Here is a 54,674-nt window from a genome sequence, read left to right on the forward strand (position 1 = left end):
ACCTGACATCATCCGAGTCGGGACAGACCCCGCCGATCTTCCATCGACAAGCGGCGCCTATCTCCTGCTGCTCAGGCTCGATCGCCCCATCGACATTCCCAGGCCCGGCTTGTCCTGGCGCTTCGAGGCGGGGTCTTATGTCTATGCCGGCAGCGCTTATGGCCCAGGCGGTCTTCGGGCCCGTGTCGGGCGGCATTTGCGCCGCGACAAGCGCCTGCACTGGCATATCGACCATCTGACGGGGGCTGCGGATAGCCTGTCGGCGATGATCGCCCCCGGCGCATCGGAATGCGCGCTCATCGAACGTCTTCTGGCATCGGGCGCCTTCACCACGCCCTGCGCCGGATTCGGCAGCAGCGATTGCCGGCAATGCGCCGCGCATCTCCTGCACCACACCGGATCTTCACCAGAAGAGGCAATTGTCGAACCATGACCCTCCTGATTCGCTGCCGCGCCGCCGTCTCGGAGATCGCCACACTGTTCGGCGCCCGGCCCGATCCCGATCTCACCTGGTTCCCGACGATCTGGCCGGGCGAGAAGGCGATTGTCGTGACGAGGGGGACCGAGGGAAGGCATCTGCGCGCGCTGCCCTGGGGCCTGCCGCAAGACCCGATCAGCGAAGCACGCGGCGATCGACCACGAACGACGCCGTTTGCGCGCGAGATCGCTGGCGACAGCCGCGCGCCCCTGAGGCTGGACCTGCTGGAGCGTTGCCTGATCACGGTCGAGGATTTTGCCTATCCGGCAAGCGAAACCGGCCACCGTACCCGCAGCTGGTTCGGACTTTGGGACGTGCCGATCTGCGCCTGGGCAGGCCTGTGTCTGACCGATCCTGCAACAGGCGGCTTTGCCGGCCTGCTCACCGCAGCCAATGCGCGCGCGGAGCCGGTCAGCCGGACGATGCCGATCGTGCTGCCGCCAACGCAATGGGAAGCCTGGTTGGCAGGGGCGGCGCTGCACGCGCTCGACACCGCCTATGACAGCGACGCCTTCTATCTGGAGCGGACGCCGGAGCTCTGGGCGTCGGGCCGCCTTGATCTGGACTGAACCCCAGAATGTCGGGATCGTCGGGCATGAAATCGACCTTGAGGTTTCCGAGCCGCATCCGGCAGATGACGTCATCCTCTCCCGATACCGTAAAGCCCTTTTTGTTCAGGGTTTTCTGAGGCTGCATCCACTGCGCCATGCCGGTCAGGCCGACGATCAGATCGACATCGTCGGTGGCCCGCACTTCCTGCAAGGTGATCTCGTCGGTGATGAGGACGGCGGTTGAGCATCCGCCGACGAACACCATCTGCCGGCACAGATCGTCACCCAATGCTTCGGCGACCGTCTCCAGCATGTCGAGGAGTTCACCTTGAATGCTCATGCGTGCGCCATCCGCTGCGCGAACCTGTCCTGAGCGAGATTGGTTTCACGCTGATTGCCCAGCCTGATGGCATCGACCAGCGCCAGGAATTCGTAAAGTCGCTCATCTTTGAGGGCTGCTTCGGGGACCGATTTGAACAATGGCGTTATTGATAGTCCTCGCTGCGTCCCTTCCGCGTGAGGCCATATGTGTATATCCGCCCCGGAACTGACGAGCTGCCCTTTGAGCATGGGCGCCGAAAACCCGGTGGCGATGCCACGTTGCGGTGCGCCCGACTTGGCGGGGAACACGTATTTCAGACTCACCAGCTTGAGCAATATTACGATGTCTTGACTTTTCATGGCTCGCCTATGTGTCCTCCATCCCAGGACCGAGGACACATAGGAGCTCCAACCCTATATGGTGTCAAAGGGCAAAAACCGTCGGCATGAAGCTTGGGATTCAGGCCGCCTTTCGTGCGTCCGATATGCCGGGGCGGCCTCAGGCTGGAGACTGTCAGCCAAGAGGGGCAGACTTCCGCGAGCCCTAATCTGAAACCAGCTAGGACCAGGAGCGTAGAAATGAGGCGCCTGGCTGGCATGCATCGTGTCACCGCGCACGAGGATCTTGGCCCGTACGGCATTGGTGATGCCGGGATCGTTGGCGGCAGTCATTCCGTCGACCAGGACACGGATCTGGTCACGCCGCGCGACGGCGTCGATGACCGCACGTGGGTCCGGGGCACTGTCCTGCCGGGTCAGGCTGTTGAACTGCGGCCGGTCGTAGAGGCTGCGGTCAATCCGGCGCAGGTCACCCGATTTCGCGAGGCGATGGAGGGTCTTGTCGATGGAATCGCGACCGGCGAGGTCGAGGAAATCCGAAAGCGTCCAGACAGTACCGGGCAAGCCACGGCCAGTTCGGTCGAGGATGACCGATTTGAGGCCGGCGGGCGGAGTGGCCATGTTTGAAATTTGTATCGCAATTTCGGACAGAAAGGAGAGTGCGCCGAACGCGCAGGCCTTGGCGGGAGGAGGTTCGCAAGACGCCCCACCCGTTGGCACTACCCGGCCACCGATCTTGATATAATTCATCATATACGATACGCAATCACTATTAAACCATCATATATGGACCCTTGTTATGGGCTCTCCCAAGATCAGACCAGCCCTCGAAAGGCTTGGCCAGGACATTCGAAATGCGAGGCTGCGGCGTAGTATCGCGGTCGCAGACCTTGCCGTGCGTGCCGGAACCTCCCCCAGTTCCATTGCGCGGCTCGAGAAGGGCGACCCGGGGGTTGCTATCGGCACGCTTGCCGATGTGCTGGTCGTTCTCGGGCTTGTCGAGCGGCTGGCCGATCTGATCGATGTCCGCAAGGATGAGCTGGGATTGGCTCTGTCAAGCGAGCACCTGCCGCAGCGAGGCAAGTCTTTTGCCACCAGGATGAGAAAGCAAAAGGCTAGGATGGACCTGACGCGAGTCCGAGATGACGTTGTCGATCCAGACGGTGCATCGTTCTGATGGCGGAGTTCCTTGCCCAGGTCGTGCTTGGCGAAAGCCGTGCGCCCGTTGGTCAACTGCGTTTCACAGCAGCGGGGCCGCGCCAATTCTCGAACTTCGCCTATGATGCGTCCTGGATAGAGAACCCGCGCGCCTTCGCCGTGCAGCCGGATCTCCCCCTGGAAGGCGGCCCTTTTCATAGATCGGGTCAGCCGGGAAATATGCGCGATGCACTGGCGGGCGTCTTCGCCGATGCCGCGCCGGATAGCTGGGGCCGACGGCTTCTTGAACGCGCTTACGGCAATGGTCTGAGCGAGTTTGCGTATCTGACGCTGTCCGACGACGCCTGCCGTCAGGGCGCGCTGCGATTTCAGGGCGAGGATGGAGAGATCATCCGCGGCAAGGCCGGCGACGCCGTGCCCCGCCTCGTCGAGCTCAAAGCGATAACGGCCATTGCCCGCGCCTATGAACAGGGGAAGGAAATCTCCGCCGAAGAGATGCAGGCGTTGGCGGGCGCGGGCGGTTCCGGCGGCGCCCGGCCCAAGGCCAATGTCCAAGACGGCGATACGCTCTGGCTGGCCAAATTCACTTCGGTCCACGATCTGCAGCCGATCGAGCGCGTCGAGGTGGCGACGCTTCGGCTGGCCGAGGCTTGCGGCATCCGCACGCCCACCGCCAGACTGGAACTCGCCGACACGCCCTTTCCGGTCGCGCTGATCCAGCGGTTCGACCGGCGGGGTAGCGCGCGGATCCCCTATATCTCGGCGCGCACGGCGCTTGGGAAGACCGGGACGGAGCTTGGCTCCTATACCGAGATCGTCGATTTCATCCGTGTTCATGGCGCCGATCCCAAAGCGGATTTTCGCGAACTTTTTCTGCGCCTGATTTTCACTATCCTCGTATCGAACAAGGACGATCACCTCAAAAACCATGGCTTCCTCTATGTGGGGGCAGGCCAATGGCGATTGTCGCCCGTGTTCGACGTGAACCCCGCGCCGGATCGAAATCCGCACCTTGAGACCGCAATTCTGGAGGGCGGAGCGCATGACCGATCGATCGCGCTCGCGCTTGAAGCCTGCGCGTTCTTCGAGATCCCGACTGAGGAAGCGAGGCAAATCATTCGCGATACCGCCCGGCACATATCGGACGGCTGGCGTGAGGCTCTGCGTCAGGTCGGCGTGTCAGGGGCATTGGCGCGGGATTACGAACCAGCCTTCGTGAACGCGGAGACGGAGGTTGCGCTGAGAATGTAGTCAAATTTGACTGATAATGCGTCTATATTATTCAGATATGGCGCAAGCCCTTCGACAGCGACGTCCCACCCTTGAACAGCAGCCTGGGGCTGTCCTCGATCCCGTTGAACAGCGCATCGAGCGTCCAGCAGACCCGGAAATTCTTCTAGACGTTCTGCGGCGGTGCGCCGAGCCGCTGCGCAGTCTCCGCATAGAGGCCCGTGCGGGTGGGCCGGTCAGCGCGCAGGACTTCGTCGAAGCCGGCGTTCATTTGCCGGACGCTTCCGCGACAAGCGGACGGAGCAGCTCCTGCATCCATGCCAGGAGTGTTGACATCCCGTCGGCAAGGTTGGCGCGCAATGCCGTGCCGTGCGCGGGACTACCGAGGAGGGCGGCGAGGCGCTGGCGCCATTGCCCGGCGTCGTCCACCGACGTCGTGCGGAACGGACGCAGCCCATTCCTTTTCCGGCATTTGGGGTGCCGATACCAGAAAAAAGTGCCGCTCTGTGGCTGTCATTGCTATGGCTGAGGCTTGCGCCGCCGCACGAACCCCCGATCACTCATAATGAACCGCTCCACCATCGGCGCGATCAGCCGCTCGGGCGGCACGGGCTCGGACAAGCCATTCTCCGCTGCATGCACGCGCGCATAGTCGCCAAGCTGCCGGAACAGCGCGCCCGGCAGTTCGACCGTCAGCTTCACGGGCTTCTCCTCGACGATCGGCCCGAGGCGCAGCCGACTCATGGCTGCGCCCCCTGAACCGGCTCGAGCACAAGATCGCGGGTAAGCACCACCCGGATCGCGAACCCCGGCCGGACGGTGAGCGTCGGCGGCACGTTGATCTCGCGCTGGACGACCTGCCGCCCGGTCTGATTAACGGTGTCCTGTATGCCGTAGCGCAGCGCGCGGGTGAGTTCATCATCGCCTTGGGACACGAGCTGGGTGCCGGCGCCGAGCAGGGTCGAGACCATCGCGGCCTTGAGCATATTGCCCCAGTGATAATTCACCTTGTCCTGCGCGCCCGCCATGCCCGCGGCATCGGCGCCGGGCTGGCGGTCGAGCAGGATCGAGCGGCCGCCGGGCAGGATCAGGCGATCCCAGGCCAGCAGCACACGGTTCTGCCCAGCTGAGACCTCGCTGTCATACGCGCCGATCAGCCGCGCCCCCTGCGGGATCAGCAGGATGCGCCCGGTCGCGCTGTCATAGACATTCTGCGTCACCTGCGCGGTGATCTGCCCGGGCAGATCCGAGCGGATGCCGGTGATGAGGGCTGCGGGAATGACGCTGCCTGCCTGCACCATGAAGACCGAGGCCGGCGCCATGATCCGCGCATTGCTGACTACGGCGCGATTCCCGCCATTCTGGAGGAAAGCCCGTTTCGCGGCCTGACCGGTCGGCGAGGCCGACACCGTGCCAGCGGCATCGCCCGCCGCAGTCGTGCGGACCGTCTGCGCACCATCGCTAGCCTGACCACCAGCAGAAGCGGAGCGCGCGCCTTCACTGCCAAGGAACAGCTTGCTGGCCCTGGCGGACTCCCGCTCCTGCATCACACGCTGGCGGGCCTGCTCGGCCGCGGCGAGACGCGGATCGGGTTGGCCCGCTGCCGGCCCCATCGGTGGCACCGGCACGCTCTGACCACTCTGCTGGGCCGACAGGATCGGCCGTCCCAGATCGCCGGGCATGGGCTGCCCCAGTTTCGGAACCTTGTCATAGCTCGCTGGTGCGGCGGTCACGACATCGGCCTTGTTGCGGCTGTCGGTGTTGACGAGATTGACGGCGGGCGCATGATGGACCGGACGCAGCGCATAAAGCAGCGATCCGCCAATGCCGATCCCGGCGACCATGCCGATCGCCGCCAAAGCCTTGCGCGACAGGCGCGTCACGCGCGGCGTCGGCCCGGCCAGGCGAAAGGCGCCCGGATTGGGTGCTGCGGCGGCCCGCTCCGGCGCGGCGCTGGCAGGCTGCCGGGCAGCTACCTCCCGCGCCATATCACCCGGCTCTTCTTCCCGTTCCGGCCCGCTCATGACGCCCTCCGCGATTTGGCGTCCTGCCGCTCGATCGTGACGCGCTGCCCGCCCTTGCGGGTCGCGAGGCGCAGCTCGGCCGCGCTGAACAGCCGGTCGACGATCATGTAGCGGCCCGAGACGCGATAGTTGACGAGTTCGGCGGATCCATCGGCGCCGCGAACGAAGAGCGGCGGCATCTCGCCGGTCGCGATCCCGTCCGGAAATTCGATCATCACCTGACGGCCATCGTCGAACACGCGGGCAGGACGCCAGGAGGGACGGTCGCCGGACAGCTTGTAGCGAAAGTTCAGCCCTTCGACATCGATACCGGAGGCAACCGGCGCGGTCCGCTCCCGCTCGGCATTGGCAAGCCGCAGCGCGATGAGCTGGTCGGCGGGATAGGTCCAGGAAACCGAGGCCATATAAGTGGTGGCGGTGGCGCGCAGTTCGAGATGATAGGTGCGCCGGTCGGTGTTGATGACGAGGTTGGTCATGATGTCGGCACGGGTCGGCTTGACCAAGATATGCACCCGCTTGCTCGACCCGACACCACTCACCGTATCGCCGATGATCCAGCGCACGGTGTCACCGGCCGCGACCGGCCCCGGTCCCACCAGTTCCTCGCCTTCCTGCAGCGCGATGTCGGTGACTTGCCCTGGCGCGGCGTAGAGCTGATAGAGCGCGCCATCGGCATAGGGATATTGCTGGATGGCGTTGAAATAGCCCCCCTTGCTCGGCTGCACCCGCGCGGCCGCATTGGCGGCGGTCACGCGGGATCGCGGATCGGGCGCCTCACGCCCTTCCCGGACCGGCGCCACGGGCCTGAGCTGGCCGGGAAGCGGCAGCGGTGTCGGCACGCTGACGACGTCGACCGCCCGGCGCGGTTCAGGCGCGGGCACAGCCGCGACCATCGGCGGCGGCACCTTGCGGGCGCGCGCCTGCGCCATGCCGCCCAGTGGCAGCAGCGAGACGGAGACGAGGAGGCAGAGCAGCGCACCGGAGCGCGCCCTCGCGGGAGGCAGGCAGATCATGGGTTGAGTTCCTTCGACCAGTTGAGGTTGGCGACAAAGACCCCGAGCGGGTTCTTCTGGAGCGCTTGGGCATCGCGCGGGGTCTGGACGACCACCGTCAGGATCGCCGACCAGCGGGCGGTCTCGGCAAGCGCGCCATCGACATAGCGCCGCTCGGTCCAGGCCACGCGGAAGCTGTCGTTCGAGGCGCGGATGACGCTCGACACCTCGACCGAGACCTGCACCTTGCTCAACTGCGCAAAGGGGTCATTGGCCCGGGCATAGTCGTTGAGGAACAGCGCGCCCTTGTCGGTCACGAAGTCATAGGCGCGCAGCCAGTCCTGTCGCAGCACGATCCCGTCGGCGGGGATCGAGCGGACGTTCTCAATGAAACGGGCGAGATGGAAGGCGATCTGCGGGTCGGTCGGCCGATAGTCGGCGGTGGCGGGCGCGACCTCGCGCGCCTCGCCGAGTTTGTCGACCTCGACCACCCAGGGGATGATCGTGCCGCGCGCCGATTGCCAGACGAGACCGCCGGCCAGACTGCCCGATAGCGCAAGACAGCCGAAAAAGGCGAGCCGCCAGTTCTTCGCCTGGACGCGCGCGGAGCCGATGCGGTCGTCCCAGACCTGGGCAGCGCGCTGATAGGGGGTCACGGGTTCGGGCGCTTGCCCGTAACGGATCGATGGTCGCTTGAACATGTGCGTATCAGTCCTTTTGCGAGAGGTCGGGACCGGCGCCGCCGCCATGGCTGTCGCCGCCCTTCAGGGTATGAGCGGCCATATTGGCGCTCTGGGTGATCGCCTGTCGGCGCTTCATCGCCGCGGCCCAGGCGGGCGGCGCGGCCGAGGCTGATCCCGCGCCGGATGCCGGCGCAGCGGAAGCCTGCGCTCCCGCACCGGCGGCGGTGCCCGCCGCCGCGTTCCGGCCATCGGCATAGCTTTGCTTGAGGCTTTGCGCGGCGCGGCGCAGCGGCGAAACGGCCGCGCCGCCGGTGCTCTTGCCGACATTGGCGAGGCCTGCGCCGACGGCCGCCGCGCCCGATCGTCCTTCCGCACCGGCGCTATAGGCGCCCGAGGCCGCACCGGCTGTGCGCGCCATGCCGGTGGCGGCGCTGCCAGCCATGCCCATCGCGGCGCCACCGGCGAGGCGGGCGCCCGCAACACCGCCGCCCAGCGTGGCGCCTGCGGCCAATGCCGCTCCGGCCGCAGCGCCTGCACCGAGCTGGGGACCGCCGGTGACGATACCATTGGCGATGCCGGGGCCGAAGATGCCGAGGCCGAGCAGGGTCAGCGCAGCGAGCGCGATCGCCATCACCTGCTTGAGATCGGGCTCGACGACGACATTGGCACTGGTGAACTGGCTGAACAGCGTGGTGCCGATGCCGGTGATGACGGCGAGCGTCATCAGCTTGATGCCCGAGGAGATGATATGACCGAGCACCTTTTCGGCCATGAAGGCTGTGCGCCCGAAAAAGGCGAAGGGCACCAGCACGAAGCCGGCCAGCGTCACCAGCTTGAACTCGACGATGGTGATGAAGACCTGGATGGCGAGCACGAAAAAGGCGAGCACGACGATCAGCCAGGCGATCAGCAGCACGAGGATCTGCACGAAATTGGTGAACAGGCCGACCGGTCCGAGCAGGTCCGCCGTCGCGTCGAGCAAAGGCTGGCCGGCGGTGAGGCCGGTCGCGGCGACCGTGCCGGGCTTGAGGAAATCGGCGAGCGCCAGACCGCCGCCCGACGCCTTGAGACCGAGGCCGGCGAAGCTCTGGAAGACGATATTGGCAAGGTTGGAGAAGTTGCCGATGATGTAGGCGAAGACGCCGATATAGAGCACTTTCTTCACCAGACGCTGCAACACGTCCTCGTCGGCGCCCCAGGCCCAGAACAGAGCGGCGAGCGTCACGTCGATCGCGATCAGGGTCGAAGAGAGGAACCCGACCTCCCCGCCCAATAGGCCGAAGCCGCTGTCGATGTAGCTGGTGAAGACCGACAGGAAGCTGTCGATCACCGAGGTGTCGTTCACGGACGGTTGTCCTTTCCGAAGAAATGGCGGCGTCTGGCTTCCCAAGCCGCGTCGCAGCTGCTTTCGGGCATGGTGATGGTCCGGCAGCGGGCGAGATCGTCCTGGCGGGCCGCGGCCGCCTCGTCCTCAGGCACGAGGATCGTCACAGCAGGTTCGGGCGGACGGTGCAGCGCGGAAACCACGGCCACGGCGAGCATCAGCCCGCCGATCCCTCCGCCGATCGCGATTTTGGCAGCGGGCGACATCTCAGTCGCCCCCCCTGAGCCAGACGAGGAACGGACCTTCCTGTTGCGCGCGCGCCTTGCGCCTCGCCTCCGCCGCCGCCTCGATCCGCACCATCTCCGCAGCGAAGGCGGCGCCGGTCACGCAGGGCGTGGTGTGCGGATAGACCTTGCCCGGCTCGGGATGCTCGGGGGCGCAGGCGAGGGTATCGTAGCGCAGATGGGCGGCCCCGGCGGCAAGGAAGCCGGTGGTCACCCCGACCAGCGCGATCAGCCCCATGGACGCGGCCCGGTGCATGTCACTGATGCCCGAGGAAGCGCTGGAAGCGGGCCTTGCCTTCGGCTTCCGTCGCCGCGTTGCGTGCCGCTTCGAGCGATTGCGCGCGGCCCTGTGCCGCAATCGCGGCGGTGAGATCGGCAAGCTGCTGCGACTGGAGCGCGAGGAGCTGGTTGCCGGCCTGGGCAGCCTGGAGCGCGCCGTTCGCCGACTGGCTGGCCCCCACCAGCGTCTCGATGCTGGCGCGCGCGCCGTCGATATTGCCGACGACGCCGGCCTGCACCTGAAGCGCGTCCTGGAACGCCCCGACGCTGTCCTGCCAGCGGGCATTGGCGGCGGCGACCATCTGGCTTTGCGAGGCGGTCAGGTTCGCGCCGCTGTAGCGCTGGGTGAACGCGCTCTGGATGTCCTGCACGCTGTAAGCGATGCGCTGCGCCTGCCCCAGGAGCTGGCGCGTCTGGCCGATCTGCTGTTGGAGGGTCGAGATCGTCGAGACCGGCAGGCTGGCGAGATTCTTCGCCTCGTTGATGAGGCTGGTCGCCTGATTCTCGATCTGGCGGATCTGGTTGTTGATCTGCTCGAGCGAGCGGGCGGCGGTCAGCACATTCTGCGCGTAGTTGGTGGGATCATAGACGACCCCGCCGAACTGCGCCTGCGCGGGCGAGGTGAGAACAGGCCCGGCCAGAGCGGTCAGACTGACAACGCCGGCCAGCAAGGCGCGGCGAAACGATGGCTTCTTCATGGATTGAACTCCTCGGGATCGAGCGACAGGAAGGGATCGTCCGGATCGGACGGGGGTACGGGTTCGGGCAAAAGGCCGGCGGCCCAATCGAGGCCGCGATGCCGCAGCCAGGCCGGGGCAAAGCCGACACGGCCATGGGCGGCGACCAGTTCGCCGATCACGCGCTGGTCGGTTTTGGAGGAGGCCGCCGCAAAGGCGAGCGCCACTTCGCCCAGGCCCAGTTCGAACAGCCGGTTGCCGCGCCGCGACTGGCAATAATAATCGCGCTTGGGGGTCGCCCGGGAGAGGATCTCGATCTGCCGCGCATTGAGCCCGAAGCGTTCGTACGCCTGGCGGATCTGCGGTTCGGCTGCGCGTTCATTGGGCAGGAAGATGCGGGTCGGGCAGCTTTCGATGATGGCAGGCGCAATGCTCGACGTCTCGATGTCGGCGAGGCTCTGCGTGGCGAAGACGACGCTGGCGTTCTTCTTGCGCAGCGTCTTGAGCCATTCGCGCAGCTGGGCAGCGAAGGCCGGGCTATCGAGCACCAGCCAGCCCTCGTCGATGATGATGAGCGTGGGGCGCCCGTCGAGCCGGCCTTCGATGCGGTGGAAGAGATAGGCAAGGACCGCGGCGGCCGAGGCCGCGCCGATCAGCCCTTCGGTCTCGAAGGCCTGAACAGAGGCATCGCCCAGTTGCTCGGTCTCGGCGTCGAGCAGCCGCCCCCAGGGACCGCCGACGCAATAGGGCGCCAGCGCCTGTTTGAGCTGCTGGTTCTGGAGCAGCACGGCAAGGCCGGTGAGCGTGCGTTCGGCAACCGGCGCGCTGCCCAGCGAACCGAGCGCGGTCCACAGATGCTCCTTGGCGGCGGGATCGATGTCCACGCCTTCACCGGCGAGGATCGCGGCCAGCCATTCAGCGGCCCAGGCCCGTTCGCCCGGCTCGTCAATTCGGGCCAGCGGCTGCAGAGCGACGCCGTCGCCGACAGCGCCACCATCATCGGCAGAATGCAACGCACCGCCCAGATCCTGCCAGTCTCCGCCCATTCCGATCGCGGCGGCACGGATCGAGCCGCCGAAGTCGAAGGCGAAGATTTGGGCTTGGTCATAACGCCGGAACTGCATCGCCATCAGCGCCAGCAACACCGATTTGCCGGCGCCAGTCGGGCCGACGATCAGGCTGTGGCCGACATCGCCGACATGGAGGGAAAGCCGGAACGGGGTCGAGCCTTCGGTCTTGCCATAGAGCAAAGGGGGAGCCGCGAAATGCTCATCCCGTTCCGGCCCCGCCCAGACCGCTGACAGGGGGATCAGGTGGGCGAGATTGAGGGTGGAGATCGGGGGCTGGCGGACATTGGCATAGACATGGCCGGGAAGCGATCCGAGCCAGGCCTCGATGCCGTTCATGCCTTCGATCGTGCAGGTGAAATCGCACCCCTGGATGACCTTCTCGACCAGCCGGAGCTTTTCCGAAGCGAGGGCCGGATCGCGGTCCCAGACGGTGACGGTCGCGGTGACGTAGGCGATCCCGGCCGCGTCCGCACCCAGCTCCTGCAGCGCCATGTCGGCATCGACCGCTTTGTTCGACGCATCGGAATCCATGAGGACCGACTGTTCGTTGGTCATCACCTCCTTGAGGATCGCGGCGAGCGACTTCCTCTTGGCGAACCATTGCCGCCGGATCTTCGTGAGCAGCTTCGTCGCATCGGTCTTGTCGAGCATGATCGCACGGGTCGACCAGCGATAGGCGAACGCCTGGCGGTTGAGTTCGTCGAGCAGCCCCGGAAAGGTCGCGGTCGGAAAGCCGGTGATGGTGAGCGTGCGCAGATGATGCTCGCCCAGCATGGGCTCGAGCCCGCCGGTCAGTGCCTCGTCGGTGAGCAGCACATCGAGACAGGCCGGGGTTTCCGGCACGCGCACACGCTGGCGCTTCGTCGATACGCAGGAGTGAAGATAGGTGAGCGTCGCACTGTCATCGAGCCAGGCCACCTCGGGCATGAAGCCTTCGACCAGATGCAGCACGCGGGTCGTGCGGTCGGTGAAGCTCTTCAGAAGTTCATGCGGATCGACGCCCGATCCCGACCGGCCTTCGTAGAGCCAGTTCTCCGCGCGGGCGGCGTCTTCGGCGGGCGGCATCCACAGGAGGGTCAGATGGTAGAAGCTCTCATAATGGGCGCCTTCCTCGCGGAACTGTTCATAGCGTTCCTGGTCGACCAGCGCCGAGACCGGATCGGGAAAGAGGCTGTCGGGATAGTCCTGCGCGGGCACGCGACTCGCCTCGACGAACACCGCCCAGCCCGACCCAAGGCGGCGCAGCGCATTGTTGAGGCGCGCGGTCACCGCGACCAGTTCGGCCGGCGTCGCGCTGTCGAGATCAGGCCCGCGAAAGCGCATACTGCGCTGGAACGAACCATCCTTGTTGAGCACGACGCCGGGCGCGACCAATGCGGCCCAGGGGAGGAAATCGGCCAGGCAGGCGGCTTTGGAGCGATATTCGGAGAGGTTGATCATGGCCGCATCCAGACGGGATATTTGAGGTGACGGCGGGCGACGTCGACGAACTGGGGATCGCGGCGCGCGGCCCAGACCGAGAGACCGTGGCCTATGGCCCAGAGCGCGAGGCCCGCGAGCGAGAGCCGCAGGCCAAGGCCCAGAGCGCCGGCGAGCGTGCCGTTGACGATGGCCAGGCTGCGCGGTGCGCCGCCCAGCAGGATGGGTTCGGACAGGGCCCGATGGACCGGCGCCAGATAACCCGGCACTTCCTCTTCACGGCCTTCCATCAGACCAGCGCCCCGCCGCCGAAGGAGAAGAAGGAGAGGAAGAAGGACGAGGCCGCAAAAGCGATCGACAGGCCGAAGACGATCTGGATCAGTCGGCGGAACCCGCCATTGGTGTCGCCGAAGGCGAGCCCCAGACCGGTGGCGATGATGATGATCACCGCGACGATCTTGGCGACCGGACCTTCGATCGACTCCAAAATCGACTGGAGCGGCGCTTCCCAGGGCATGGAGGAGCCCGAGGCATAAGCGGGACTGGCGAGCGCGATGAGGCCGATGCCAAGGGCGAGAGGCGCTGCGCGCAGACGGTGCACAGCGCGGCGGGACAGATCGATCATGGTTCTTCTCCGATGTCGGGGGTTGCGGGCGTGAGGCGGTAGTCGCCGAGGACGGGATCGAGGCCTTCGACGCGCATGAGCTGGGCGAGACGTCGCCCGGTGCCGTGGCGGACGAGTACGGCGACGAGATCGATGGTCTCGGCGAGCAGGGCCTTGGGCACGGTCACCACGGCTTCCTGGATCAGCTGCTCCATGCGGCGCAGCGCGCCGACGGCGCTATTGGCGTGGATCGTGCCGACGCCGCCGGGATGGCCGGTGCCCCAGGCCTTGAGGAGGTCGAGCGCTTCGCTCCCGCGCACCTCACCGATGGGGATACGGTCGGGGCGCAGGCGCAGCGAGGAGCGCACGAGGTCGGAGAGGGAGGCGACGCCATCCTTGGTGCGCATCGCGACCAGATTGGGCGCGGCGCATTGCAGTTCGCGCGTGTCCTCGATCAGCACCACGCGATCAGAAGTCTTCGCGACTTCCGCCAAAAGCGCGTTGGTGAGGGTTGTCTTGCCGGTGCCGGTGCCGCCGGCGACGAGGATGTTGAGCCGGTCGGCAACGCCGCGAAGAAGCACCTCGGCCTCGCCCGACGACATGATCCCGGCCGCGACATAATCGTCGAGCGTGAAGACTGCGACGGCCGGTTTGCGGATCGCGAAGGCCGGCGCGGTCACGACCGGCGGCAGCAGCCCTTCGAAGCGTTCTCCGCTTTCCGGCAGTTCGGCCGAGACGCGCGGGGCGCCTAAATGAACCTCGGCCCCGACATGATGGGCGACGAGGCGGATGATGCGCTCGCCGTCGGCGGGCGAGAGGCGCTCGCCGCTGTCGCTGATGCCTTCTCCCAGCCGGTCGACCCAAAGGCGACCGTCCGGATTGAGCATCACCTCGATAACCGCGGGGTCGGCGAGCCATGCCGCGATCGACGTGCCCATGGCGGTGCGCAGCATGCGCGCGCCGCGTGCATGCACTTCCGATCTCTGGCTGGCTGCGCCCATGAAATATCCCCGTTCGAGGGCGCCGGCGACAAGCCGCCCGGCGCGTTGGGGATGATTAAGAGACGCAGGAATGCACTTGATTCAACAACGATTTCACGGCGGAGAATGCTGGCGCATCAAGACAGGCAATGGCGTAGATCGAGGCACCGGGCGGCTACCCGCGTCAGGCCAAAAATGGGGAAATTGGGCGCATGATGGGACAGACCAATGGCGTGACCTGCCGCCGTCCCCTTCCGGCTCTGATCAAAGACTAACAAGCCAGAATAAAAATTATCACGATTGATAGCGCAAAGTGAAGTACTAAGCGCCGAGGCGGGCATCCGCCGCGTTCGCAGCCGCAGTCGACGAAGCTGCCCGTTTCCGACTGCCCCGCAATGGCATCGCCTACTTCGGCCTGACGTCCAGACGTTTCAGGAGGATGTCGAGCGCGGGATTGGCATGATCCGTGTGCCAGCAGGCGTTTATCGTCAGGTCTGTGGTGCCGGGGGCACTGTTCAATTCACGAAAGACTGCTCCCGCATCATTTTCCCGCGACATGGAATCGAGACACAAGCTGACCCCTTTGCCCACCCCCACCATGTCAATGATGGCGGCGGGGCCAATTTCGTGAACTGCCACGCGCGGCGAAACGCCGAACGGTGCAAAGCGCTCCTCGAGCAAATCACGCATGACCTCGCTGGCATCGAAACCCGATATGAGGAAGGTTTCGTGCAGAAGATCTTCCCACTGCACCGTTGCGCACGCCGCAAGCCGGTGGCTTTCGGGCAGGCAAAGGACGAAGCGTTCGCTCCACATCGGCGCGCTCCGCCCCTGAAACAGATCTGGCACGCTGTGCGTGATGGCAAGATCGATTCGTCCGCTGGCCAGGGCTTCAAAGAGTCGATCGTAGGGCAGTTCGACGGGCATCTTGTGTATTTCAGGAAAATCCGGATCGGCTTCGAGAAGCAGGCGCCGAAGCTTCTGGTGCGCAATACCGCCATGATAGCCGATAAAGACCTGCCCCGCCTTGCCGTCAGCGATCCGGCGTACCGCATCTACCAGAGCACGGAAATCGCGAAGGAGACTTGCGCTGTGCTGCAGGAAGACCGATCCCGCATGCGTTGCTACCAGTCGGCGCTTCTGACGCTCGAACACGGCACAGCCCAACTGAAACTCCAGGTTGCGAACACGTTTGTTCACCGTCGAAGGCAACATGTTGAGCGCCCGGGCCGCCCTGCCGAAGGAGCCATGAAGGTGAACAGCCAGGGCCGTTTCAAGGTGCGCGCGTTCAATGCCAGTCCGAACCGACAGGGGATCGAGCGCGGCGACATCCGGCTTTCCCGCGACAATCTTCCGCATGATCCGCAATTTCGGATCTGCGCAAGGCGCCGGGGCGGGAGACGTCAATGTGCAGGACACAGCCGACTTGCAGTTGGCGCAAGGACAGATCACGCCTTGTTGTGAACGACGAAGGCTGCAAGCAAAGCTGGAACGGGCAGGAACCAAGAGGTCCCGCTCGCGCCATTCCAACAGGTTTGAGCTATCCTATGGGGCAACGGCAGCACCTTGAGGGTGGGCTCTGGCCTCGACGCGGGCGTTGAATGCGACGGAGACCCGCTCGTCGTCATCCTGATTCGGATAAACCCAATGGTTCAGAAACGATGGGAAGATGAGCATCGTACCAGCGCGTGGACGCACCTGGAACTTGGGCGCGAACAACACCGACTCATCAGGCATCCGCATACTGACGCTGGCGCGCGGATCGAGAAACTCGATCAGCCCGCTGCGATTATCCTGAGCGTCCGGCACGGCCACATAGTAGCAACCCGACCAGTGAAAGCCCTGATGGGCATGGGGCGTGTTGAAGCCGCCTTTCGGATTGATGTTGACCCAGCCGTGTGCCTGAATGTCGTGGATGGACAAATCGAAAGCGGGGAGCGTGGTTTGCGCGACATGGGTCAGCACCTGGCCGATCTGGGCGCACAACGAGCGAAAAGCCTCTTCCTTGCGCAGGAACAGGTCCGGCGCGGAATGCCAGCCGATCTGGTTAGAGACCGCCATGCTTTGCTCGGACGTGCGCCGCGCTGCACATGCAGCTAGCAGAGCCTGATTCAGCAGTTCGCAGTCGGGGAGTTCATAGCCGAACACTGGCGAAGCGAAGAGCGGTTCGTTCAGGAATTGTCTGATTTGAGACACGATATCTTGATCTCCGAAGGAAATTGGCACGAGCGGGCATTTCGTTCCCCAACCTTGGTGCGGAATTTCGGGACGGCATGAGCTCTACAGCGGCGGTATGCGCCAAGGTGCAAACATCCGCCGCTATGCGGATCACGCAAACGCCGATCATGAACGATGGAGAAATGTGAATATGCCGGGAACAGCTTCAGCCTTGATGGCATAGCTCTTCCAGCCAGTCTCGATCACGTTCGCTCCAAAACCATGAAGTTCAAGCGCTTTACGCAAATGACAGATATAGACCTTCACGACATGCGAAGCACCGGACGTCACTCCTGCCGCCTTTGCGAGGTCGCGCTGGTCTATGAAATCACCGGGCTGCTCAAGCAGATTGCGCAGGATCGCCGCACCGCCTCGGCTGGCGCGCGGCGCCAGGCGACGAATACGCCCTTCAATCGTTGCCGGGCGTGTGCATTCACTTCCGTTCCCCTTGCGCCGCAGGAACGAAATGTCGACGTCGGCGCTGTCGGCAGGCAATTGTCCGGCAGGTGGTTGGCACGGCTGTTCCGATCTCATGTCCAGACGAGCGCCGAGCAGGGTTTGGGCATGCGATAGCGCCTCGAAGGCCGTGCGCATCAGTTGCTCAATATGCACCAGTTCGGATGCAGATATACGCTCCTCAGGCATTTTACCTCTCGAGAACTTCGAATCCGGGGCCAAGCGCGACATCCGCCGCGCTGCCTACGTCCACAGCCGTGGCCCTGCCGTTGAAATTGAGGGAAACAAGCATCACGGCCGAGGCGAGCAACTGGAGGAGGATGAGCGCAATCACGGTACGACTTCTGGAAAAGCGCTCGTCACGCATGCGCCTGCGAGACACTTCCAGTTCGACAGTGAGCTTCGTCATAAGTTTCTGCGCATCGTCGAGACGAGTTGCATAACGCTCGTCCAGGCCTTGGATATAGCCATCCACGAGCGCGCATATGTCGCGCGAGACGGCCAGCCGGGTTTCGCGAGCACTCTGCGCCAACATGCCGGTTACGAGTTGTTCCGTGCGATCGGCCGGAACACCGGCTCCAGTCAGCAGCTGACCAAGCGCGACAAAGTGGTTCTCTTGCGGCTTGAGGGAAGAATCCATCACGTCACCTTCTTTCTGATGGCGTTGTCGACGGCAGGATTGCTTTGGGCGGGTCGGCTCAGGGCTCCGGACCGCATGAGGCGGGCGATGATATCGCCGATCGGATCGCTCGCGCGCACAAGACGGGCGGGCTTGCGATTGTAGATAAAGCCCTGGACCGGCCAGTGGGTCGTGCCCAGAGACTGTAGCGGCGCGAACCATACGCGCACCCGGCTCCAGTCATTGTTCGGTGAGACGTCGACGGCGGGCACGTCGTCCTCGATCTGCCCGCGCGCACCATCGATCGGCGACCAGTTTGCGTGGCGCAACAGGATGGTCCGCGCATCGATGATGCGACTTACCGCCGCGACGTGACCGAGTTGCATCTTCCCATGCGGCGGCAGCGCCATCACAGCGCCGACCCGCGGCCTGAAGCCCCGGTCATAGCGATCGGCAGCCTGATCCCACCAGGTATGGGCGTCACCATAGATCGCTATCCCGCTGATCCTGCGCGCATAGGGAACGCATTGCAGGCCGGCGCCTGAAAGTGTCGACGTCATTTCCCCGGCAGATCGCCGGGCCATTTCGCTGGCAGCCAGAGGTGCGGCATAACCGCATGACAACGCCATCGTGAGTGCGCTGGACAGCACGGTCCGCGCTATGGATGACGGCTCGCCAGCCAGCAGGCGGAGGGACGTCAGCCGGCGCATTTCAGGGCCAGACGGCGGTCGAGCAGACGCGAGCGCTGCTCTATCGTGAGAGTACTGCCATGCACCGCCTCGATTTCGGCGTACACATCGCAAGCCTGAACACTGTTGTCCGGCCCCATATCGGTGAGCGCCTCCGCCAGAGCGAAGAGATTGGCCAGGGCAAACGGGGCCTGCGGCACCTTTTCATAAAGTTCGAGAAATATCTGGGCCGCTTGAGCATGTTTACCCTGTCCCTGAAAAGCACGGCCAAGCTGGTAGCGGGCTTCGGGAACGCGAGGATCCGATGGCCAGCTTGCGGCAAAACTGTCGAAAGCAAGTTCGGATTTTTGCCAGTCCTGCGCCTCGGCATAAGCCATAGCCTGCCGGAAGCGCTCGTCGACGGTCGGGGGAGGCCCGGCTGGTGACACCGATGTGGCAGGCGGCGAAGACGATGTTGCGGGAACTGCCGCAGCCTGCTGCTCCACCGCATCGAGGCGGGATTCGATGTCGCCTTTCAACGCCTGCATTTGCGCGAGGCTGGCAGCAAGCGCGCGATGATCCTGCTCCTGTGTGGACACGAGTCCGGACAGCGCACGTTCCAGCGCCGCCAAGCGTCTGTCGAGTTGAAGAAGTGCATCGAGTGGTGCGGCAGATGGCGGCGGGGTCGCCCCCGCTGTTGGCCTGGCAACAACCGGACGGTCACCTTGCAGACCGCGAACAACCTGCTCGACGCGTTGCAACCGTTGGTCGATACCGCTCAGACTTTGCGCCTGCGCGCCACCGGTCAGAGGCAGAGACCAGACTGCCAGGACCATAGCCGCGAACCGCTTATTCCGATGTGAGCCGATGTTTCCGGGCCGCGTCATCAGAACCTGAATCCCACGCCAGCGCCCAGAACGAGCGAACGCATCTTGTGCGACACCGTCTGGCTATTGCCCCCCTGCTCGACGGTCAGCCTGGAACTGGCACCCAGATACTTGGCATCGACATTGATGTAGAGTTGCTCGTTGATGGCGATGTCGGCACCAATCTGGACCACAGGTGCGAGCGCGCCCTTAAGATCGGCGGAATAGGAAATGCGCGGAGTCACAGTGCGATTCGTCAAAATCTCACCGGGCTTTTCGCTATAGAAATTGGCGTAGGACAGACCTGCGCCGACATAGGGCCTGAAGACCTTTGATGACGGCATGACATGGTACTGAAGCATGGCGGTGGGCGTAATCAGCCCGGCCGAGACAAGCGTTCGACCGTTCCTGTCTTTCATATCATAGGGCGCACCGCCAAGCGTGAATTCGGTGGCGAAATGCTCGGTTATAAAAAAGGTCAGGCTTGCCTCGCCGCCCGGAGCCGCCTTGGCATTCGCGGACACCGGGATGCCGCCCAGATCGACGGTCACGGCACTGCTGCCCGATCGCAGCACGTAATCGCCGCGAATCTTGATCAGAATGTCGCCTGGCTCTGCAAGAGCGGGCGTCGCGGCTGATACAGCGGCAATCGCGCATAGGGCTGCAGCAAAATGGCGCATATATGTTACTCCCCTCGTTCTCTGGCGCTGGCGGGAAGACCGATAAGCACGGTTTCGCCACGGCGGTTCTGGTTTTGGCTGATCTCATCACCGCCGGTTCGGGCCGGATGCTCCTTGCCGAACGACGTGGGCACGAGGCGCTCGGCGGCCACGCCCTGGGCAGTGAGATAGAATTTCATGGCTGCAGCGCGCTTTTCACCCAACGCGAACTGATGTTCGCGCGAGCCGAACTCATCGGCATGCCCCTGAAGCGAGGCACGCACTTCGGGGTAGAGGTTGAGCCATTGCGCATGACGGTCGAGAATGGCACGCGCCGCCGCATCCAGTTCGGCACTGTCCCGTGCGAACAGAACGCGCGTCGTTCCAGCATAGCGCTCGAAATCCTCCACCGTGGCCGGAGTCTCATGATCCCGCAGAAGCCGACTTTGCGCTTCGTCCTCGCGAACTTTCAGAGGTGCGGGTGTCGGCCCTTGCATATCGAAGCTGGGCGGCGGGCGCAGCGGCTGGACCGGGCGCTGACAGGACGCCAGCAGGACCGACAAAGCGAGCAATGTCGATGCGCATAGGCAAGAACGGATGTGCAAATCCTGCCAACGTCGTTCCGAAGCGTTCATGGCCTTTTCCCCGACCAGGCCGGCTCTCCAACGGAAGAACCGACTTTCACTTGCCGGGCCAGTTTCCCGGTCAAATCGGTTATCCAGACGGCAGGAAGAGCCTCACCGCCAGCAGTGCGCTGAAAAGCGATTGCGCGCCCGCTAATCGCCCAGGCAGGATCTTCATCCCGCCCACCTTCGGTTATGATCCGTTCTCTGGAACCATCGGGCTTCATGACACCGATACGCAACGTGCGGTTCTCGATTTTGGTGAACGCGATCAGGTCGCCGCGCGGACTCCAGGTAGGCGAGCCGTGCGCCCCGGCACCGAAGCTGATGCGTTTCTGGCCACTACCATCGGATGCCATCACATAGACTTGCGGTTCGCCCGAACGATCAGATTCGAACGCAATCGACGTTCCGTCGGGTGAATAGCTCGGACTCGTGTCCGCCCCCGCATTGCTCGTCAATTGTCGCACAGCGCCGCTTGAAAGGTCGATGACATGAATGTCGGCCTCTCCATCGCGGGCGAGCGAGAAGATAACCGAGGCACCATCCGGCGAGAAACGCGGCGCGGACGGGACACCTTTCGGAAGGTCAAGCGTTCGGGACTCGCCACTGTCGAGATCGTCCAGCACCAATTTCGGTCCCGGACCGGTAAAAGATGTGTAGATGATCCGCCGACTACCTGGACCGAAGCGCGGCATTGCCACCAGTTCGCGCTCCTCTGTGAGGGATGTGCGGTTTTCACCGTCAAAGTCCATCGACAGCAGGCTCGTTCCCTGGCCCGGAGCGCTCCCTGCCTGACCTATTACCAGCAACCGCGTATCGAAATGCCCCTGGTCGCCGGTCGTGAAGGCGAAGACCATGTCCGCGCATTTGTGCGCTGCGCGCCGCCACTGCGCCTTGCTGACCAGAATGCGCTGTGAGGTTTCGATGCGGGCTCCAAAAACGTCATACAGGACGCAATCATAGGCAAGCGCATCGTTCCCGGAGGGTCGGGCGCGGCCCAACACCAGCGCCTGCGCTCCTGCACGTGCAAAAGGTGCAAAGGCAACCTCTTCGGACCCGCTATATCGTCCATCGATAGAAACGAGGCGGTACAGCCCCGTGGAAGACATATCCGCTCGCACGATGCGCGCGAGTGCCTCGCCCGCGTCCTCACCATTTGCGACGCCCGGAATGACGCCACTGGCAACCTCAGGAATGGCGATCAGCAGGGGCGAGGCGGTGCCGTCGGTAATGTCAACATGTAGCGGCCCCTGAGCAAATGCTTGAGATGTCGTTGCCAACAGCGCAAGGGTCACCGGCATGACTGCCTTGATCATGATATGTCTCTCGGATCGAAATTGAGTTCTACGTCCGCCCATGCATCGTAGAGTTCGGCTGGCAGCCTGAGCGGCGCGCAGCGCAGCACGGCGCGGCGGACGCTTCCAGCAAGCGCATTGGCGTAGGCACCGTTCGCAACGGTCTGACCGCTGATCCGGGCGACGGTTGGCGAACCAGACACTTGCCCGTCCCGGCCAAGCCTGATCCGCATCAGGACCGTCACATGCCCGCTACCTTCTTCCGCCTGCGGCGGATTCCAGCACGGGGTTATCTGCGAGCGGATCATATCGACGAGATTGGCGCGCTGCCGGATCGTGAGACCGGCGACACCACGGGGCACGGCCTGCCCGATGGCTGATCCGATTGCACCCGAATTGAGACGCGGTCGCGGTGCTGACCCGATCGGCTTGCCCAGCGTGCGAGCCAACGATGCGCGGTCAAGCCTACGGACCGGGGCAACCGGCTGAGGCACCGCCGCTGACGGGCTGGCTGCAGCAGGAGGAGTGGGCGCCGACGCCGGGGGTCGGGTAGGCGTCGGCGCCGCCGGCAACGGCCTCGCGACCGGGCCGGGACCCAGCACCGGAGCTGGGCGTTCGCTGGGCTGCAATGACTCAGCGGGTTGGGATGGAGCAGGACTCGCCTCGACTGGCGGCAAAGGCGCAGCAGGAACGGCAGTATCCAGCGGCATTGGCGCCGGTGCCGCTTGCCGGGCCGCAGCAGGGGCCGTCGCAGCCGCCGGTGTCGCAACCTCGACATCCTCATGCCTTACAAATGCCGGATCGGGTAACGGCATGGCATGCTCGATATCCACGATCTCGATGGCCATCCCCACGGGAGGCGTCACGATTTCGCGCGCGCGGAAGGTTACAAGGGACAGCAAGGCGAGCAGTCCAAAGTGCAGAAGAACGGATAGAAGGGAGGGCAGCCGCGCATTCACGGGAGTTTCTTCTGAACATCGGGGTCACGCGAATCCGACAGGAAAGCGACCTTTTCAAATCCCGACGCACCGATTTCGGCGACGATTTGCATCACCATCCCATATGCGATGGCTTGATCCGCCCGGACGAAAACGCGCATGGCCGAAGGATCGCCGGAAGCCTGCGCCATCTGCAGCAAGGTATTGCCGAGCGCCTCGCGGGCCACGGGCGCATCGCCGATGAATATTCCTCCCACGGCGTCGATTGTCACCACGATGGGCTTCTGGTCTGATGCCAGTTCGCGCGTTCTGGCCTGCGGCAGGTCTACCTTTACACCCGTCGCCACAAGCGGCGCGGTGATCATGAAAATCACCAGCAGAACGAGCATTACGTCGACCAGCGGTGTGACGTTGATCTCGCTCAGAAGCTGAGCATGTGGGGGTTTTCCCCGCCCCACGGACCCGGATTGCGGTATCATGGCCGAATGTCCTCACCTACTGCGCGCATCAGAAACGCGATCCGAAATGGCGAGAGATGGCGAGTTCGAGCAGCCCTGCGATCGAGCGCCATTCGGCATCGACAGCGGCGAGCATCTGCACGAGCCGGTTGAAACCCATCGCGGCCGGGATGGCGCAAAACAGGCCGACACCCGTTGCGAGCAAGGCTTCCGCGATACCCGGTGCCACGACGGCAAGCGAGGTATCCTGGCTTTGCCCGATGGCGAGAAAGCTGCCCATGATCCCCCAGACCGTTCCAAACAGGCCGATGAAGGGGGCGGATGTTCCAAGGGTCGCCAGCCATGCGGTGCTTCCCGCGAGATGTCGCTCCTCACGCGCGATAGCCATGTCGGCAATAGACACGACGCGCTGCCGGACCTGATCGTAATCACGGACCAGATTTTCCGAGGACCAGCGCCATTCGACCTCGATCGCGCCGAGGATGTGCGTGATCCGGCCTTCGGCGCCGTCGCTGAGATTGCGCAGATCGTCCTGGGTGCCGATAGTGGTCAGCAGGCGCTTGACGATGCGCGAGCGCTGCAGTTCACGCCAGATCGCCCAGGCCCGGCCGATGATGATCGACCACGAAGCGATCGAGGCCAGCAGCAGGAGCACGATAATCGTCTGGACCAGCCGATCAGCCTCAAGAAAGATATGAAAAGGCGAAGCGGGGGATGCCAACCAGTCGAACTTCACGCGATGTCTCCTGTTGCTTACCGGGCGATCAGCGTTTGACGATGGCGCGGATGAAGGTGTCGATGTCCGGCAGTCCGGTTACGGGAATGCCTTCCTTGCGCTGGAAGGCCTTCAGCGCATCCGTGAATGCCGCCGAGGGAGCCCCCGTCGCCATTCCTTTGAAGGCCTGTTTTGCGATCAGGGCTGTCTGGAGCCGTTTCAGCGATTCCTGATGGATCGAAACGGTCTTGTAATCGGCGGTCACCTGCACCAGCGGCGAGGCCGCAGTCTGGCGCAAGGGCCGTATCACATCGATGGCACTGGCCGCCGCGTTCTCCAGAAGCATCCGGGGATTGGTGCGGCAGACGACCGCGACCACATTGGGGAAATCGGTGCCGCCTTCGGTGGGCATGGTATCATACGTGTCTGCGACTAGCCGGTTGTGAGCTGTCGCATAACCAAGCAACCAGTTTCCGTAGCGCAAGAAGTCGTCCGGCCTGGCAAGTGCTGCGACATAGGCTTCGCAGGTTTGCGATCCGAGGCCTCTTACGGAAAAGTTGCCAGTCTTGTCTGCGGCCTGCGCTGTTACGGACCCAGGGCCGACAGCGCCAAGGCTGACAGCGGTTGCAATCGCGATGGGCACAAGCGAGCGGCGAAGGCTGACAACAAACATGGAGGTTACGTTCCTGATTGGGTGGCGGCATCGAAAATTCTATCGAAAATTCTGCAAGCGGAAAGACGATGCGCTGAAAATCTGCCGGGGAAGGCCCCCGCGTCGGATCGAACGCGGGGGCACACCCGGAAAGGCAGCTTGTGGCAGGCTGCCGGTTGGTTTGGGGGTATTTCCGGGTCATCCGGCGCTCCGAGGCAAGGAGCGCAGGAATTCCTTGGCTTAGAGCGGGCTGTAGCCCGTAACGTTCACGTTGTTCCCACCGATGGTGAGCGTGCTCGTCGCGCTGTTGCCATAGGCGGCCGCACCCAGCGAGTTGCCGTTGATCGACAGGCTGGAGTTGGACACGCCGCCGGTGTTGCCGGCACCGCTGGCCACGGCATTGATCGCGAGCGCGCCAGTGCCAACGCCGGTGGTCGCATTGATCGCGCCGGTGTTGCTCTGGTTGCTTGCGATAGCCGCCGTCGTCGGGGTCGTGCCGCTGGCCGGGCTGTTGAGCGCAGCAAGCGTCAGCGAGTTGGTGGCGGCGTTGCCATAGGCGACCGCAACCGCGCTGTTGCCGTTCAGTGCCACTGAGGAGTTGGTCACCGAAGGCGCCGTTCCCAGATTGTTGAACGACGCCCCGTAGGTGACGTTCGCTGCTGCCGTGATGGCACCAGTGTTGGCCTGCTCGTTCAGCACGGCGAAGCTCGCCGCGACGCTGTCGGTGCGGGCACCGGTGAGCGAAACCGAACCGCCGACACTAGTGTTGGCGAAGGTGGTCGCAGAGGCCGAGAGCGCATTGGTGGCGGTGTTGCCGCCTGCGCGCGCGGTCGTAGCGTTGCCGTTCAGCGTCACCGAGCTGGTATCGACCGGGCTGGGATCGGTGCCGCTGGCAGCGTCATAGCCCGCAACCACAACGTCAGCCTTGGTCGTGGCGGTCGCCGACACGGCACCACCGCTGACCTGCTGGTTGACGACACCTGCCGAGGCGCTGTCCGAATTGGCCGAAAGGGTCAGCGAATTCGTCGAGCGGTTGGCCATTGCCGCAGCCGTGGTGGCGTTTCCGCTGAGATCGACGGTGCTCTGGTAGATGCCGTTGGTTGCGAACTGGCTCTGGCCGGTCGCTCCGCCGTCATTGTTCCAGACGTTGGTCGTCGCCGTCGCGGTAACCGCATTGGTCCCAACCGTCTGGGCGTTGTTAACAACATAATCAGCTGCAGCAACGTAGGTGCCAGCCGAGCCGGACAGCGAGGCATTGGCGCCGTAAGTCTGGTTCGGAGCTGTGCCCGCAACCGTGGTCGACGTGAGGGCGGTATCGGCCGTAACCACCATGCTGTTGGCGGCATCGTTGACGGTGGACGAGGCGATGTTGGTGTTGTTGTCCAGCGTCAGGTTCGACGTGCTGTTCGCCGCCGGAGCCGCGACGGTCATCGTCGACGAGGCCGTGAAGCCACCCGAACCCGAAGCCGTCTGAACCGACTGCAACGCACCGTTGGTGGCAATGCTACCACCCGCCAGCGTCATGCTGTTGGCTGCGGTGTTGCCGATGGTGGCCGCCGACTGCGCATTGCCCGAAACGGACAACGTGCTGCCGGTGATGTCGCTGGTGCCGTTGGCCGATGCTGGCGCACCGACGCCCAGCGTCACGATATCAAACTTGCCGGTAACCGTCGTTGTTTCGTCACCCGTCACCGACTGGTTGCTGGCGAGCGCGTGATCGGCCGTGGCAAGGGTCGAAGCAGGCGTCGCAGTTGCACCAACAGTGGCGTCCGAAGCGGCCAGCGTGCTGCTGCCGGTTACCTTTACGCTGTTGGTTGCCGCGTTGCCCGTGGTCGCGCCGGAGATGGCGTTATCGTCCACCTTAACCGTGCTGTTCGAGATATCCCGACCGACAGTGACGTTCGCGCCGCTGAAGGACGAGATCGTCGCACCAAGACCACCTGTGCTCGACTGGTTGTTCGCCAGAGCCGAGGTCGTTGTGGCGTTAGTTGCCGAAAGCGCGATGCTGTTGGTGCCGCTGTTGGCGGTCACAGTCGAGCTCTGCGCATTGTCGGACACAGACACGGTGCTGGTGCCCACGTCGCTCAGAGTAGGATCAGTAATGCCCGTTGCCGAGACGCCGAACACGGCGCCGACAGTGCTATAGAGGTTACCGGTGTTACCCTGGACATTGGCGACGGCCATGTCGGCATTGGCAGTACCAGTGGTCCCGTTAGCGCTGCCCGTCGAGGAGGTGCTGGCACCGTTGCCGCGGGTCAGGTTCGTGGCGGTGGCCGCCAGCGCATTGGTAGCGCTGTTGCCCTTGACCGAACCGGCCGTTTCGTTGCCATCGACCGTCACGCTGCTGCCGGTGATGTCGTTGCCAACCGTGACAATGACACCGCCAGCTGCCGGCGTTCCTGCCGAGCCGCCCGAGGTGTACGACGTCGGGAATGAGGTCAAGCTGGTAAGCTGCCCCGTTGCGACGAGAGTGATTGTGCCACTCTCGAAGGTGAACGTGTTAGCAGGATAGGCAGCCGCCAGCGCGTTACGATCAGCAAGAGTGCCAGCCGCCGTACCGGTGAACGTATAGTTCCCGGCGGAGCCGGTGCTCGCGCCCGCGAACGTGAAGTTCTGCGTCGTCGGCGAAGTAGCCGCCGTCCCCGCCATACCGATCCAGGCGCTGGCATTGCCAGCCATAGTCTGATCGCTGGCGATGGCGGCGCTGGTGCCGAGGTTGGTGCCGGACAGCGTGATCGCATTCCCGGTACCCAGCGTGGCGTTGCCAGTGGCATTGGCCGTCAGGCTGTTACCATCCGAGGCGATGCTCGAGCTGGTCAGGCTACCGCTGACCGCGGTCTGGACCAAGGTGCTCTTGGTCGGCGTGGTGAAGCTGTCGACCAGACCGGCCTGAACGCTCGTCCCCGAAGCCACCGATTGCTTGTTCGCCACCGCGAATGCGGCATTGGCGGTTGCAACGCCGCTGCCGACACCTGCCGAAGGCGCTTCGGTGCCGAGCGTGGTGATCGTGGTGGCCGAAGCGGTGATCGCGCTGCCGCCACGGTTCGCTGCGGCATCAGCCAGAACAGCGTTGTCCGACGCGCTCAAGGCGGAGCTGGTCGTCACATCACCGGTGATCGCATTGGAAACGATCGCCGCGTCCGAACCCGCGCCACCCATCTGGGCGACAATGCTCAGCGTGCCGGTGGCGACGGTGGTCTCTTGCTGCGATGCGATTGCCGCGACCGTGCCCGAGGCTGGCGAGGCGAGAGTGCCGGTGGCAATGCTGTTCGCCGCGATGGTCGTAGCGTTGGACACCTCGTTGCCGCGGGCAAGCGCTGTGGCTTCGTTGCTGTCGTTGGACAGCGTCGAGCCCACCACGTTGCCGGTGACCGAAGCGCCAAAGTTTGTTCCAGCATCGTTGATCAAAGCAGTGACGGTCTTGGCACCAGCGGTCGACACCGCAAGTTCCTGCTTTGACACCGTGGCATAGCCAGCAATCGCCGAAGTGTTGTGAGTAGCAGACGTGGGAGGCGTTGCCTCGATGTCCCCGGCTACGTAAGTTGCCCCAGCCGTGGCCTGACCGGTAGATTGCGCCGCGAGCGTAATCGCATTGCCGGTGACCGACTGGGTGTTCGAACCCGAGTTGGCGACGGCAGTGGCTTTCTGGTTGTTGTCCGTCAGAGCGACCGTGCTGTTCAGCAGCGCGTTGGTCGACGGACCCGAACCGGTCGTAAACCCGACAGAGCCGGCAGTCGTGGCGGTCAGCGAGCTGTTGAGGCTCGACTGGGCGGCGGCGACGCCACCGGAACCGCTCGAGTTATTGACGTCGAGGTTGAGCGCGTTCACGCCCGAATTGAGCACACCCGTGGCGCTCTGGCTGTTGCCCACGAGTGTCGCGGTGCTGGCCGATGCGCCATGGTCGATGGTGATCCCCATCGCGGTATTGTCCGTCACCGTCGCAACGGTGCTGGTGTTCTGCTGCGACAGCGAGATGCCAATGTCGGTGGTGCCTTCGACAGTGGCCGCAGTCGTTGCGGCAACCGACGACGCGCCGACGGTCGCGTAGCCGGAGCCGGTCACATTGTTGAGATCGCCGTTGACCGTCAGGCTGGCAGTGTTGGCATAGCCAGTTGCCGACGAGGCATTGCCCATGGTCGCTGACGAGCCGACGGACACGGTGCTGTTCTGCAGCGCATAGGCGGCAGCGTCATTGTTGGTGACGTTGGCGTTGACCGATCCCTGGGTGTTACCGTTCAGGACAAGACCGGGGGTCGGCGTGCTGTAGCTGTTGAACTGCTGTTCCTTGCTGATGGAGACAGCGGCAGTTTCCGTAACAGACTGAGCCAGCGCCGACGTGGCGCCAAACGTGGCGAGAAGCGCTGTGCTTGCGCCGGTCATCAGGACCGAACGCATTTTGCGTGTATTGGTGGACATGTACCACTCCGTGATTTGAGGAAAAATGTCTTGACAAATAGAAATAACCCCCCCCCCCCTGAGGAAGCGCGCACTCCTTTCCGCTATTTCCTGATCTGAATTCGTGCGATTTCCTGCATGCCCGGCCCATCCCGGTGGATGGACGTATCGGCCTTGTCCGGCCGCCAGGTGACGCTGATGCCGCCCGGGGCAATCCCGCGATTGGCCAGCGCTGTGACAATCGCCGCCAGACGCGCGTCGATCAGGCTGTCGCGCTTGGCCGGATCCCAGTTCTCGGTTTCGCGCGCGATGATCATCACGTTGACCGGGCCTCTGGCGGCCTGAAGCACGATCTGGTCGAGCACGGCCTGCGCATTGCCCATCAGGGTTGTGTCACCGAATTCGAAGCCAAGCTGGAGCATGGCCCCGGAAGGCGCATCGCCCGATGTGCTGACATCGTTGAGCGTGGCCGAGGGCACCGGTGCCGAGGGCGCGACGGGAAGCAGCGAAACGGGACCAGCCGATGCCGCGCCCTGCCGAAGCGGTGCAGCGAGCGCGCGACCGCGCAACTGATCGGCGGAAAATTCGGGAATGGTATCCTGCCGCTGCCCCATGCAGATCGAAGGATCGACTTTCGCTACCGCCGAGATCAGCCGCATCGTCGCTTCTTCCAGCGCGGTGCGGATGCCGAGTTGCAATGGCTCCTGTCCCTTGGCACCGACATTGATGTCGAACAGGTCTGTGCCGAAGAAACGGAAGACGTTCGCCCCAATCTCGTATCCGGTGAACTGCTTGGTCAGGCTGATCGTCTTGATCACTTCCAGCGACCGGGAGTTCACGATGCGCAGATCGACGGCAACGCTCTGGGTATAGACCCGCGCCTTCGGGCCAATATTGTTGATGACAACTTCACCGCCACCTGAACGGATATCGTAATTGAGTTCGGTGATGCCGCCGACGATGTAGTAGTCGGACTTGGTGATGGTGCCGCCGAAATAGGGAAGCCACGGCACGCGGTTGCCATTGACCTCATGCACGTCACCGTCGCCAAGCTGACGCCGGTCGGTGTAACCCAGTTCGCGTTCCGCTATGGTAGGGTCGAAGCGCTCCGCAATGGTCAGCGGCCCGCCGATCTTGCCAAGCGCCGAATAGACCATCAGCGCCCCGCCCTGCGTGATCGCGTTGCCCTCGTTGATCGAGTATTTGCCGGTGTAGTCCTTGACATCACCGACCGCGATCACACGGCGCGGCCCGTTTTGGGCAACGAGCTGATCACCAAAACAGGCCAGAGCGGCTTCCATAGGCGAGCGATTGTCGCGGACGGGTGTTCCAAGCGGCGTGGGTGCCTCACCTGGAGCCAGGCGCTGCGTGTTCACGCCGGGGTGAAGAGCCGAGCAGCCCGAAGTTGCGAGCGCTATCGCGACAAGTGCCGCCGAAGCACGCAGCTTCCCGAAGGCAAACGAAGAGAAAATCATATCGCCGCCTCAATTCAAAGAACTGTATTGGCATGCGGTCGACCCTGTCACCGTCGCGGTCTGGTCACCCGAATTGTCCTGTTCGGTATTGAGCGCCTGATAGTTGTCGCCGCGCACACTTGTGGAAATGGCGCCCGACGTGCTCGAACCGACTGAACCCGAATTGGACTGGTTGGCTGTGTTGCTTCCAGAACCGGATGCGCTGGCCAGCGTCGTGGTGTTGTCGTTGCCAGTCGAAGTGGAACTGTGCCCCGCAGTGGAAGGCGAATTGGCTACCGCGTTGGTCACGGAGTCGTTGCCGATCGCGCTCGCACCGACGGAGCAGTTATACTGACGATCGATATAGGTGTTATAGACAGGTGCCGCGTAGGTACCGTTCAGTTTCTTCTGACGCAGATCTTCAAGGTAGGCCCGGTTGACCTTGTCGGTGCTGGTCTGGAATTGCCATGCGACATTTTCGCCAACATTGTTGGCAAAAACCGGCGTCGGTATCAGCCCGGCTGCGGCTAGCGCTCCCATGAGGATGCGGAATTTGGACACTAGAATTTCTCCGTCACATGAGCTGGCAAGGATGTTCGCGCAAGCTTGGCGGTCGGCTGCTGGGCCGAAAGTGGCCAGCGCCGCAGTCGTGCGCCCCGATCAAGGGCATCTGAGAGGCGGGCGTGCTTATCGAGCGGCTCGCCTCGCCCCTCAGGCGCAGCCCGCTTCCCCCCAAGCCAGAGGCGGCTGCGCGATGAAGGCGCTGAAATGTCAAACGGCGAGACACCGCTCCGGACAGCCTTTGGCGGTCATATCCGAATGCGGTGCCTCGCCTCCCCGTGGCGCGACCCGAGGGCACCGGCGTGAAGGGGTGAGTTGCCGGGCCAAGGGCATCTTCCCCGGAAACCAACGAGGTGTCTGGATGGCTATCGGACAATCCGAGACTTGGGCTTTGGCGTGAGAGCGTCACTGGAATGCGCTCCAGATCGCCCAGGCAACAAAAGTCCAAAATACAAGCGCGATGGGAAGGGCCGCAACGACGACAAGCACAAGTGGGCTTGCCTCTCCACCGTCGTCCTGCGCGCCTTGATAAAAGAAGTCGCGATCCGGTACGCTCGATACGTCACGGTAATCGCTATTATTCAGCATCTCTTCGCGCTCATCGAGCAGGACTGCCGAAAGCATCGGAGACGAACTCATACGAGAGCCTTCCACAATGCGATCAAACCCCACCAGAGCAGGCAACTCAAAGGGATGGCGATGAGAATGCCCCGTGGATTCCGGGGTTCGCACTCCGGCGCTTCAGCGCCAGGTTCGTACGGCACGACGAGCCATTCCCAGCGCCCTTTGGCGTTCGAGTGCTCGCGGCCGTTCATTGGCCGACCGCCATGCTGGAAGGAGCGATTGAAGCATGAACAGCAGCACCGGCCTGACCGGCTTCAAATGACCGAGGGCGGCTCAGCGAAGGTCGCCCCCAGAAAAAGCCTTGCTGCCACCGGCAACCTGCTTTTGCCGCCAATTCGGCCTGCTCTGCGGTTTCGACACCTTCTGCGATAACCGTCGCACCGAGCGACCAGGCAAGTCCTGCAAGATGCTCGAATATGCCCTGCTGAACTTCGCCGTAGCTTGCATAATGCAAAAAGAAGCGGTCGATTTTCACGAAATCGGGCGACAGCGCCATCACATTGCGGACCGACGCATATCCGGTTCCGAAATCGTCGATCGCTATCCGGCAACCCAAAGAGCGCAGATGATCCACGAGACGCACGGCCTCGCTCATGTTGGGGATTGCGGATGTTTCGGTAATCTCCACCACCAGCCGACGTGCCAACCAAGGCTCTTGCCGGAGGCGCTGCACGGTCTCCTCCCAAAGATAATCGAGCGCAGCGCTTCGTGCCGAAATATTGACGCCTATCGTGACCTCGCCTGGCTGACGATCAAGTTCGTCCAGCGCCATCGCCACTACACGGTGATCAAGGAGGCGAATGAAGCCGAGCCGCTCCAATGCGCCTAGCGCGCCCTCAAGAGAGGAAGCCTGACCGTCACGATCGATATGACGAAGACAACCTTCCCAGTAGAGCACGCCTTCGGAGCCGCCAGCCTCCGCCGCCCGATCGGCATCCCTGACTGGCTGCCAGGCGAGGACCGGTTCAGCATCGCCGCCTTTGCTACCAAGCCCGGTCAGAAGCCCAGAAGCCATCGCCATATCGGAACGATATTGCTCGGCCCAACCACTGTCGGGTCGCGCAACGTCACCTGCGAAACCGCCTCCGACTTGACCAAGTACACTCGTCACTGTCGGCATTGCCGAAGCCGAAATCAGTTCGTCGGCGGAAAGCGCGAAATGTATGCTGCCAACTGACGTCTCGACAGGCAGAAGGGGCGCGTCGGCGCACAACCGCTTCAACCAGTCGACGCATTCCGCAACCGAATTGCCTAGTTGACCGGCATGGCGCCAGATAAGGCATTCCATGACACCGTTCGGGCCAGGCTCAACAAGGCCATTCACCCCCAGGGCATCGCTCAAGCGCCGCGTCAATTGAACCAGCACGGCGCGAGCCGCGTCTTCACCGTAAGCCTGACGGATATGGGGAAAGTTGTCGACGCGAAGACTGAAGCTCAGCGCAGCGCTTTCAACGAGGCGGCGACGAGGCAAAGGCAACGGGTGCACATTCCCGCCGACCTGCCCGCCATGAACGCTGCCCCCTCTCGCTGCCATTACGAACCCCTCTGAAACGCAGAAACAAAGAAAATAATCAATATAATCCCGCATCAGTTAAGAAGATCACGCGGATTAATTGATCGCATCAGTGAAATTCTGAAAAATAAATTCAGATTTCATTGCATTAATTAAGTACTTCCTTCGCGCCGAATTTTAGGAGAACGAAAATGTTTTTCGAACTATGGCAGCGGGTTAATTGGAGGATTATTAACAACCCGCAAGGCGAGATGCCGAGTCAATTAGGTGGCAATCCGGCAGCATAATGGTGCCATTCCGGTGGTAGATTGCCTTCGCGACACCACGACGCGCAGATAGGCAATTTGACGGTCACCATCGTCGTTGCGACATGCGCAACCGTTCTTTATGGACAGAGCGCATCGAACCGAGCGCAAACGCAAAAGGGCAGTGCAGCTGACTAAGAGCCACAACAACGAGCCCGATGGGGCGAAAGCGCCGCTTCCGCGCGAGTTGCTCCATGAACTGAAGCAGCCGCTTACGTGATCCGCCTTGCCACGGACAATATCCGCGTGCGCATCCTGCCGCTTCTTGAAAGCGACGAGGCCGGGTATCTCGCAGCGAAGCTCGATCGGATCGAAAGGCAGATTTATCGCGCTGCGAACTTATGGGATATTGGCGTGGATGCTGGAGAATCGCTCGCAACTACGCCGCGCCCTCTGAAGGACACGCCCCCCGCATAGGATCAGCGGCAAACGGGAATCAGGGGGAACTGGCTGGCGCCTCGGAAATCAAAAAGCACGGCCCGCATTCACGAAACGAGGCACCGCATCGGCAGCGCGGCTGCAATCCCCGCTCTCCCTTGAGAACCGGCCCGTCAGGATTGGGACCGCGCGATAATATCCAGCAATTGAGACACATCGAGAGGCTTGATCAAGACCGGCGGCGCCGGTTTCGCAAACCTGCTCATCTGCGTTTCGGTGACTGGGCTTCCCGTGAGCAGCACAATGCAAGGCCCGCTGCCGTGCCAAACCTCGGCTATATCCAGTCCACTTTCGAGGCCCAGGCCGACGTCGATCAGCGCCACCGTGAACGGGATTTGACGTGCCTTATCCAGCGCTTGCCCCACGGTATGCGCAAGCGTCACGGTCATGTCGTAGCTTTCAAGAAGCTCTGCAAGTTCCTCGGCGCTGTCGATGTCGTCCTCGACCAGGAGGACACTCACTGCCTGCTCGCTCATGCGCCCTTCTGTTTTTCGCTCAGGATTTCCTCGACCGCGACCAGCAACTCCCGATAGTCGACCGGCTTGACGAATTGGGCCGACACACCCTGCTCCCGTCCGGCTCGCCGGAAATCCTGATCACCATAGGCAGAAAGCAGCACGGCAGGGATATTACTGTGCTCCCGCTTCTCGGTGCGGATGCGGTTCAGCAGTTCGATACCCCCCAGTCCGGGCAATTGAATATCGCAGATCATCAGATCGAAATGCGACTCGCCCAGCAAAGTCAGCGCCGCCAGACCGTCTCGGCACCCCTCGGCTCTGTATCCATGGTCGCGCAATTCCAGGAGCAGGTCATCAAGCAGGTCCGCTTGATCTTCCACACACAGGATGCAGGCTGGCATGTTCATGCTGTGACGTTCTGCCGCGCGCTATTGCCTGAAACGGCAAGCCGGACGGCCGCGCCGCATTCGTTGTATGCGATCACGCGAACGCCGCCCGGCGATATGACAATTGTGCAGACAACATCGTATCTCATGCGACCACCTTCTATACCGGCCAACCTTCGGCCGCGACAAAAAACCGTTGCCTGGTGTTTGCGCGTTTATCATAGGGCATCCCCCATGTGGAGTTGGCAGACGTCCGCGGGATAACCGACGACAATGGACGTCAAACATGGGGATGGTACGAGATCATGTTGGTCAAGACGCTGACCGCCTGTGAAGCGACGATTTGGCGGGGGTATCCCGCAATCATCGTCGCCCTGCTTTCAGGCAGTCCGGCCCTGGCCCAAAGCGAAGAAGCCCATGACGAGCCGATCGTCGTCACCGCCACCAAGCGCGCCGAGAACCTGCAATCGGTGCCGATCTCGATCTCCGCGATCAGTGGCGACACGCTGACGAGCGCGCGCGTAACCAATGTCGACACCCTCGTCAGCAGAGTGGTCAACCTGCAACTCAATTCGGTCGTTGGAGACAACACACCGATCTTCGCCATGCGCGGCGTGTCCATGTCCGACTACAGCCTCAACCAGTCCAGCCCGGTCGCGACCTATTACGACGAGGTCTACAAAGGCAATTTCGCCCTGCTTGGCGTTTCCATGTTCGACCTTGAACGCGTTGAGGTTCTGCGCGGGCCACAAGGCACCCTCTATGGCAAGAACACCACTGGCGGCGCGGTCAATCTGATCGCGCGAAAGGCGAGCCTGGGGAAGACGGACGGTTATTTCACCGCAGGCTATGGGAATTACGACCGCATCGACATCAACGGCGCGATCAACCTGCCGCTTGGCGACATGGCTGCCTTGCGCCTTGCGGGCACTTTCGCTCGGGCAGATGGTTGGTTCAGGAACGTCGTACCTGGCAAGGCCGACCTCGCCTCGGTGCGCGAATGGGCGCTTCGCACGACCATCCATGCTGAACCTGGCGATGGTCTGCGCCTGACCCTGCGCGCTTCGACGAGCAAGCAAACGCCGCGCAACTACGGTGTCTATGCGCAGCCCGAAGCGGTCAATCGAGCGGGCCTCGGCAAGTGGGAAATCGCTGCCAATATCGATGAGCGCCGCTTTGCGGAAACCTGGTCAGTCGCGGCAACCGCCGATGCGACCATCGCGGACTGGCTGACGCTGACCAGCATCACTTCTTATGACAAAGGCAAGCTCTGGTTCTATGAAGACACCGACGGCACGGCCGCACAAACCCTGGAAATCCCCTATTTTGACGATGCCAGCCAGGTAGCGCAGGATCTGCGGCTCACCAGCGACCTCGCCGGCCCCTTCAACTTCATTCTGGGCTTCTATCTCAGCCGGGAGAAGGTGCTCAATGCCACCACTCTCGAGATCGCCAAGGATGTCGATTCCGATGGCATTCCAGGCATCACCGCCAACGACTGCGCTGTTGGTCTGCCGCTCGCGTGCCTGTTCAGCAACCGCTTCAGGCAGGTCAAGAAGAGCCTTGCCATCTACAGCGACGTCCAATATGCCATCTCCGATGCGCTGACCTTGCGTGGCGGCCTGCGCTATACCGATGACCGTGGCGTCCAGGCCGATTTCGAGGCTAACGCCCTGGGCATCGACGGCACGCTGGTCGCCAATCTGATCCCGTTGTCAGAGCTTCGCTACAGCACCCAAAACCTGTCTGGAAAGATCGGTTTCGACTACAGCTTGACCGGTGGCGGCCTCCTGTACGTGCACGCCAGCCGCGGATACCGCGCACCGAGCTTCAATGCCCAGGCCTTCTTCGATCCATCGGAACTCACCGTGGCCAGGCCCGAGGAGGTGACTGCCTATGAAGCGGGCGCCAAACTACGGCTTGCGGGCGGCGCGGTCACGCTGAACATGGCGGCCTTCCATTACGACTACCACAACCAGCAGTTCATCAATGTCGATCCAAGCAACGCCGCACAAACGCTGCTCAACATCGACAAATCGCGGATATATGGTGCCGAAGCCGAGTTTTCGTTCCGTGCCAGCGAGACCCTGTCACTGCGCGGCGGACTGGGCCTGCTGTCCGCCAGGATCGTGCGCGGCTCGGCGAGCGGCGTGAACGTCGCGAACAACCGCCTCTCGAACGCGCCGCGACTGACATTCAATCTGGGTGCAGACCTGACCCTGCTCGACACCGGCATCGGTCGTCTGTCGCTCCACCCTAACGCGACCTATCAATCCAGCCAGTTCTTCGAGGTGTTGAACATCCCCAGATTGCGCCAACCGGGCTATGCCATTTTCGAGGCGCATCTCGACTTTGCAACTTCGGATGGCCGCTGGCACGCTTCGCTATGGGGCAAGAATTTGACCAACAAGCACTATTTCACATCGCGCATCGATCTTCTGACAGGCTTCGGACTGGACTACAATCACATCGGCGCGCCGCGGACCTATGGTATCACCATGGGGGCCAGCTTCTGAAAAGGGCGGATTGAAGCCGGCGAGCCGCATTCGAGAACGAACATGCCATCGACATTCGGTCGCGATCTCTTCAGGCCCGCAACGTGGCGGTCAACGGCGAAATCGGACTTGACCGCATTCGAGCAATGCCGCCATCGTCTGGCCGATCCTCAACATGCAGGGCGTCACGCAGCGACATTCTGATGCGAAAGCATGACCGGCACGGTCAGTCTGACAACCGTCCCGGTGTCATCGGATGCGATGGCAAGATCGCCGCCGAGCGAGACGACGAGCTTGCGCGCAATATACAGTCCAATGCCCGCCCCCTCGATTCCGGTCGAACTGCGACCGCGATAGAAACGCTGTCCGACATAGGCGAGATCCTCGTCGGGAATGCCCGGACCATTGTCGGCGACAGTGATGTGTACAAGGTCGCCATCCGGGTGAAGCGTGATCAGGATCGGTGTTTCGGCGGCCGTATACCGCATGCAGTTATCAAGCACCGACCCGAGGGCAATCGGCAAGGCCGGACCATCGGCGATTGGCGGTCCCTGCTCGGGGAGGTCGAGCGTCAACCGCGACGAGGGGATGATGGAGCAGGCGATGTCCCGAACCAGTGCGCCGGAATCAACGGCACCGGTCTGATCCCGGTTGCCGTGGGCAAAATCCATGGCGGTGCTGTCGACCAGCTTGCCGAGCAGCGTCGAAATGGTCTGGACCGAACTGCGCAATCGTCCCGCCCGCTTGCGCAGTTCGGCTGCTGTGAGGGCCTCGGCTTTGCGATCGATAATCTGCGCACCGCTGTCGATCACGGACAAAGGCGTGCGCAATTCATGCGACATGATCCGTACGAACCGTATCTGCTCTTCGTTGGCGGCGCGCTGCCGCATCAGTGCGAGACTGAGCGCCCGTTCCTGCGCGCGAATCCGGTCATGGGCGTCGCCAAGACGGTTGCCGGTGTCCACGATGCGGTGCCCCAGATCGTCGAGCTCGGTGATGCTCGATCCCGCGAAGCCTTGCCGGTAACCCCCATCGCCGATGCGCCGGATCAGCCGGGTAATCTCGTCCAGCGGCGCCGCTACCCTTGTGCTCATCCGGTTCGCGCGCCGATAGAGGAACAGGAAGAACAGAACATAAAAGAAAAACAGGACCGCCAGCATGACCAAGCCCACCATTTCAAACCTGGCGCGCAGCATATCGGCTTTGGCGTGAATGCGCGCCGTTGGCGCGATCACCACCAGCCGCCAGTCCGCACCGGCGATGCGGGCGAAGCTCGCAAGCTGGCGACCATTGGCAAAATCCAGATTCACGAAGCCGTCCGGTGCCTTCACCATGGCGCTGGCCAGCACCTTCATGTCCTCGCGCTTGAAGATGTTGAACTGATCAGGCTTGAAGGTGTCGGACATGATTGCCTGCGCGTAATGATGCGCGGTCAATTCCTTGAGGCCGAAGTCCCGCTCGCCGGCCGGCGGCATCGCGATGATGCCGCCTTTACGGTCGATCAGCACTGCATAGGCGCCCCAGGGAAGGTGAAGGCCATTGAGGCGATTGACGATGGTGTCGAGCGTCAGATCGATACCCACCACGCCTTCGAGCTTTCGTCCGCGCCAGACCGGCGCAATCGATGAGACCATCCATCCGTGCCCTGCCGGATCGATATAGGCATCTGTCCACACAGGGCGGCGGGCAGGATTGTGGGCTTCGTCCGCCTCATAATAGAAATTGTAGCTGGGAATGACCATGCCCGGAGCATATTGCTTGCCCGCATCGACGTAGGGATAAATCCTGTTGTAGCTGTCGAACGTGTTGAAATAGATCGACGCGATAGAAGGATCACTTTGCTTGATGTCGATCATGAGGGGATCGAGGGCGGCAAGCTTCCAGACCTTGGCAATCTGTTCCGGTCCTACTGGCGCCGCATTGCTGTAAAAACTTGCGGTCGTACCATTGTCGTAGCGTGTCAGAAAAACGCCTGTTGGCGACAAGTCATAACGCGCCCTTTCCGCCGCGGACGGGCTATAGTCGCCTTCGAGCGCGCGCAAGGTCTGGCGGGCGAATGTGCCCGTCCTGCGAGAAACATCTGACAGACTCGTATTGATCGTCTCGGCCTCGCGGCGCGCGACGTCGGCAAGAAAATCGCGCGAGACGGCATTGAGTTCGGCGATGTTCTGACGATAGATTATGACATTGCTGACCCAGTAGACCGCCAGAAAACCGATTTCTATGACGAGGAGAGGAATGATGGCCGAACGCAGATAGGAGCGCCAAAGCCATTTGCGGAGCGGAAGGCTCCCTTGAGCGCCGTGGTTGCGGTCACATGAATTGTCTGCGATCAGTTCATCATCCCCACGCCGCCACTTGCTGCGCAGAACTTTCAACAAACCTTTTGGGACGATGCGGCTGAAATCCAATTTTCCTTACCTGAACGCAGATAGCCTCGAAGCCTTTTCGCTTCTGGGGTGTCCACTTTACATCTACAGCTTCGAAACGCAAAGAATCTGCTGGGCGAACCGCCCCGCAATGGGATTCTGGGATACCACCAGCGAAGAGGAACTGCTGAACCGGCTCTTGACGCCATACAGCGATTCGACGCGCATCCGCCTTGACGATTATCGCGAGGCATTTGGAAGAGGAGAGATTCGGCACGAGAGCTGGACCTTCTATCCGCGCGGCAGGGCGACAGCGGCCATGTGCCGTTGCAGCGGGGTGAGCCTCGACGGACACGATCAGGCCATGCTCGTGGAAATAGAGGCCCGGCTCGATACCGAATTGCCGTTCGCAGACCTGCGCTCGCTCGAGGCGCTGCGCCATACGCGGCTGATGATTTCCCTGTTCACCGAAGAGGGCAGTCTGCTGACCCAGAATCCGGCTGCGACCCGGACCTTCGGCCATCTTGCGGGAAGCGCCGGGAACGAAAGCGACTGTTTCCGGGCAATGTTTGCCGATCCGGACGCCATCGTCAGCCTGCTGGCAGAAGGTCGCGAGCAAAGCGGAATCAAGACGACTGCGGTCATGGCGCTCCCCGATGCCCCGATTCATTCGCTCGATATTTCATATGTCAGCGATCCGGTGACCGCGCGGCGCTCGATCCTGGTTACGCAGGAAGACATCTCCCCGCTCATCGGAATGTCGCGCCAGCTCGCCGCAAGCGAATATGCGCTCGACGCCGTGCTCAATCTCAACCTGGCGCCCTCACTGGTGCTGTCGGTCGGCGAATGCCGCGTCGTCAAGGCCAATCATTCTGCGCAGCAGCTGCTGGGCGAGGCAATCCGGGGGGATGACGGATGCGAAGCGGTTTTCGAGACGCCGGATGACTTTGCGAGGCTGAAAGGCATGATTCTGGCCAGCGGCACCGGAGCACTGCCAACACGGCTGCGGGTTCAGGATGGGCGCCATCTCTGGTTTCACATAGTCGGCGCACGCATCCGTTACGAGCGCGACGACGCCGTCGTCTTGCTGATGACCGATGTCGATGACGTGTACCGTTCGACGGCGGACCTTGAAGCGGCGCTTTCGAGCGAGCGGCGTATCAGTGACATTCAGCGGCGCTTCCTGGCGATCGCTTCCCACGAATTCCGCACGCCGCTTGCCATCATCGACAGTGCTGCACAGCGCCTGGAGCGGTGCGCAGACGAGAAGACACCGGAACAGATTCGTAGCCGGGCCTCACGCATTCGCGGTTCGATCCAGAGCCTTCTCCATCTGCTGGACAGCACGATCGAGCGCGTCAGGCTGGACCAGATCGAACTGGGATACCGCCCGGAACCTGCCTGCCTCGCGCAAGCCGTCGATCATGTCGTCCAGTCGTTCCGCGAAAGAGATGCGGAAACGATTTTCGAGATCGAGGGTGGCGAGCTTCCGGTCATTGCCTTTGATCGCCCGCTGATCGAGCGTGTGCTGAGCAACATCATTACCAACGCGATCAAGTATTCGGACGCGCCCGCGCGCATCCGGATCGACCTCAGGGCATTGGAGCAGACGGTGCAGATCGAAGTGCGCGATCATGGCATCGGTATTCCTGAAAGCGAGCGCGACAGGGTATTCGAAGCTTATGCGCGGGCCTCCAATGTCGGCCCGGTTGAAGGCTCGGGGCTTGGGCTCGCGATCGTTAATCAGATCATCGATCTGCACGGGGGATCGGTTGCAATTGTCGATACGCAGGGCGAAGGAACGACGATCCGGATCACGCTGCCGCGCTTGTGAACGGGGCGCATCAATCCGCCTGCATTGCTGCCATTTTGAAACCGAAATGGTTGCAGCACGAGACAGGCAGATCGTGCGTCACCGCCAAATTGGCGAGAGTCGGCGGAAACGAGTCTGACCTGTTATCGACTGGGGCATCGCAATGCGGGTTCGGCCTTTGGTGCGATGGCGCATGTGGAGCCACCGATCCGCCGGTATCAGCCCACAGGAACGCCGTGACTGCGCCACATTGAGGAAAGATACTGCGTGATCGCCTCAAGCGTTGCAGATTCCAGCGCCAGCAATGTGCGGCGCTTGTCCTTGGGATCCTGCCACCGCCGCACCAGGCCTGCCGCGACAAGTTGCCGCACGTAGCGAAGCGCCGTGGTGAAGGGAACCTGCGTGGCGGCGCAGACGCTGGACGGCGGCACCGCCTTGTCCTTGAGGCCGGCCGAGGCGAGTTCAAGCAGAATATCCCATGCCGGATCGGCAAACAGACTGGTATCAAGGAAGGCTGATCGGCTCTGGCGGGATTTGATGATCGAGCGGACGAAGACCTGCAATTCTTCCGCAGTCGGATCGCGAACTTCCCGATTGGCGGCAGCCGGGATTGGCGTGAGGCTGGCCGCAAGACCGCCGCGTCCGAGCATCTTGGCTAGGTTGAACTGGCCGACGAGTTGAGTCCAACGCGTGGCTGCGCGGCGCAAAGATGCGGCCAGCGCGCTTCGCCCTACCGGCTTGGTCAGAAAGTCGATTGCATTCGAACGCATCGCCTGCACAGCGAGATCGAGCGATCCGTCACCGGTAATGATAATTGCGACAATCGGGCGCAGCGCAGCAAACCGCGCCGAAAGCTCTTCAAGCATGGTGACGCCGTCCATCAGCGGCATCCTGAAATCGGCGAGAACGATACCAATCCGCGGGTTGTCAGCGATCATTCGCAGCGCGTGTCCCGGCGACGTGGTTTTTTGGCAAGGGTAGCCCAGCGCCTCGATCATCTCTGCATATTCGTCGAGACATTCCTCATCGTCATCGACGATGAGAATCTCGCACTGGCTTGCCTGAGGCAAGAGCATGAGCTTGTTAAAAGCTCCATCCGAATGATTCATCGCCTAGCTTCGCCCCACCGGCTATTACAGCCAAATTCCCACTGTTTGCATTCCCATTGCGCAGCAATTCCTCACTTTCCCAAGGAAAAATGGTGCATGATTGGCACTGTTTTTTGCGCAGGGCGAAGGTGCTGGACGCTCTGCTGCCGCGCACGAGAAGGCGATACGCCCATATTGGACGATTGCAAATCGATTAAGATTACAATGACGGCTAACTATTATCAAATAAAGATAGTTCATAGATATTTAATACGGGAAATTCAGAATATTATAACCGTATTTTCGGTGTATTAAGGTTAACTTTATTCAAGAATTTCTTTTATTTTCTCCTATCCGGTCAATTTCCATTTCAAGGCGAGAGCCGGTTTCCATTCTTCGGGCAAGTGTTTCGACAAATCGCTCCCAACGCTCGCGGCCAATGGCCTGTGCAGCCTGGCCTTGCGAGTCCGGCGACGCGACGTGATTTGTCAGCCAGAACCGGATAAAGATGGCCAATGTCTCGGCAGTGAGCTCAGCATGCCACTGCAGGCGAGCAATGTCTCGTGTCATGCGATCCAGCCGTCGGCTGAGAGAGGCTTCGAGCCGATCAGCAGCGTCCGGCGACAGGAAGGATGCCAGTGCCGCTTCGATGATCGCGGTTTGCGACGCCTTGCGCGTTCGCGCATGATCGGCAAGCGCGCGAGCGAGATCGGCCGACAGGCGAACGCTGCGCTTGACATGCCCTCCGCTCACAGCAGCAGCCCGTCATCGGGATCCAGCGAGGCGTTGCGGGCATTGCGCCTCAGCAGCCGGTCGGCTTCCCGCCGCGCCTGAGCACCATCCTCCTCCTGCGCATCGTTCCGATCGAAGTCGAATTCATTGTCCTGGGGTCTGGGGGCAGGGGCGATATTCTCATGCTCCCCGAGCTCCGGCTCCTGCCTGATGCCGGCATTCGCCGCGTCGTCAGCCGCATCAGCCTCGCGAGCATCGGCAGACGCATTGGTGGCAGCCCCTTCCTCGCTCTCCTTTCCAGTCAATTCTTCAGCTTGGGCACGAGATGTCTGCGGCAGAGGCGGCGCCACTACCGGATGGAGCATGGTCCAGTCATCCCGCGGCCGCAGTTCGGGCGCGAGTGGTGCTGGTTCAGGCGGCGGCAGGAGCCGCGTCTTGAACCGCGAATCGAGATAATAGCGCGCCTTGGCCGCGCGGATCGGCGGCGTGCTGGCAACGAAGACGATCTCCTCATCATCGGAAAATTGCTGAATCTCGCCCGGGGTGAGCAAAGGCCGCGCTGTTTCGGTTCGCGACACCATGACATGCCCCAGCCACGGTGCGAGCCGATGTCCGGCATAGTTCTTCATCGAGCGCTGTTCGGTCGCCGTGCCGAGGGCATCGGACACACGCTTGGCGGTACGCTCGTCGTTGGCCGCGAAGGCGACTCGGACATGACAATTGTCGAGGATCGCGTTGTTCTGGCCGTAGGCTTTCTCGATCTGGTTCAGTGACTGGGCGATCAGGAAGGCCTTGATGCCATAGCCCGCGACGAAGGCGAGCGCGCTTTCGAAGAAATCGAGCCGGCCGAGCGCGGGAAACTCGTCGAGCATGAACAGGAGACGCTGGCGCTGGCCCTTGACGGTCAGTTCCTCGGTCAGTCGCCGGCCGATCTGGTTGAGCATGAGGCGCACCAGCGGCTTGGTCCTGCTGATGTCGCTGGGCGGGATCACCAGATAGAGCGAGACGGGCACGGGCGAAGATACCAGATCGGCGATGCGCCAGTCGGACGAGCCGGTGACCCTGGCGACGATGGGATCGCGATAGAGGCCGAGAAACGACATGGCAGTCGAGAGCACGCCCGAGCGTTCGTTGTCGGACTTGTTGAGCAGTTCCTGCGCGGCGGCGGCGACGACCGGATGGACGCCGGCCTCACCCAGATGGCGGGTCGCCTTCATCCGCCGCAAGGTTTCCTCGACCGGGCGCCGGGGATCGGAGAGGAAAGCGGCGACGCCGGCCAGCGTCTTGTCCGCCTCGGCATAGAGGACATGGAGGATGGCGCCGACCAGCAGGGCATGGCTGGTCTTTTCCCAATGGTTGCGCTTTTCGAGGCTGCCTTCGGGATCGATCAGCACGTCCGCGACATTCTGGACGTCGCGCACCTCCCACGCGCCCTTACGGACCTCGAGCAGCGGATTGTAGCCGTTGGACAAGGGATTGGTGGGATCGAACAGCAGCACACGGCCATGCGCCGCGCGGAAGCCCGCGGTCAGCTGCCAGTTCTCGCCCTTGATGTCATGAACGATGCAACTGCCCGGCCAGGTGAGGAGCGAGGGGATGACCAGGCCGACGCCCTTGCCCGAGCGGGTCGGCGCGAAGCAAAGCACATGCTCGGGACCGTCATGACGCAGATAGCGGTTCCCCTGCCAGCCGATCACCACGCCGTCATCGGCATGGAGCCCGGCCTTGCGGATCTCCTTGTCCGTTGCCCAGCGCGCCGAGCCATAGGTTTCGGATTTCTTCTCCTCGCGCGCGCGCCAGACCGACATGGCGATCGCGACGACGACGGCGGCCATGGCGCCGGAGACCGCGATGAAGCCGCCGGTCTCGAAGATCTTCGGCGCATAGGCATCATAGGCGAACCACCACCAGAAGAAGGCAGGCGGCGGATAGATCGGCCACGGCCCCAGCCAGAACCAGGGCTGGCCCAGTTCACTCTGATAGGCAAGCGCGGCCGCCGTCCATTGCGTTGCGGCCCAGACGCCAAACAGAGTCAGGGTGATGACGGCCAGCACCTGGCCCCAGAGTATCTTGGTTGCGGACATGATAGCGCCCTTAATGAGCGCCGGCATCGTGCCGCCGACGCGGGAGGGCATATCAAGAAACGCAGAACTGGCTCTGCTTCAACAGACGATTGCGACAAGCGCAGACTGGCGCAGAAAGACAGGAACTGGCGTGCCTTCTTCTGCGGACACCGGATGACTGACGGGCGCAAGGGCGAGCCTTTCATGCCGCTGCGCGCTGGCCTTGTGGAAGCTGCTTGCCCATTGAACCGCCGCTACCGCGTATGCTATTGTCATACACAAAGGAGTGTCATCATGGCAAAGGCATCACCGGCCATTCTCAGCGTGCGCGTCAGCCAGCAGGAACGCGCCATGCTGGAGGCTGCTGCGCAGGCGGCACGAACAAACCTCAGCGACTTCATACGGCGCCGGGCTGTCGAGGCAGCGGAGGAAGATATGCTCGAACGTCGGCAGGTTGTCATTGCAGCCGAGGATTGGGAGAGGTTCGAAGCCTGGGTTCATGAAGAGCCGAGGCAAGTCGAAGCGCTCGGCAAGCTCGCCGCGTCGCGACCCGCATGGGAGAGGTAACGCCACCCCGTCCGCTGGCGGAGGGGGATGATTGCGAGGCGTTCGACTGCGGGCGGGAATCGCTCAACCGCTGGTTTCGTCGCAACGCATCGCGCAATCAGGAATCGGGCGTGTCACGGACCAGTGTGATCTGCGATCCCGCGGCGGGGCGGGTCGTCGGCTTTGTCAGCCTTTCCGCTTCCCAGATCGAGCGCGCGTTCGTCGCAAGGGCCGATCAGCGCAACCGTCCCGATCCACTCCCGGCGCTGCTGCTGGGCCAGCTCGCGGTCGATCAAGACCATCAGGGACGCGGTTACGCCCGATCGCTGATGCTGTTCGCGCTCACGACCGCAGTGCGTCTTTCACGAAGCATTGGCTGTTTCTGTGTGCTCGCTCACCCGCTCGACGACGGGGTGCGGGACTTCTACCGCCGCCACGGTTTCGAGGATCTCCCCTTTGACTCGAACCGCAGCATGGCGGTGCGCATCATCGACCTCGTTCGCAACGGGTTCGGCGCGGACGGCTGAGGCGTCGTGGCCTTACATTCATGAAGTCGGGACAGGATCGCTCCATCCCCTCGACGGCTTATAGCCCGATCCCCCGACCGCGCCCGAGCGACCAGTCTACCCCGCCGCCGGGCTGCATGGTTCCGGTGATATGCTGGCCCAGATGCGGATTGAGCGCGGGCCGCCAGGGCACGAGCTGGAAACCCACCCCGTCATCGATCATGGCGAAGCGTCCCGAGGCCAAAGCGACGCACTCACGGTAGATGCCGCTCACATAGTCGCCTGGCCCCGAAGGGCGATGGACAAGGCCCGTGCGCTGCGCGATGGCGTCGATCTGCTGCTCGATCTCCTTTTCCCGAAGCGTTGCAATCAGATCGCGCGCGAAGAGGAAGCCGGTTCCGCGTCGCTGAGCGAGCCCCTGGGTTTCGAGATGGTGAGCGCGCGCATCCATTGCATCGCGGATGTCCTGCCCGAACCCGTTGCCGGTCGCCACCGGATCGCGCGCGATCAGCTGACGATCGAGCCAGGTCGCGCCCGGCGCTTGCACCTGTTCGGCCAGCGTGAGGTCTGAGCGGGTCGCGAGCGAGAGCCGGCTGTTGCCCTTCGCATCCTGCCAGACGCGGGTCTCGACGATCGCGCCAGTCATGGCGTCGCCGGTCATGTCGATATCGCCGAAACGCAGATGATGGGTGCGCCCGTCGGCGCCGTCGATCACGGCATAAGCGGTGCCGATCAGTTCATCATGCAGCCCGCGTTCGACCAGTCGGCCGATGATCGGATCGGCCGGCGCCGCGTTGTGAAGCGTCAGGCTGGCCAGATCAATCGCGCGGCCTTGTCCCTGCAGGGCGCGGTGCATGGTCTTGATGATGTCGGTGCGGATCGAAAGGTCGCGCAGCGTCTGCTCGGCGCCGGCACGGATCGTCCAGACCGCCGGACCCTGAGCGTCGGCAAGGCCCATCCGTTCGAGTTTCTGCGCCCGCCCGATCAGCAGTCGGTGCATCTGGGGATCATCGCCAGCCTGCGGCCGCAGATCCACGACGCCCGCCATCTCCTGGGCCATGCGCTCCAGCCGGCGATCAAGGCCGGTCCAGCGATCGGCGTCGACCTCGCGTTCGAGCGCGGTCCGAATCTCCTGCTCGCTGCGCGGCCCCAGCTCGAGCGTAACGCGCGCCTGCGCCCGGTCGCGCAGCCCTTCGCGGATATAATCGCGGTCGATGACGAGATCGGCGCCGGTGTCGTCCACCCCGCGCAGCAGCACATGGATATGGGGATTGTCGGTGTTCCAGTGATCGACCGCGACCCAGTCGAGCCGGGTGCCCAGATCACGCGCCATATCGTCCATCAGTTCGCGAGTGAAGGCGCACAGGTCCGCCATGTCGGCGGCGTCCTCAGGGCTGACGATGAAACGGAAATGATGCCGGTCATCCTCGCAGCGTCCCGCGAAGGCCTTGCCATCCGCAGCATCGCCACGCCCGTCAAACAGGTTGGCGTCGCGCCCGTCGCGGGTGACGCCGTCGCGTTTCAGATAGGCGATGTGCCGGGCGAGCGGCGCCGAACGATAGCGGCTGCCGCGATGCCGCACGACACGCGCCTTGATGACGACGCGGCGGGCATTGGCGGGCGAGCGAGCATTGAGCCGGGCGATGCGGCCGCGGCCATGACGCCCGGTCCCACGCCCCCGCGACGGCCCCTTGCGGCTATAGCCCGCCTTCGCGGCGGCGTGCTTGACCTGGGCGGCGAGGCTCTGCGCCTTGCGCCCCAAGCCGCTTCCCGCGTCGCGGCTCCTTCCCGGCCGCACCTCGAAATCATCGTCGCCGATGGTCATAGGGGCCTCGAAAATGGCGTTGCCACCCGCTGACACCTTGAATTGACGCGACAATCGCCAAAACGCGCCACCCGGCCCAATGCCGTGCCACCTGGAGAAACCCTACAATCCCAACCACATGACGCCCCACAGGTGGCGTCCTTTTTATCTCGCCATCCCTTTTTGCCTTCGATTTCCGCAACTTGTCCTCCTTTCCACCGCACTACGCCCTGCGCTGAATCACGCCAGCGAACACCAGCGCGGCTCATCGCTCGCTGCTCCCGGAAACGGGCGCGAACAGCCCATGCGCAGCGGGGGTGGAGGCGCGTGAAGAGCGCATGGCAGCCTCAGAAGATGGGGCAGAGATGAGCCGCTCGGCCTGCATGGGCGGCGCAGCGTCCGATAGCGTATCGTCGCTGTCCGGTTCGCCATCGCCGCGCAGCACGAACAGCGTCGCGCTGCGCCAGGAGGGCGCGGCCGGTGCGATCGGCGTGCGCGAAACCCCGGGCAGATCGGCGGGCGCAGCGACGCCGGATGTGCCGACCATCGGCGCGATCTTCGCCACATAGGCGATGGTCTCGGCGGGCAGCGAACGCCCCCGTATGCGCCAGTCATCAACGCGACCGGGGCCGGCATTATAGGCAGCGAGCGCGCTGGGCAGATCGCCGTAGCGATCGACCATTTCGCGCAAGTACGCCGCACCGGCGAGGATATTGGCGCGCACGTCCCAAGGACCGTCGCCAAGTCCATAGCGTGCGGTCAACCCCGCCCAGGTGGCGGGCATGATCTGCAAGAGGCCGATCGCGCCAACCCGCGAAACTGCCGCCGGATTGCCGTTGCTTTCGGTGCGCATCACGGCCCATATCCACGCCTCCGGAATGCCGAAACGCTGCGCCGCCTCGGCAACATGCGGTGCGTAAGGATGCACGGCGACGGAGGCGACCTGCGCCGCCGCCGTGCCCGGGGCCAGCAGAGCGATGGCCGGGAAGAGGAAGAAAGCCGTGCCAGTGATGGCCGATGCGGCGGCGAGGCGGATGGCGCGGCAACGGCAGCGCGAAACGAAGCGGGCGCGCATCGGCCTATTCCGCCTTGGGGCGCTGCAGACGCGGCGACCAGAGCAGCACATGCGCGTCGTCGTCGCGGTGCGAGCGCAGCAGATTGGCGCGAACCGGACGCGGGAAGGACGGGCAATCGAGCTCGACGGCGATGAAGCCGCCCGCCTTGCCCTCATGGTTCCAGCCGGAACCGACCTCCAGCCCGACGCCCTCGGGCGCGGCATCATCGGCGAGATGAACCCGCCAGTCGGGCGCACGGCCAGAGCCGGTAAAGCCGGTGGGCACGAGCCGCAGCGGCACGTCGAGCGTGAGCGTCAGCAAACGCCCGGCGAAGCCGTCGCCGGACGTTTCAAAGCAACCGATCTGCATCGGACTTCTCCTTTTGCGTGATGGAAGGATGGGAGCGCGCGCCGCCGAAGCGCCAGCGCAGCGGCGCGTCCGGCGTGTCGCGCGTGAGGATGGGTGTCGCGCGGCCGCGCAGTCCTGTGGCCAGAATCGGCCCGAAATAGCGCCCGTCGAAACTGTCCGTCGCGTCATTGAGCAGGAACAGTTCGTCATCGCGCAGCACGTGGCAGCCGCGCCAGACCGGCAAGGGTCGGCCATGACTGTCTGAGGTTCTTGCTATCGCGGCGCGGCGTCCGTCGATCGTCACCGCCCTATCGCGGCGGCAGATCTGGGCGCCGGGACGCGCGGCGATACGCTTCAACAGCGGCACGCCAACCGGCAGATAATGGCGCTCGGCCATGAGCCGGGCGAGCGCGGGCGGCGGCGCGACGGCGACCATATCGCCGACCGCCGGGTCGCGCAGCGGATTGATCGCATATAGCCCGACTGGTGCGCTCGGGCTGGCGTTCCACACCAGCAATTTGGGCATGGGCACGATGAGCGTACTCAGCGCCATACCGATCGCCACGCCGGTCAGATGCGGCACATAATGGGAGAGCGGAAGCCGGCTCATTGCCCCAGCGCCTTGCGCTTGAGCCAGGCCTGATGGCGCTCTGCCGTATAATCGCGGAACGGCTGACCGGCGCTCAGCCGATTGTGAACATGGCGCCAGTGATCGGGCGCGATATCGCAGGGATGGAGGCCGATGGCCTCGATCTGGTCGATCGCCTCTATCACGGTGCGGACCTTGGGCCAGCCCTCGATCGAGAGCAGCAGTTCGCCGCCCGGCCGCACGAAAGGCAGGGTCGTATAAGGCTCACCGCTGCGCACCGTTCGCAGGATGTCGATGCGCGAATGGACGGTGCCATAGTCGTTGGCCGACCAGCGCATGAACGCGACGACGGCATCGGGCCGGAAGGCAAGGATGCGGGTCTTGCGGCTGACGATCCGTTCGCCAGCGATCCGGCCGAAGCGGATCCAGTGTTCGAGCCGCTTCTCGATCCAGATCAGTTCGATCTCGGTGCGGTCGCTGCGGGGCAGAGGAAAGTGACCGGCGGGCTTGCGCGCGCCGGGAGGCAAGTCGGTCATGGCAGATCTCCGAAAAAGGTGGCGGAAGGACCGCCGGTTCGCAGCCGAAGCGCAGCACGGCAGCGATGCGAACGGCGACGAGGCGCATCCTGCCCGCATCAATCTCGCCGCGGAGCGGGGTCGCCCGGTTGCGCGGCGGTGGTCGATGAGCAGCATGATGGCTGTCTCCCACGATCGCGCGCGGACGCACCCGGCGGGAATCGGGGGCGCAAATCGTCCACAGGCCTGCAGACGGTTAGCAAGAGTCCGAAGGACTCTCTTGTTAGCACCGTTAGAAGGGGGTCGATTCACCGCAGATTTGCGGCGAGTCGCGCGCCATGCCGGTTTTTCATAGGCCAAGCGGGCAGTTTTCAATCGGCCAGGTCGCGTGGTTTTTAATAGGCCATGTCTCATGGCCGGTTGTCCACAGGCCTGAGCTTGAGCCGGCGCATGGCGCGATCGAGCGGATCGACCGGGGCGGCAACGAAGTTCAGCCGCTCGCGGCCGAAGCCATATTCGATGGTGAGGATATAACCGGGAAGCGCCTGGCGGTGGACGATGGCGCGCACTTCGAACGCGAATTGCTTCAATGGCGAGAGCGCGCCCGACTTGAGATGCAGATGCGCGATGTCGAAGCTCCAGCCGCCAGGCTGGTGACCGCCATGCTTGCGCACGATGCGGTAGAGCCAGCGTTCCAGGCCGCCCGTGAGATCGAAATAGGCGCGGTCGATGGTGAGCACGAGCGCGCGATCGACGACACCGGCATAAAACCAGTCGGGCAGGATCAGTTCGATGCCGAGCGGGCGCCCCTGGCCGTCGGCCAGTTCGCGCCATTCGTTGATCCAGGAAAAGCGATGGCGACGGCGCTGGTGCTGCTGGCGGATCGACGTGGCGACGGTGGTCGATTGCAAACGGTCCAGCGCAGCCTTCAGGCGATCATAATGATCGCGGCCGATGCTGCGGCCGGTGAAGGCGAGGATTTCATGGGGCGTGGTCATCATGAGGCGCGAGGTCGCTCGCCCGGCGTCACGGGCCTGAACGATCTGGCTCGCCGCCCAGATCAGCACGTCCGCGTCCCAGATGGTCGCCATGCCGTGCTCGGGCACGGCTTCGACCGAGATCCAGGTTTCGCCCATGCGAAACTCGATCGGTGCGGTGCGCTTGCGCTTGGCAAGGCTGAAAAAGGGCCAGGACATGAGATCCTGCGCGTCGCGCGGCGCGATCTCGCCCGGCATCGACCGGAACAGGTCGAGCTGGGCGCGTTCGCCCGGATCGCAGCGGACATGAAGCGACATCGCCGTTCAGTCCTGCCTGAACCGACGCTGCGCGGGCAGGACGGTGCCGACGCCGGGATCGGAGGTGGATTTGCGGGTGCCGCGCGCGGCCCAGGCGTCGAGATCGTCGATCGCATAGACGATCCGCCCGCCCAGCCGGCGATAGACCGGGCCGGTGCCGTAGCAGCGATGCTTTTCAAGGGTGCGTGGAGATAGACCCAGATGCGTCGCGGCATCGGGGGTCTTGAGATAGCGCGGTCGCACGATCGCGGCGAGATTTGGCTCGGCGAGATAGCGGGGACGAGCGGCGACAGGCTCGGGTTCCATGGGCGTCCTCCTGACAAGGGCCGGCAGCAACGGCGCTGACCGGCGATGAGGAGGGCAGGATTGGCGGGGGCAATGGCGTCGAAGAAGGGACAGGAAAAAAGAGAAATTATGTCCCTATGGGCCGCCCAGCAGAGTGCGATATCCTCCCTCGACGAGTCGTGCGGCCTCAACGAGCCAGCGGCGCAGCCGCTTGCGCTCGGCGCTGTCCACCCAGTCTCCCGATGTAATCGCGGCACAGGCCGGATCGACGAGCACCGCCGCCATTTCGCGCAAGGGAACGCCGACGCGGGCGCCATCGAGGAGGCGCAGGAGGATGTGGAGATGCGATCGTCGTGACATGGTGTCCCAAAGGCTTTCGGGAGAAGGCTCGCGCGTCTCGCCGCCAAGCCGCGCCATCAGCCATTGGGCGGTGCGGGCGCGCGTGCGGTTGGGAGCCTCGAACGGCAGGAGGATTGAACCCCAGCGCTCGGCATCGGGCTCGATGCGCAGATGAACGATCGTCTCGCGCTCGCCCATCACGGCGTGAAGGCCGTCCTCGCCCTTCTCGATGATCGACAGGCCCGGCAAGCTGCGCAGTTCGATCGGCGCCGCAGCTGTGAAGCGCGCCGGTACGCGGCCGATCAACACGGTGAAGCGATTGACGTCGGCGTGCCAGATCACCCTTTCCGGTGGAGCGGGTTGTTCAGGATCGATCAGGAAATCGCAGCCCCCACCGCTGGGCGGCAACGGCTTCCTCCTTTCGATCGGGATTTTTCCGGCGGGCAATTTGATCGAAATCGCGGTTGTAAGCGGCATTGCGCCGCAGAAACTCGAAAGCGGCGATGCCGATATCGGCATTGTCGGGAAGACGCGCGGATTCACCCGCGCGCCAGACGTCGGCTGGCGACATAGTCTCCTCCCAGAACTTTTTGGGAAGGCAGGCTATCGCGGCAACCCTCGCGCGAATAATACGCCTCACGGCGTCAGCGGCGCATCGGGAAGCTCTTTTTCAGGATTTTTCAGTCGAGTCGCGTCGATGCAATTCCAGTTCGGCAAGCTGCCGGTAGCCGACCTCGGTCATCCAGCGGGCGCGGGCAAGATGCCCGTCATAGACCCGCCGTGCCCGATCGGGCTCTCGGGCGGCGTCGATTCCGAACAGGCTGACGATGGCTTGCCGCCAGGGCTTGTCCGCCGCCTTCTCCACATCGAGCAGATGGATATAAGCATCCAGATGCGCGAGGTCGTAAGCGGTGAGCGCATCCCCGCCGGGCGGCCCATCCTGGAAGGGTTCGATCGTCATGCGCAGACATCCTTCCCTTATCCCATGGCTGGCGCCCAATGCCGCGGGTGGCGCGACAAGGCGCAGGCCATTTCAAGGCCCTCGCAAACCCTCCATTCTGGATCGATTGCCTTTAGCGGGCTGAACGCGCCCAGACGACTCTTTGTCCCACAGCTAGTTTGGGCAGGTTTAGAGGGGGTTAAGCCGGCCGCACCTCCGAACGGACGGACGACGGAATGAGCGTAACGGACGCCATCGGCATTTTGATCGAGTCGAACCGACGTCGGTGAGCAAAAGCGGAAAGGGCTGGTCGGTCCGCCCCCCATCGAGCCCCGCCTTCTCCCGCCACGAACATCAAAGCCATCAGTTGCACTCCCTGATTTATTACATATTATAGTTGATAAACTTATAGTATGTAATTGCCGATTCATAGACGCATGGACATGCGCGTGTTGGTCGGCCGGAACTTTGCCCGCCTGCGTCGGGAGAAAGGCCTGACGCAGGAGGAAGTCGAGGCGCTTTCGGGATTCAGTCAACAATATCTGAGCAGCCTCGAGCGCGGGCGGCGCAATCCGACCGTCATCACCTTGTATGAACTGTCCAGTGCATTGGGCGTCAGCCACATCGATCTCATCCGTCCCGATGACTGCCCTTGAACGCTTCGCGCGACGAGGCGCCACCCGGCCGATGCCGGGTGGCGCCTCGTCCGGCTCAGTCCCGCGCCCGGCGGACGGGCCGGTTCCAGACCAGGTCATAACCGCCATCTTCGTCCGCGAAGAGCTGCGCGAAGATCGGGGCGACGAAGCTGGGATCGTCGAGCTTGACCGAGAGATAGGGGCGGTTGTCGCTGGTCCGCTTCTCCCACGCGGCGCCGATTTCGGCGTCTCCCACATAGATGCGATGGCTGGGTGCATTGCCGCTGGCCTCGCTGTCCGGGACGAAGCGAACCGCCTTGGCCTGAAGCCCGAGCGTGACTATGTCGCCCTTGAGTTCGCCCGAGACCTTTTTGAAGCTACCGATCCTTGCCATTGCCTGTCTTCCTTTTGCTTCGAGCCCGCAACCATCGCGGCCTCGATGCGTTAAGGGAGCCGAGAGGCGACGGGCGCCGCAGCCTTCGGCCCGCAGCGCAGCAGAGGACGGCCGGTCGCCGATTTTCTTGGTCCCGCGAGGAACGGC

General features: G+C 63.2%; 62 protein-coding genes and 1 pseudogene (1 of these 63 running past the window's edge). 11 read left to right on the forward strand and 52 right to left on the reverse strand.

Annotated features, from left to right (window positions below):
- The 3 genes in view from B9A23_RS03200 to B9A23_RS22665 are tightly spaced (each overlapping or abutting the next) and all read left to right on the forward strand, a layout consistent with a single transcriptional unit that may run on beyond the window.
- Positions 1-433, forward strand: the 3' portion of a protein-coding gene (locus tag B9A23_RS03200) for a GIY-YIG nuclease family protein (RefSeq protein WP_254894942.1). Its footprint begins 50 nt before the window's first position; only the last 433 of its 483 coding nucleotides appear in the window; the start codon falls outside the window, past its left edge; it ends in the stop codon at positions 431-433.
- Entirely contained in the window at positions 430-1,047 is a 618-nt protein-coding gene (locus tag B9A23_RS03205; protein ID WP_084277371.1) for an SOS response-associated peptidase family protein, read from the forward strand. Before B9A23_RS03200 ends, B9A23_RS03205 begins: the two co-directional genes overlap by 4 nt.
- Positions 1,034-1,273 (forward strand): hypothetical protein, encoded by a 240-nt coding sequence (locus B9A23_RS22665; RefSeq protein ID WP_176217857.1) that lies wholly within the window; start codon positions 1,034-1,036, stop codon positions 1,271-1,273. The genes B9A23_RS03205 and B9A23_RS22665 overlap by 14 nt, the downstream gene beginning before the upstream one ends.
- A 92-nt stretch (positions 1,274-1,365) precedes the next feature.
- On the opposite strand, the gene B9A23_RS03215 is transcribed toward B9A23_RS22665, so the two are convergent.
- Together B9A23_RS03215 and B9A23_RS23205 are read right to left on the reverse strand one after the other, a co-directional pair.
- Positions 1,366-1,710 (reverse strand): hypothetical protein, encoded by a 345-nt coding sequence (locus B9A23_RS03215; RefSeq protein ID WP_217806575.1) that lies wholly within the window; start codon positions 1,708-1,710, stop codon positions 1,366-1,368.
- A 54-nt stretch (positions 1,711-1,764) separates the two neighbouring features.
- Positions 1,765-2,442: a DUF6088 family protein gene (locus B9A23_RS23205; protein ID WP_368655923.1), complete on the reverse strand. Its 678-nt coding sequence runs from the start codon at positions 2,440-2,442 to the stop codon at positions 1,765-1,767.
- A gap of 46 nt (positions 2,443-2,488) precedes the next feature.
- Here B9A23_RS23205 and B9A23_RS03225 point away from each other — a divergent pair, with 46 nt between their 5' ends.
- Together B9A23_RS03225 and B9A23_RS03230 are read left to right on the forward strand one after the other, a co-directional pair.
- The gene (locus B9A23_RS03225; protein WP_084277372.1) at positions 2,489-2,866 is read left to right on the forward strand and encodes a helix-turn-helix domain-containing protein; all 378 of its coding nucleotides are present in this window, start codon (positions 2,489-2,491) and stop codon (positions 2,864-2,866) included.
- Positions 2,866-4,098 carry a type II toxin-antitoxin system HipA family toxin gene (locus B9A23_RS03230; protein ID WP_084277373.1) on the forward strand — a complete coding sequence of 411 codons (1,233 nt, stop codon included), beginning with the start codon at positions 2,866-2,868 and terminating at the stop codon, positions 4,096-4,098. The genes B9A23_RS03225 and B9A23_RS03230 overlap by 1 nt, the downstream gene beginning before the upstream one ends.
- Before the next feature lie 145 nt (positions 4,099-4,243).
- Here the strand turns inward: B9A23_RS03230 and B9A23_RS23210 are convergent, their stop codons facing one another.
- The 31 genes from B9A23_RS23210 to B9A23_RS03385 form a co-directional block, all read right to left on the reverse strand.
- The gene (locus B9A23_RS23210) at positions 4,244-4,396 is read right to left on the reverse strand and encodes a hypothetical protein (protein ID WP_254894943.1); all 153 of its coding nucleotides are present in this window, start codon (positions 4,394-4,396) and stop codon (positions 4,244-4,246) included.
- A gap of 200 nt (positions 4,397-4,596) precedes the next feature.
- Positions 4,597-4,821 carry a DUF2274 domain-containing protein gene (locus tag B9A23_RS03240; RefSeq protein ID WP_084277374.1) on the reverse strand — a complete coding sequence of 75 codons (225 nt, stop codon included), beginning with the start codon at positions 4,819-4,821 and terminating at the stop codon, positions 4,597-4,599.
- On the reverse strand, positions 4,818-6,101 hold the full coding sequence (locus B9A23_RS03245; protein ID WP_084277375.1) for a TrbI/VirB10 family protein: 1,284 nt from the start codon (positions 6,099-6,101) through the stop codon (positions 4,818-4,820). The genes B9A23_RS03240 and B9A23_RS03245 overlap by 4 nt, the downstream gene beginning before the upstream one ends.
- The gene (gene trbG / locus B9A23_RS03250) at positions 6,098-7,114 is read right to left on the reverse strand and encodes a P-type conjugative transfer protein TrbG (protein WP_084277376.1); all 1,017 of its coding nucleotides are present in this window, start codon (positions 7,112-7,114) and stop codon (positions 6,098-6,100) included. Before trbG ends, B9A23_RS03245 begins: the two co-directional genes overlap by 4 nt.
- Complete coding sequence (gene trbF, locus B9A23_RS03255) at positions 7,111-7,794, reverse strand: conjugal transfer protein TrbF (protein ID WP_084277377.1); 684 nt, start codon at positions 7,792-7,794, stop codon at positions 7,111-7,113. Before trbF ends, trbG begins: the two co-directional genes overlap by 4 nt.
- A gap of 7 nt (positions 7,795-7,801) precedes the next feature.
- The gene (gene trbL, locus B9A23_RS03260; protein WP_084277378.1) at positions 7,802-9,121 is read right to left on the reverse strand and encodes a P-type conjugative transfer protein TrbL; all 1,320 of its coding nucleotides are present in this window, start codon (positions 9,119-9,121) and stop codon (positions 7,802-7,804) included.
- Positions 9,118-9,366: a putative entry exclusion protein TrbK-alt gene (trbK-alt, locus tag B9A23_RS03265; protein ID WP_084277379.1), complete on the reverse strand. Its 249-nt coding sequence runs from the start codon at positions 9,364-9,366 to the stop codon at positions 9,118-9,120. Before trbK-alt ends, trbL begins: the two co-directional genes overlap by 4 nt.
- Before the next feature lies 1 nt (position 9,367).
- Entirely contained in the window at positions 9,368-9,622 is a 255-nt protein-coding gene (locus B9A23_RS03270) for a hypothetical protein (RefSeq protein WP_084277380.1), read from the reverse strand.
- 19 nt (positions 9,623-9,641) lie between these two features.
- Positions 9,642-10,361, reverse strand: a complete 720-nt coding sequence (gene trbJ, locus B9A23_RS03275) for a P-type conjugative transfer protein TrbJ (protein WP_084277381.1) — start codon at positions 10,359-10,361, stop codon at positions 9,642-9,644.
- Positions 10,358-12,850 (reverse strand): conjugal transfer protein TrbE, encoded by a 2,493-nt coding sequence (trbE, locus tag B9A23_RS03280; protein ID WP_084277382.1) that lies wholly within the window; start codon positions 12,848-12,850, stop codon positions 10,358-10,360. Before trbE ends, trbJ begins: the two co-directional genes overlap by 4 nt.
- On the reverse strand, positions 12,847-13,119 hold the full coding sequence (locus tag B9A23_RS03285; protein WP_084277383.1) for a VirB3 family type IV secretion system protein: 273 nt from the start codon (positions 13,117-13,119) through the stop codon (positions 12,847-12,849). Before B9A23_RS03285 ends, trbE begins: the two co-directional genes overlap by 4 nt.
- Complete coding sequence (locus tag B9A23_RS03290) at positions 13,119-13,454, reverse strand: TrbC/VirB2 family type IV secretion system protein (RefSeq protein WP_084277384.1); 336 nt, start codon at positions 13,452-13,454, stop codon at positions 13,119-13,121. Before B9A23_RS03290 ends, B9A23_RS03285 begins: the two co-directional genes overlap by 1 nt.
- Positions 13,451-14,434, reverse strand: a complete 984-nt coding sequence (gene trbB, locus B9A23_RS03295; RefSeq protein WP_084277385.1) for a P-type conjugative transfer ATPase TrbB — start codon at positions 14,432-14,434, stop codon at positions 13,451-13,453. Before trbB ends, B9A23_RS03290 begins: the two co-directional genes overlap by 4 nt.
- A 384-nt stretch (positions 14,435-14,818) precedes the next feature.
- Complete coding sequence (locus B9A23_RS03300; RefSeq protein WP_084277386.1) at positions 14,819-15,772, reverse strand: LysR family transcriptional regulator; 954 nt, start codon at positions 15,770-15,772, stop codon at positions 14,819-14,821.
- Positions 15,773-15,958: 186 nt separating this feature from the next.
- Entirely contained in the window at positions 15,959-16,609 is a 651-nt protein-coding gene (locus B9A23_RS03305; protein ID WP_176217859.1) for a 2OG-Fe(II) oxygenase family protein, read from the reverse strand.
- Between the two features lie 147 nt (positions 16,610-16,756).
- Complete coding sequence (locus B9A23_RS03310) at positions 16,757-17,275, reverse strand: helix-turn-helix domain-containing protein (protein WP_084277388.1); 519 nt, start codon at positions 17,273-17,275, stop codon at positions 16,757-16,759.
- A gap of 1 nt (position 17,276) precedes the next feature.
- Complete coding sequence (locus B9A23_RS03315; RefSeq protein WP_084277389.1) at positions 17,277-17,726, reverse strand: hypothetical protein; 450 nt, start codon at positions 17,724-17,726, stop codon at positions 17,277-17,279.
- Positions 17,726-18,289, reverse strand: coding sequence for a CHAP domain-containing protein (locus B9A23_RS03320; RefSeq protein WP_217806579.1), 564 nt, complete (start codon positions 18,287-18,289; stop codon positions 17,726-17,728). Before B9A23_RS03320 ends, B9A23_RS03315 begins: the two co-directional genes overlap by 1 nt.
- Before the next feature lie 113 nt (positions 18,290-18,402).
- Positions 18,403-19,209 (reverse strand): tetratricopeptide repeat protein, encoded by an 807-nt coding sequence (locus B9A23_RS03325; RefSeq protein ID WP_176217860.1) that lies wholly within the window; start codon positions 19,207-19,209, stop codon positions 18,403-18,405.
- A gap of 50 nt (positions 19,210-19,259) precedes the next feature.
- Positions 19,260-19,919 carry an OmpW/AlkL family protein gene (locus B9A23_RS03330; RefSeq protein ID WP_084277391.1) on the reverse strand — a complete coding sequence of 220 codons (660 nt, stop codon included), beginning with the start codon at positions 19,917-19,919 and terminating at the stop codon, positions 19,260-19,262.
- 5 nt (positions 19,920-19,924) lie between these two features.
- Positions 19,925-20,461 carry an OmpA family protein gene (locus B9A23_RS03335; protein ID WP_217806576.1) on the reverse strand — a complete coding sequence of 179 codons (537 nt, stop codon included), beginning with the start codon at positions 20,459-20,461 and terminating at the stop codon, positions 19,925-19,927.
- A gap of 68 nt (positions 20,462-20,529) precedes the next feature.
- Positions 20,530-21,840: a Tol-Pal system beta propeller repeat protein TolB gene (gene tolB / locus B9A23_RS03340; RefSeq protein WP_176217861.1), complete on the reverse strand. Its 1,311-nt coding sequence runs from the start codon at positions 21,838-21,840 to the stop codon at positions 20,530-20,532.
- Positions 21,837-22,268 (reverse strand): cell envelope integrity TolA family protein, encoded by a 432-nt coding sequence (locus B9A23_RS03345; protein ID WP_084277394.1) that lies wholly within the window; start codon positions 22,266-22,268, stop codon positions 21,837-21,839. The genes tolB and B9A23_RS03345 overlap by 4 nt, the downstream gene beginning before the upstream one ends.
- A 506-nt stretch (positions 22,269-22,774) precedes the next feature.
- A complete protein-coding gene (locus B9A23_RS03350) occupies positions 22,775-23,236 on the reverse strand; it encodes a biopolymer transporter ExbD (protein ID WP_084277395.1) in 462 nt (153 codons plus the stop codon).
- Positions 23,237-23,264: 28 nt separating this feature from the next.
- Positions 23,265-23,951, reverse strand: a complete 687-nt coding sequence (locus tag B9A23_RS03355) for a MotA/TolQ/ExbB proton channel family protein (RefSeq protein WP_084277396.1) — start codon at positions 23,949-23,951, stop codon at positions 23,265-23,267.
- Between the two features lie 28 nt (positions 23,952-23,979).
- On the reverse strand, positions 23,980-24,342 hold the full coding sequence (locus B9A23_RS22675) for a peptidoglycan-binding domain-containing protein (protein WP_176217862.1): 363 nt from the start codon (positions 24,340-24,342) through the stop codon (positions 23,980-23,982).
- A gap of 480 nt (positions 24,343-24,822) precedes the next feature.
- Positions 24,823-28,998 carry a beta strand repeat-containing protein gene (locus tag B9A23_RS03365; RefSeq protein WP_254894944.1) on the reverse strand — a complete coding sequence of 1,392 codons (4,176 nt, stop codon included), beginning with the start codon at positions 28,996-28,998 and terminating at the stop codon, positions 24,823-24,825.
- Between the two features lie 83 nt (positions 28,999-29,081).
- Entirely contained in the window at positions 29,082-30,452 is a 1,371-nt protein-coding gene (locus tag B9A23_RS03370) for a CsgG/HfaB family protein (RefSeq protein ID WP_084277398.1), read from the reverse strand.
- Positions 30,453-30,461: 9 nt separating this feature from the next.
- The gene (locus B9A23_RS03375; RefSeq protein ID WP_254894945.1) at positions 30,462-30,992 is read right to left on the reverse strand and encodes a hypothetical protein; all 531 of its coding nucleotides are present in this window, start codon (positions 30,990-30,992) and stop codon (positions 30,462-30,464) included.
- 405 nt (positions 30,993-31,397) lie between these two features.
- On the reverse strand, positions 31,398-31,616 hold the full coding sequence (locus tag B9A23_RS03380) for a hypothetical protein (RefSeq protein WP_084277399.1): 219 nt from the start codon (positions 31,614-31,616) through the stop codon (positions 31,398-31,400).
- A gap of 187 nt (positions 31,617-31,803) precedes the next feature.
- Positions 31,804-33,204: an EAL domain-containing protein gene (locus B9A23_RS03385; protein WP_084277400.1), complete on the reverse strand. Its 1,401-nt coding sequence runs from the start codon at positions 33,202-33,204 to the stop codon at positions 31,804-31,806.
- Between the two features lie 446 nt (positions 33,205-33,650).
- Here B9A23_RS03385 and B9A23_RS03390 point away from each other — a divergent pair, with 446 nt between their 5' ends.
- Positions 33,651-33,851 carry a hypothetical protein gene (locus tag B9A23_RS03390; RefSeq protein ID WP_084277401.1) on the forward strand — a complete coding sequence of 67 codons (201 nt, stop codon included), beginning with the start codon at positions 33,651-33,653 and terminating at the stop codon, positions 33,849-33,851.
- Between the two features lie 134 nt (positions 33,852-33,985).
- On the opposite strand, the gene B9A23_RS03395 is transcribed toward B9A23_RS03390, so the two are convergent.
- From B9A23_RS03395 to B9A23_RS23215, 3 genes are read right to left on the reverse strand one after another with little or no spacing between them, the layout of a single operon-like run.
- Complete coding sequence (locus B9A23_RS03395) at positions 33,986-34,348, reverse strand: response regulator (protein WP_084277402.1); 363 nt, start codon at positions 34,346-34,348, stop codon at positions 33,986-33,988.
- A complete protein-coding gene (locus tag B9A23_RS03400; RefSeq protein ID WP_084277403.1) occupies positions 34,345-34,737 on the reverse strand; it encodes a response regulator in 393 nt (130 codons plus the stop codon). The genes B9A23_RS03395 and B9A23_RS03400 overlap by 4 nt, the downstream gene beginning before the upstream one ends.
- The gene (locus B9A23_RS23215) at positions 34,734-34,865 is read right to left on the reverse strand and encodes a hypothetical protein (protein ID WP_254894946.1); all 132 of its coding nucleotides are present in this window, start codon (positions 34,863-34,865) and stop codon (positions 34,734-34,736) included. The genes B9A23_RS03400 and B9A23_RS23215 overlap by 4 nt, the downstream gene beginning before the upstream one ends.
- A 93-nt stretch (positions 34,866-34,958) precedes the next feature.
- On the opposite strand from B9A23_RS23215, the gene B9A23_RS03405 reads away from it, so the two are divergent.
- Positions 34,959-37,232, forward strand: coding sequence for a TonB-dependent receptor (locus B9A23_RS03405; RefSeq protein WP_254894947.1), 2,274 nt, complete (start codon positions 34,959-34,961; stop codon positions 37,230-37,232).
- A 164-nt stretch (positions 37,233-37,396) separates the two neighbouring features.
- Here B9A23_RS03405 and B9A23_RS03410 read toward each other — a convergent pair whose 3' ends face one another.
- Positions 37,397-39,589, reverse strand: a complete 2,193-nt coding sequence (locus B9A23_RS03410) for a sensor histidine kinase (RefSeq protein WP_084277404.1) — start codon at positions 39,587-39,589, stop codon at positions 37,397-37,399.
- 142 nt (positions 39,590-39,731) lie between these two features.
- On the opposite strand from B9A23_RS03410, the gene B9A23_RS03415 reads away from it, so the two are divergent.
- Positions 39,732-41,414, forward strand: a complete 1,683-nt coding sequence (locus tag B9A23_RS03415; RefSeq protein WP_176217863.1) for a sensor histidine kinase — start codon at positions 39,732-39,734, stop codon at positions 41,412-41,414.
- 197 nt (positions 41,415-41,611) lie between these two features.
- Here the strand turns inward: B9A23_RS03415 and B9A23_RS03420 are convergent, their stop codons facing one another.
- The 4 genes and pseudogenes from B9A23_RS03420 to B9A23_RS03430 all read right to left on the reverse strand — a co-directional run bounded on the left by B9A23_RS03420 (position 41,612) and on the right by B9A23_RS03430 (position 45,297).
- Positions 41,612-42,469, reverse strand: a complete 858-nt coding sequence (locus B9A23_RS03420) for a response regulator (RefSeq protein ID WP_176217864.1) — start codon at positions 42,467-42,469, stop codon at positions 41,612-41,614.
- A 339-nt stretch (positions 42,470-42,808) separates the two neighbouring features.
- A complete protein-coding gene (locus B9A23_RS23220) occupies positions 42,809-43,051 on the reverse strand; it encodes a hypothetical protein (RefSeq protein ID WP_254894966.1) in 243 nt (80 codons plus the stop codon).
- 66 nt (positions 43,052-43,117) lie between these two features.
- A pseudogene (locus tag B9A23_RS23225) lies at positions 43,118-43,234 on the reverse strand (ribbon-helix-helix protein, CopG family); the annotation flags it as partial.
- Positions 43,231-45,297 (reverse strand): conjugal transfer protein TraG, encoded by a 2,067-nt coding sequence (locus B9A23_RS03430; protein ID WP_084277526.1) that lies wholly within the window; start codon positions 45,295-45,297, stop codon positions 43,231-43,233. The gene B9A23_RS03430 and the pseudogene B9A23_RS23225, both read right to left, overlap by 4 nt.
- A 273-nt stretch (positions 45,298-45,570) precedes the next feature.
- Between B9A23_RS03430 and B9A23_RS03435 the strand changes: the two genes are divergently transcribed.
- Together B9A23_RS03435 and B9A23_RS03440 are read left to right on the forward strand one after the other, a co-directional pair.
- Complete coding sequence (locus tag B9A23_RS03435) at positions 45,571-45,843, forward strand: type II toxin-antitoxin system TacA family antitoxin (RefSeq protein WP_084277408.1); 273 nt, start codon at positions 45,571-45,573, stop codon at positions 45,841-45,843.
- Between the two features lie 125 nt (positions 45,844-45,968).
- Positions 45,969-46,349, forward strand: a complete 381-nt coding sequence (locus B9A23_RS03440; protein ID WP_368655924.1) for a GNAT family N-acetyltransferase — start codon at positions 45,969-45,971, stop codon at positions 46,347-46,349.
- A 58-nt stretch (positions 46,350-46,407) separates the two neighbouring features.
- On the opposite strand, the gene B9A23_RS03445 is transcribed toward B9A23_RS03440, so the two are convergent.
- The 10 genes from B9A23_RS03445 to B9A23_RS03485 form a co-directional block, all read right to left on the reverse strand.
- Positions 46,408-48,153, reverse strand: coding sequence for a relaxase/mobilization nuclease domain-containing protein (locus B9A23_RS03445; RefSeq protein ID WP_084277410.1), 1,746 nt, complete (start codon positions 48,151-48,153; stop codon positions 46,408-46,410).
- Between the two features lie 244 nt (positions 48,154-48,397).
- Positions 48,398-49,207 carry a lytic transglycosylase domain-containing protein gene (locus tag B9A23_RS03450; protein WP_084277411.1) on the reverse strand — a complete coding sequence of 270 codons (810 nt, stop codon included), beginning with the start codon at positions 49,205-49,207 and terminating at the stop codon, positions 48,398-48,400.
- Positions 49,208-49,211: 4 nt separating this feature from the next.
- Positions 49,212-49,556, reverse strand: coding sequence for a DUF736 domain-containing protein (locus B9A23_RS03455; RefSeq protein WP_084277412.1), 345 nt, complete (start codon positions 49,554-49,556; stop codon positions 49,212-49,214).
- Positions 49,537-50,145: a S26 family signal peptidase gene (locus B9A23_RS03460; RefSeq protein ID WP_084277413.1), complete on the reverse strand. Its 609-nt coding sequence runs from the start codon at positions 50,143-50,145 to the stop codon at positions 49,537-49,539. Before B9A23_RS03460 ends, B9A23_RS03455 begins: the two co-directional genes overlap by 20 nt.
- Complete coding sequence (locus tag B9A23_RS03465; RefSeq protein WP_084277414.1) at positions 50,142-50,660, reverse strand: DUF2840 domain-containing protein; 519 nt, start codon at positions 50,658-50,660, stop codon at positions 50,142-50,144. Before B9A23_RS03465 ends, B9A23_RS03460 begins: the two co-directional genes overlap by 4 nt.
- A 389-nt stretch (positions 50,661-51,049) precedes the next feature.
- Positions 51,050-51,934: a replication initiator protein A gene (locus B9A23_RS03470; RefSeq protein ID WP_084277415.1), complete on the reverse strand. Its 885-nt coding sequence runs from the start codon at positions 51,932-51,934 to the stop codon at positions 51,050-51,052.
- A gap of 6 nt (positions 51,935-51,940) precedes the next feature.
- A complete protein-coding gene (locus tag B9A23_RS03475; RefSeq protein WP_084277416.1) occupies positions 51,941-52,240 on the reverse strand; it encodes a helix-turn-helix transcriptional regulator in 300 nt (99 codons plus the stop codon).
- Positions 52,241-52,354: 114 nt separating this feature from the next.
- A complete protein-coding gene (locus tag B9A23_RS03480; protein ID WP_176217865.1) occupies positions 52,355-52,966 on the reverse strand; it encodes a DUF2285 domain-containing protein in 612 nt (203 codons plus the stop codon).
- Positions 52,923-53,129, reverse strand: a complete 207-nt coding sequence (locus B9A23_RS22680) for a transcriptional regulator domain-containing protein (protein WP_176217866.1) — start codon at positions 53,127-53,129, stop codon at positions 52,923-52,925. Before B9A23_RS22680 ends, B9A23_RS03480 begins: the two co-directional genes overlap by 44 nt.
- 99 nt (positions 53,130-53,228) lie before the next feature.
- Complete coding sequence (locus B9A23_RS03485) at positions 53,229-53,519, reverse strand: DUF2285 domain-containing protein (RefSeq protein WP_084277418.1); 291 nt, start codon at positions 53,517-53,519, stop codon at positions 53,229-53,231.
- 416 nt (positions 53,520-53,935) lie between these two features.
- On the opposite strand from B9A23_RS03485, the gene B9A23_RS03490 reads away from it, so the two are divergent.
- Positions 53,936-54,154: a helix-turn-helix domain-containing protein gene (locus B9A23_RS03490; RefSeq protein WP_084277419.1), complete on the forward strand. Its 219-nt coding sequence runs from the start codon at positions 53,936-53,938 to the stop codon at positions 54,152-54,154.
- Between the two features lie 55 nt (positions 54,155-54,209).
- On the opposite strand, the gene B9A23_RS03495 is transcribed toward B9A23_RS03490, so the two are convergent.
- Positions 54,210-54,527 (reverse strand): DUF736 domain-containing protein, encoded by a 318-nt coding sequence (locus B9A23_RS03495; protein WP_084277420.1) that lies wholly within the window; start codon positions 54,525-54,527, stop codon positions 54,210-54,212.
- Positions 54,528-54,674 lie beyond the last annotated feature (147 nt).

Source organism: Novosphingobium sp. B1, assembly GCF_900176395.1.
Lineage (GTDB): Bacteria > Pseudomonadota > Alphaproteobacteria > Sphingomonadales > Sphingomonadaceae > Novosphingobium.

Coding starts and splice junctions, on each gene's coding strand:
- B9A23_RS03205 (WP_084277371.1), top strand. CDS start 430: ATGACCCTCCTGATTCGCTGCCGCGCCGCCGTCTCGGAGATCGCCACA.
- B9A23_RS03215 (WP_217806575.1), bottom strand. CDS start 1,710: ATGAAAAGTCAAGACATCGTAATATTGCTCAAGCTGGTGAGTCTGAAA.
- B9A23_RS23205 (WP_368655923.1), bottom strand. CDS start 2,442: ATGATGAATTATATCAAGATCGGTGGCCGGGTAGTGCCAACGGGTGGG.
- B9A23_RS03225 (WP_084277372.1), top strand. CDS start 2,489: ATGGGCTCTCCCAAGATCAGACCAGCCCTCGAAAGGCTTGGCCAGGAC.
- B9A23_RS03230 (WP_084277373.1), top strand. CDS start 2,866: ATGGCGGAGTTCCTTGCCCAGGTCGTGCTTGGCGAAAGCCGTGCGCCC.
- B9A23_RS23210 (WP_254894943.1), bottom strand. CDS start 4,396: ATGGATGCAGGAGCTGCTCCGTCCGCTTGTCGCGGAAGCGTCCGGCAA.
- B9A23_RS03240 (WP_084277374.1), bottom strand. CDS start 4,821: ATGAGTCGGCTGCGCCTCGGGCCGATCGTCGAGGAGAAGCCCGTGAAG.
- B9A23_RS03245 (WP_084277375.1), bottom strand. CDS start 6,101: ATGAGCGGGCCGGAACGGGAAGAAGAGCCGGGTGATATGGCGCGGGAG.
- trbG (WP_084277376.1), bottom strand. CDS start 7,114: ATGATCTGCCTGCCTCCCGCGAGGGCGCGCTCCGGTGCGCTGCTCTGC.
- trbF (WP_084277377.1), bottom strand. CDS start 7,794: ATGTTCAAGCGACCATCGATCCGTTACGGGCAAGCGCCCGAACCCGTG.
- trbK-alt (WP_084277379.1), bottom strand. CDS start 9,366: ATGTCGCCCGCTGCCAAAATCGCGATCGGCGGAGGGATCGGCGGGCTG.
- B9A23_RS03270 (WP_084277380.1), bottom strand. CDS start 9,622: ATGGGGCTGATCGCGCTGGTCGGGGTGACCACCGGCTTCCTTGCCGCC.
- trbJ (WP_084277381.1), bottom strand. CDS start 10,361: ATGAAGAAGCCATCGTTTCGCCGCGCCTTGCTGGCCGGCGTTGTCAGT.
- trbE (WP_084277382.1), bottom strand. CDS start 12,850: ATGATCAACCTCTCCGAATATCGCTCCAAAGCCGCCTGCCTGGCCGAT.
- B9A23_RS03285 (WP_084277383.1), bottom strand. CDS start 13,119: ATGGAAGGCCGTGAAGAGGAAGTGCCGGGTTATCTGGCGCCGGTCCAT.
- B9A23_RS03290 (WP_084277384.1), bottom strand. CDS start 13,454: ATGATCGATCTGTCCCGCCGCGCTGTGCACCGTCTGCGCGCAGCGCCT.
- trbB (WP_084277385.1), bottom strand. CDS start 14,434: ATGGGCGCAGCCAGCCAGAGATCGGAAGTGCATGCACGCGGCGCGCGC.
- B9A23_RS03300 (WP_084277386.1), bottom strand. CDS start 15,772: ATGCGGAAGATTGTCGCGGGAAAGCCGGATGTCGCCGCGCTCGATCCC.
- B9A23_RS03310 (WP_084277388.1), bottom strand. CDS start 17,275: ATGCCTGAGGAGCGTATATCTGCATCCGAACTGGTGCATATTGAGCAA.
- B9A23_RS03315 (WP_084277389.1), bottom strand. CDS start 17,726: ATGGATTCTTCCCTCAAGCCGCAAGAGAACCACTTTGTCGCGCTTGGT.
- B9A23_RS03320 (WP_217806579.1), bottom strand. CDS start 18,289: ATGGCCCGGCGATCTGCCGGGGAAATGACGTCGACACTTTCAGGCGCC.
- B9A23_RS03325 (WP_176217860.1), bottom strand. CDS start 19,209: ATGGTCCTGGCAGTCTGGTCTCTGCCTCTGACCGGTGGCGCGCAGGCG.
- B9A23_RS03330 (WP_084277391.1), bottom strand. CDS start 19,919: ATGCGCCATTTTGCTGCAGCCCTATGCGCGATTGCCGCTGTATCAGCC.
- tolB (WP_176217861.1), bottom strand. CDS start 21,840: ATGATCAAGGCAGTCATGCCGGTGACCCTTGCGCTGTTGGCAACGACA.
- B9A23_RS03350 (WP_084277395.1), bottom strand. CDS start 23,236: ATGATACCGCAATCCGGGTCCGTGGGGCGGGGAAAACCCCCACATGCT.
- B9A23_RS22675 (WP_176217862.1), bottom strand. CDS start 24,342: ATGCCCACCGAAGGCGGCACCGATTTCCCCAATGTGGTCGCGGTCGTC.
- B9A23_RS03365 (WP_254894944.1), bottom strand. CDS start 28,998: ATGTCCACCAATACACGCAAAATGCGTTCGGTCCTGATGACCGGCGCA.
- B9A23_RS03370 (WP_084277398.1), bottom strand. CDS start 30,452: ATGATTTTCTCTTCGTTTGCCTTCGGGAAGCTGCGTGCTTCGGCGGCA.
- B9A23_RS03380 (WP_084277399.1), bottom strand. CDS start 31,616: ATGCTTTCGGCAGTCCTGCTCGATGAGCGCGAAGAGATGCTGAATAAT.
- B9A23_RS03385 (WP_084277400.1), bottom strand. CDS start 33,204: ATGCGGGATTATATTGATTATTTTCTTTGTTTCTGCGTTTCAGAGGGG.
- B9A23_RS03395 (WP_084277402.1), bottom strand. CDS start 34,348: ATGAGCGAGCAGGCAGTGAGTGTCCTCCTGGTCGAGGACGACATCGAC.
- B9A23_RS03400 (WP_084277403.1), bottom strand. CDS start 34,737: ATGAACATGCCAGCCTGCATCCTGTGTGTGGAAGATCAAGCGGACCTG.
- B9A23_RS23215 (WP_254894946.1), bottom strand. CDS start 34,865: ATGAGATACGATGTTGTCTGCACAATTGTCATATCGCCGGGCGGCGTT.
- B9A23_RS03415 (WP_176217863.1), top strand. CDS start 39,732: ATGGGATTCTGGGATACCACCAGCGAAGAGGAACTGCTGAACCGGCTC.
- B9A23_RS03420 (WP_176217864.1), bottom strand. CDS start 42,469: ATGCTCTTGCCTCAGGCAAGCCAGTGCGAGATTCTCATCGTCGATGAC.
- B9A23_RS23220 (WP_254894966.1), bottom strand. CDS start 43,051: ATGACACGAGACATTGCTCGCCTGCAGTGGCATGCTGAGCTCACTGCC.
- B9A23_RS03430 (WP_084277526.1), bottom strand. CDS start 45,297: ATGTCCGCAACCAAGATACTCTGGGGCCAGGTGCTGGCCGTCATCACC.
- B9A23_RS03435 (WP_084277408.1), top strand. CDS start 45,571: ATGGCAAAGGCATCACCGGCCATTCTCAGCGTGCGCGTCAGCCAGCAG.
- B9A23_RS03445 (WP_084277410.1), bottom strand. CDS start 48,153: ATGACCATCGGCGACGATGATTTCGAGGTGCGGCCGGGAAGGAGCCGC.
- B9A23_RS03450 (WP_084277411.1), bottom strand. CDS start 49,207: ATGCGCGCCCGCTTCGTTTCGCGCTGCCGTTGCCGCGCCATCCGCCTC.
- B9A23_RS03455 (WP_084277412.1), bottom strand. CDS start 49,556: ATGCAGATCGGTTGCTTTGAAACGTCCGGCGACGGCTTCGCCGGGCGT.
- B9A23_RS03460 (WP_084277413.1), bottom strand. CDS start 50,145: ATGAGCCGGCTTCCGCTCTCCCATTATGTGCCGCATCTGACCGGCGTG.
- B9A23_RS03465 (WP_084277414.1), bottom strand. CDS start 50,660: ATGACCGACTTGCCTCCCGGCGCGCGCAAGCCCGCCGGTCACTTTCCT.
- B9A23_RS03470 (WP_084277415.1), bottom strand. CDS start 51,934: ATGTCGCTTCATGTCCGCTGCGATCCGGGCGAACGCGCCCAGCTCGAC.
- B9A23_RS03475 (WP_084277416.1), bottom strand. CDS start 52,240: ATGGAACCCGAGCCTGTCGCCGCTCGTCCCCGCTATCTCGCCGAGCCA.
- B9A23_RS22680 (WP_176217866.1), bottom strand. CDS start 53,129: ATGTCGCCAGCCGACGTCTGGCGCGCGGGTGAATCCGCGCGTCTTCCC.
- B9A23_RS03485 (WP_084277418.1), bottom strand. CDS start 53,519: ATGACGATCGAACCCTTCCAGGATGGGCCGCCCGGCGGGGATGCGCTC.
- B9A23_RS03490 (WP_084277419.1), top strand. CDS start 53,936: ATGGACATGCGCGTGTTGGTCGGCCGGAACTTTGCCCGCCTGCGTCGG.
- B9A23_RS03495 (WP_084277420.1), bottom strand. CDS start 54,527: ATGGCAAGGATCGGTAGCTTCAAAAAGGTCTCGGGCGAACTCAAGGGC.